Annotated in this window: 50 protein-coding genes and 5 pseudogenes (1 of these 55 running past the window's edge); 17 read left to right on the top strand and 38 right to left on the bottom strand. The window is 58.5% G+C overall.

Annotation, left to right across the window (positions count from 1 at the left end):
* A pseudogene (locus PACILC2_RS05625) lies at window positions 1-418 on the bottom strand (ABC transporter substrate-binding protein); it reaches 607 nt to the left of the window's first position.
* A 281-nt stretch (window positions 419-699) separates the two neighbouring features.
* Here PACILC2_RS05625 and PACILC2_RS05620 point away from each other — a divergent pair.
* From PACILC2_RS05620 to PACILC2_RS05610, 3 genes and pseudogenes are all read left to right on the top strand, one after another.
* Window positions 700-1,680: a FecCD family ABC transporter permease gene (locus PACILC2_RS05620; protein WP_213528022.1), complete on the top strand. Its 981-nt coding sequence runs from the start codon at window positions 700-702 to the stop codon at window positions 1,678-1,680.
* Window positions 1,680-2,716 (top strand): annotated as a pseudogene (locus PACILC2_RS05615) (FecCD family ABC transporter permease). The gene PACILC2_RS05620 and the pseudogene PACILC2_RS05615 overlap by 1 nt, the downstream one beginning before the upstream one ends.
* Window positions 2,717-2,735: 19 nt before the next feature.
* Window positions 2,736-3,551 (top strand): ABC transporter ATP-binding protein, encoded by an 816-nt coding sequence (locus PACILC2_RS05610; RefSeq protein WP_062496230.1) that lies wholly within the window; start codon window positions 2,736-2,738, stop codon window positions 3,549-3,551.
* A gap of 146 nt (window positions 3,552-3,697) precedes the next feature.
* Here PACILC2_RS05610 and PACILC2_RS05605 read toward each other — a convergent pair whose 3' ends face one another.
* Complete coding sequence (locus PACILC2_RS05605) at window positions 3,698-3,895, bottom strand: hypothetical protein (RefSeq protein WP_213528020.1); 198 nt, start codon at window positions 3,893-3,895, stop codon at window positions 3,698-3,700.
* A gap of 218 nt (window positions 3,896-4,113) precedes the next feature.
* Here PACILC2_RS05605 and PACILC2_RS05600 point away from each other — a divergent pair, with 218 nt between their 5' ends.
* Entirely contained in the window at window positions 4,114-5,958 is a 1,845-nt protein-coding gene (locus PACILC2_RS05600; RefSeq protein ID WP_062496232.1) for an LTA synthase family protein, read from the top strand.
* A 64-nt stretch (window positions 5,959-6,022) separates the two neighbouring features.
* On the opposite strand, the gene PACILC2_RS05595 is transcribed toward PACILC2_RS05600, so the two are convergent.
* The 6 genes from PACILC2_RS05595 to PACILC2_RS05570 all read right to left on the bottom strand — a co-directional run bounded on the left by PACILC2_RS05595 (window position 6,023) and on the right by PACILC2_RS05570 (window position 11,063).
* Window positions 6,023-6,844, bottom strand: coding sequence for a GTP pyrophosphokinase (locus PACILC2_RS05595; RefSeq protein ID WP_082655464.1), 822 nt, complete (start codon window positions 6,842-6,844; stop codon window positions 6,023-6,025).
* A 76-nt stretch (window positions 6,845-6,920) separates the two neighbouring features.
* Entirely contained in the window at window positions 6,921-7,568 is a 648-nt protein-coding gene (locus tag PACILC2_RS05590; protein WP_062496233.1) for a cell wall hydrolase, read from the bottom strand.
* Between the two features lie 139 nt (window positions 7,569-7,707).
* A complete protein-coding gene (locus PACILC2_RS05585) occupies window positions 7,708-9,351 on the bottom strand; it encodes an MDR family MFS transporter (protein WP_213528018.1) in 1,644 nt (547 codons plus the stop codon).
* 86 nt (window positions 9,352-9,437) lie between these two features.
* Complete coding sequence (locus tag PACILC2_RS05580) at window positions 9,438-9,800, bottom strand: MarR family winged helix-turn-helix transcriptional regulator (RefSeq protein ID WP_213528016.1); 363 nt, start codon at window positions 9,798-9,800, stop codon at window positions 9,438-9,440.
* Between the two features lie 205 nt (window positions 9,801-10,005).
* Window positions 10,006-10,602, bottom strand: a complete 597-nt coding sequence (locus PACILC2_RS05575; protein WP_213528014.1) for a substrate-binding domain-containing protein — start codon at window positions 10,600-10,602, stop codon at window positions 10,006-10,008.
* Window positions 10,551-11,063, bottom strand: coding sequence for a LacI family DNA-binding transcriptional regulator (locus PACILC2_RS05570; protein WP_213528012.1), 513 nt, complete (start codon window positions 11,061-11,063; stop codon window positions 10,551-10,553). The genes PACILC2_RS05575 and PACILC2_RS05570 overlap by 52 nt, the downstream gene beginning before the upstream one ends.
* 233 nt (window positions 11,064-11,296) lie before the next feature.
* Here PACILC2_RS05570 and PACILC2_RS05565 point away from each other — a divergent pair, with 233 nt between their 5' ends.
* Window positions 11,297-14,494: a beta-galactosidase gene (locus PACILC2_RS05565; RefSeq protein WP_213528010.1), complete on the top strand. Its 3,198-nt coding sequence runs from the start codon at window positions 11,297-11,299 to the stop codon at window positions 14,492-14,494.
* Window positions 14,495-14,579: 85 nt separating this feature from the next.
* Here the strand turns inward: PACILC2_RS05565 and PACILC2_RS05560 are convergent, their stop codons facing one another.
* Window positions 14,580-15,494, bottom strand: a complete 915-nt coding sequence (locus PACILC2_RS05560; RefSeq protein ID WP_244863256.1) for a chloride channel protein — start codon at window positions 15,492-15,494, stop codon at window positions 14,580-14,582.
* Between the two features lie 504 nt (window positions 15,495-15,998).
* Window positions 15,999-16,172, bottom strand: coding sequence for a hypothetical protein (locus tag PACILC2_RS05555; protein WP_201024059.1), 174 nt, complete (start codon window positions 16,170-16,172; stop codon window positions 15,999-16,001).
* 456 nt (window positions 16,173-16,628) lie between these two features.
* Between PACILC2_RS05555 and PACILC2_RS05550 the strand changes: the two genes are divergently transcribed.
* Complete coding sequence (locus PACILC2_RS05550; RefSeq protein WP_213528008.1) at window positions 16,629-17,519, top strand: aldo/keto reductase; 891 nt, start codon at window positions 16,629-16,631, stop codon at window positions 17,517-17,519.
* A 160-nt stretch (window positions 17,520-17,679) separates the two neighbouring features.
* Here PACILC2_RS05550 and PACILC2_RS05545 read toward each other — a convergent pair whose 3' ends face one another.
* The 9 genes from PACILC2_RS05545 to PACILC2_RS05505 form a co-directional block, all read right to left on the bottom strand.
* A complete protein-coding gene (locus PACILC2_RS05545; protein WP_213528006.1) occupies window positions 17,680-17,817 on the bottom strand; it encodes a hypothetical protein in 138 nt (45 codons plus the stop codon).
* Window positions 17,818-17,881: 64 nt separating this feature from the next.
* Complete coding sequence (locus tag PACILC2_RS05540; RefSeq protein WP_213528004.1) at window positions 17,882-18,856, bottom strand: acetylxylan esterase; 975 nt, start codon at window positions 18,854-18,856, stop codon at window positions 17,882-17,884.
* A gap of 118 nt (window positions 18,857-18,974) precedes the next feature.
* Window positions 18,975-19,757 carry an alpha/beta fold hydrolase gene (locus PACILC2_RS05535; RefSeq protein WP_213528002.1) on the bottom strand — a complete coding sequence of 261 codons (783 nt, stop codon included), beginning with the start codon at window positions 19,755-19,757 and terminating at the stop codon, window positions 18,975-18,977.
* A 306-nt stretch (window positions 19,758-20,063) separates the two neighbouring features.
* Window positions 20,064-24,269 carry a glycerophosphodiester phosphodiesterase family protein gene (locus PACILC2_RS05530; RefSeq protein WP_213528000.1) on the bottom strand — a complete coding sequence of 1,402 codons (4,206 nt, stop codon included), beginning with the start codon at window positions 24,267-24,269 and terminating at the stop codon, window positions 20,064-20,066.
* A 290-nt stretch (window positions 24,270-24,559) separates the two neighbouring features.
* Window positions 24,560-25,327, bottom strand: coding sequence for a class I SAM-dependent methyltransferase (locus PACILC2_RS05525; RefSeq protein ID WP_213527998.1), 768 nt, complete (start codon window positions 25,325-25,327; stop codon window positions 24,560-24,562).
* Window positions 25,328-25,439: 112 nt separating this feature from the next.
* Window positions 25,440-26,264, bottom strand: a complete 825-nt coding sequence (locus PACILC2_RS05520; RefSeq protein ID WP_213527996.1) for a carbohydrate ABC transporter permease — start codon at window positions 26,262-26,264, stop codon at window positions 25,440-25,442.
* A gap of 27 nt (window positions 26,265-26,291) precedes the next feature.
* Entirely contained in the window at window positions 26,292-27,257 is a 966-nt protein-coding gene (locus tag PACILC2_RS05515) for a carbohydrate ABC transporter permease (RefSeq protein WP_062496250.1), read from the bottom strand.
* Window positions 27,258-27,281: 24 nt separating this feature from the next.
* Window positions 27,282-28,694 carry an ABC transporter substrate-binding protein gene (locus PACILC2_RS05510; protein WP_213527994.1) on the bottom strand — a complete coding sequence of 471 codons (1,413 nt, stop codon included), beginning with the start codon at window positions 28,692-28,694 and terminating at the stop codon, window positions 27,282-27,284.
* A gap of 71 nt (window positions 28,695-28,765) precedes the next feature.
* Window positions 28,766-31,075, bottom strand: coding sequence for an Ig-like domain-containing protein (locus PACILC2_RS05505; protein WP_213527992.1), 2,310 nt, complete (start codon window positions 31,073-31,075; stop codon window positions 28,766-28,768).
* 241 nt (window positions 31,076-31,316) lie between these two features.
* Between PACILC2_RS05505 and PACILC2_RS26400 the strand changes: the two genes are divergently transcribed.
* From PACILC2_RS26400 to PACILC2_RS05485, 5 genes and pseudogenes are all read left to right on the top strand, one after another.
* A complete protein-coding gene (locus tag PACILC2_RS26400; protein WP_244863255.1) occupies window positions 31,317-31,847 on the top strand; it encodes a hypothetical protein in 531 nt (176 codons plus the stop codon).
* Window positions 31,784-33,268 carry a cache domain-containing sensor histidine kinase gene (locus PACILC2_RS05500; RefSeq protein ID WP_244863257.1) on the top strand — a complete coding sequence of 495 codons (1,485 nt, stop codon included), beginning with the start codon at window positions 31,784-31,786 and terminating at the stop codon, window positions 33,266-33,268. Before PACILC2_RS26400 ends, PACILC2_RS05500 begins: the two co-directional genes overlap by 64 nt.
* Window positions 33,246-34,322: a response regulator gene (locus PACILC2_RS05495; protein ID WP_244863254.1), complete on the top strand. Its 1,077-nt coding sequence runs from the start codon at window positions 33,246-33,248 to the stop codon at window positions 34,320-34,322. The genes PACILC2_RS05500 and PACILC2_RS05495 overlap by 23 nt, the downstream gene beginning before the upstream one ends.
* Window positions 34,315-34,479 carry a hypothetical protein gene (locus PACILC2_RS05490; protein WP_213527990.1) on the top strand — a complete coding sequence of 55 codons (165 nt, stop codon included), beginning with the start codon at window positions 34,315-34,317 and terminating at the stop codon, window positions 34,477-34,479. The genes PACILC2_RS05495 and PACILC2_RS05490 overlap by 8 nt, the downstream gene beginning before the upstream one ends.
* A pseudogene (locus PACILC2_RS05485) lies at window positions 34,476-35,056 on the top strand (LOG family protein). Before PACILC2_RS05490 ends, PACILC2_RS05485 begins: the two are co-directional and overlap by 4 nt.
* A gap of 126 nt (window positions 35,057-35,182) precedes the next feature.
* Here PACILC2_RS05485 and PACILC2_RS05480 read toward each other — a convergent pair.
* The 3 genes from PACILC2_RS05480 to PACILC2_RS05470 are packed head-to-tail and all read right to left on the bottom strand — an operon-like array spanning window position 35,183 to window position 37,973.
* Window positions 35,183-36,466, bottom strand: coding sequence for a TRAP transporter large permease (locus PACILC2_RS05480; protein ID WP_213527987.1), 1,284 nt, complete (start codon window positions 36,464-36,466; stop codon window positions 35,183-35,185).
* 1 nt (window position 36,467) lies between these two features.
* Window positions 36,468-36,950 (bottom strand): TRAP transporter small permease, encoded by a 483-nt coding sequence (locus PACILC2_RS05475; protein WP_213527985.1) that lies wholly within the window; start codon window positions 36,948-36,950, stop codon window positions 36,468-36,470.
* Window positions 36,951-36,962: 12 nt separating this feature from the next.
* The gene (locus PACILC2_RS05470; RefSeq protein ID WP_213527983.1) at window positions 36,963-37,973 is read right to left on the bottom strand and encodes a C4-dicarboxylate TRAP transporter substrate-binding protein; all 1,011 of its coding nucleotides are present in this window, start codon (window positions 37,971-37,973) and stop codon (window positions 36,963-36,965) included.
* Window positions 37,974-38,234: 261 nt separating this feature from the next.
* Between PACILC2_RS05470 and PACILC2_RS05465 the strand changes: the two genes are divergently transcribed.
* The 3 genes from PACILC2_RS05465 (at window position 38,235) to PACILC2_RS05455 (ending at window position 40,528) form a co-directional block, all read left to right on the top strand.
* Complete coding sequence (locus PACILC2_RS05465; protein WP_213527981.1) at window positions 38,235-39,161, top strand: MerR family transcriptional regulator; 927 nt, start codon at window positions 38,235-38,237, stop codon at window positions 39,159-39,161.
* Between the two features lie 189 nt (window positions 39,162-39,350).
* A complete protein-coding gene (locus tag PACILC2_RS05460) occupies window positions 39,351-40,007 on the top strand; it encodes a hypothetical protein (protein ID WP_213527979.1) in 657 nt (218 codons plus the stop codon).
* A 299-nt stretch (window positions 40,008-40,306) separates the two neighbouring features.
* Window positions 40,307-40,528 carry a hypothetical protein gene (locus tag PACILC2_RS05455; RefSeq protein ID WP_062496277.1) on the top strand — a complete coding sequence of 74 codons (222 nt, stop codon included), beginning with the start codon at window positions 40,307-40,309 and terminating at the stop codon, window positions 40,526-40,528.
* 135 nt (window positions 40,529-40,663) lie between these two features.
* Here PACILC2_RS05455 and PACILC2_RS29845 read toward each other — a convergent pair whose 3' ends face one another.
* From PACILC2_RS29845 to PACILC2_RS05445, 3 genes are all read right to left on the bottom strand, one after another.
* Window positions 40,664-40,906, bottom strand: coding sequence for an N-acetylmuramoyl-L-alanine amidase family protein (locus PACILC2_RS29845; RefSeq protein WP_504739379.1), 243 nt, complete (start codon window positions 40,904-40,906; stop codon window positions 40,664-40,666).
* A complete protein-coding gene (locus PACILC2_RS05450; RefSeq protein WP_504739378.1) occupies window positions 40,861-41,781 on the bottom strand; it encodes an N-acetylmuramoyl-L-alanine amidase family protein in 921 nt (306 codons plus the stop codon). Before PACILC2_RS05450 ends, PACILC2_RS29845 begins: the two co-directional genes overlap by 46 nt.
* 126 nt (window positions 41,782-41,907) lie before the next feature.
* Complete coding sequence (locus PACILC2_RS05445) at window positions 41,908-42,801, bottom strand: aldo/keto reductase (protein ID WP_280515280.1); 894 nt, start codon at window positions 42,799-42,801, stop codon at window positions 41,908-41,910.
* 201 nt (window positions 42,802-43,002) lie between these two features.
* Here PACILC2_RS05445 and PACILC2_RS05440 point away from each other — a divergent pair, with 201 nt between their 5' ends.
* Genes PACILC2_RS05440 through PACILC2_RS05430 form a run of 3 tightly spaced genes read left to right on the top strand, consistent with a single transcriptional unit; the run spans window position 43,003 to window position 44,950 of the window.
* A complete protein-coding gene (locus tag PACILC2_RS05440) occupies window positions 43,003-43,374 on the top strand; it encodes a GntR family transcriptional regulator (RefSeq protein WP_062496283.1) in 372 nt (123 codons plus the stop codon).
* On the top strand, window positions 43,371-44,264 hold the full coding sequence (locus PACILC2_RS05435) for an ABC transporter ATP-binding protein (protein ID WP_213527977.1): 894 nt from the start codon (window positions 43,371-43,373) through the stop codon (window positions 44,262-44,264). The genes PACILC2_RS05440 and PACILC2_RS05435 overlap by 4 nt, the downstream gene beginning before the upstream one ends.
* Entirely contained in the window at window positions 44,261-44,950 is a 690-nt protein-coding gene (locus PACILC2_RS05430) for a hypothetical protein (RefSeq protein ID WP_213527975.1), read from the top strand. Before PACILC2_RS05435 ends, PACILC2_RS05430 begins: the two co-directional genes overlap by 4 nt.
* A 66-nt stretch (window positions 44,951-45,016) precedes the next feature.
* Here PACILC2_RS05430 and PACILC2_RS05425 read toward each other — a convergent pair.
* The 13 genes and pseudogenes from PACILC2_RS05425 to PACILC2_RS05365 all read right to left on the bottom strand — a co-directional run bounded on the left by PACILC2_RS05425 (window position 45,017) and on the right by PACILC2_RS05365 (window position 57,602).
* Window positions 45,017-46,302, bottom strand: a pseudogene (locus PACILC2_RS05425) (ArsB/NhaD family transporter).
* Window positions 46,303-46,350: 48 nt separating this feature from the next.
* Window positions 46,351-47,013 (bottom strand): class II aldolase/adducin family protein, encoded by a 663-nt coding sequence (locus PACILC2_RS05420; protein ID WP_213527974.1) that lies wholly within the window; start codon window positions 47,011-47,013, stop codon window positions 46,351-46,353.
* A 95-nt stretch (window positions 47,014-47,108) separates the two neighbouring features.
* Window positions 47,109-48,383, bottom strand: coding sequence for a TRAP transporter large permease (locus PACILC2_RS05415; RefSeq protein ID WP_213527972.1), 1,275 nt, complete (start codon window positions 48,381-48,383; stop codon window positions 47,109-47,111).
* Entirely contained in the window at window positions 48,384-48,908 is a 525-nt protein-coding gene (locus PACILC2_RS05410) for a TRAP transporter small permease (protein WP_213527970.1), read from the bottom strand.
* A gap of 88 nt (window positions 48,909-48,996) precedes the next feature.
* Window positions 48,997-50,027: pseudogene (locus PACILC2_RS05405) on the bottom strand (TRAP transporter substrate-binding protein).
* Window positions 50,028-50,117: 90 nt separating this feature from the next.
* On the bottom strand, window positions 50,118-51,140 hold the full coding sequence (locus PACILC2_RS05400; protein ID WP_213527969.1) for a zinc-dependent alcohol dehydrogenase: 1,023 nt from the start codon (window positions 51,138-51,140) through the stop codon (window positions 50,118-50,120).
* Window positions 51,115-51,828 carry a GntR family transcriptional regulator gene (locus tag PACILC2_RS05395; RefSeq protein ID WP_213527967.1) on the bottom strand — a complete coding sequence of 238 codons (714 nt, stop codon included), beginning with the start codon at window positions 51,826-51,828 and terminating at the stop codon, window positions 51,115-51,117. Before PACILC2_RS05395 ends, PACILC2_RS05400 begins: the two co-directional genes overlap by 26 nt.
* Window positions 51,829-51,868: 40 nt before the next feature.
* On the bottom strand, window positions 51,869-53,245 hold the full coding sequence (locus PACILC2_RS05390) for a four-carbon acid sugar kinase family protein (RefSeq protein WP_213527965.1): 1,377 nt from the start codon (window positions 53,243-53,245) through the stop codon (window positions 51,869-51,871).
* Window positions 53,246-53,266: 21 nt separating this feature from the next.
* Window positions 53,267-54,529 (bottom strand): ribulose-bisphosphate carboxylase large subunit family protein, encoded by a 1,263-nt coding sequence (locus tag PACILC2_RS05385; protein ID WP_213527963.1) that lies wholly within the window; start codon window positions 54,527-54,529, stop codon window positions 53,267-53,269.
* Between the two features lie 195 nt (window positions 54,530-54,724).
* Complete coding sequence (locus tag PACILC2_RS05380) at window positions 54,725-55,510, bottom strand: protein-glutamine gamma-glutamyltransferase (RefSeq protein WP_062496305.1); 786 nt, start codon at window positions 55,508-55,510, stop codon at window positions 54,725-54,727.
* A 198-nt stretch (window positions 55,511-55,708) separates the two neighbouring features.
* Window positions 55,709-56,761 (bottom strand): SGNH/GDSL hydrolase family protein, encoded by a 1,053-nt coding sequence (locus PACILC2_RS05375; protein WP_213527961.1) that lies wholly within the window; start codon window positions 56,759-56,761, stop codon window positions 55,709-55,711.
* 62 nt (window positions 56,762-56,823) lie between these two features.
* Window positions 56,824-56,973, bottom strand: a complete 150-nt coding sequence (locus tag PACILC2_RS27865) for a hypothetical protein (RefSeq protein WP_280515279.1) — start codon at window positions 56,971-56,973, stop codon at window positions 56,824-56,826.
* Between the two features lie 14 nt (window positions 56,974-56,987).
* Window positions 56,988-57,602 carry a phytanoyl-CoA dioxygenase family protein gene (locus tag PACILC2_RS05365; protein ID WP_213527959.1) on the bottom strand — a complete coding sequence of 205 codons (615 nt, stop codon included), beginning with the start codon at window positions 57,600-57,602 and terminating at the stop codon, window positions 56,988-56,990.
* Between the last annotated feature and the right edge of the window lie 69 nt (window positions 57,603-57,671).

Raw genomic sequence — 57,671 nt, 5'->3', positions numbered from 1 at the left:
CCGGCTGCAGGCCCGCAATCAGCTCGATATTCGGCTGACTTTCTTCGCCCAGCTCGGTTACGCCTTCCATCTGGTCCTTGATATGATCGTACCACGGATTGCCCGTCCACGACTTGACGGCGCCGACCGGTTTGACGCCAAGCGCGAGCAGCGCTTCCGTTCCCTCGTTCGTCAGCACAACGACCCGTTGCGGATTGCTGCTTACTTCGGCCGATCCCATCGCATGCTCTACGACGCGGGTCGCATCTCCACCGTTTCCGGTTTGCCCGCCGGCGCTTCCGCTCTCTCCCCCAGCGTTGCCGTTCTCTCCTCCGGCGCTGCCGCTTTCGCTCGCCGCTGGTTGCCGGCTGCTTCCGGCATCGCCCTTCTCTCCCCCGCATCCGGCCAGAATCGCCATAAGTACGAGCACTGCCGCCATCCACCATACCGCACCGCGGCGGACTGCCGTTTTGTCTTTTTGAATGCCATCCTATATTCCTCCTGTCGTTTCAAAACCGTTTCGACCGAAAACGATTATCATTTCCAAGTCAAAACTATAAGGCAGCCTTCATTCGCTGTCAACAAAATTTTGAGAACGATTCTCAAAATCATTGACAGCCCTGTTGCCCATCCACTAGAATGATACTGCATTCAATTGATCAACAATCCGGGAACTGCGCGTGTGGCAGGCTTCCCGAAACGTACGGAAAGTGGGCGCTTATGAAGGCAATCGGCCTCCTCGCATCAGCAATCGCACTGACGGCAGCCGTCTTGTGCAGCATCATATTCGGCGTGACGGACATTCCGTTGCGGACCGTCGTCGATTCGTTCATCCATTATGACGGAAGCAACGAACATCTTATCATACAGACAGCCCGTGTGCCGCGCGCGCTGATCGCAGCATCGGTCGGCGCTTGTCTCGCGGTTGCCGGGGCGATCATGCAGGTCGTCACGCGCAATCCGATCGCTTCCCCCAGTACGCTGGGGGTGAATTCCGGAGCGGCATTCTTCATTATCCTCTCTTCCGGGTGGCTCGGCATATCCGGTCTGCAAGCGTTCACCTGGGTGGCGCTGATCGGCGCCGCCGTCAGCGGCTCCATCGTATTCGCGCTCGGCAGCCTCGGCAGAGACGGCATGTCGCCGATCAAGATTACGCTTGCCGGGGCCGCGATGGCCGCCTTCTTCCATTCTCTGACCCAGGGCATTATGCTGGCCGACGGCAAAATGTTCGATCAGGTGCTTGTCTGGCTTGTCGGATCGGTCGCCGGCCGGAACATGGAACAGCTTATGGCCGTCTGGCCGTACATGGGCGCCGGTATGGTGGCGGCGCTATTTCTGACCCGCCATTTGAACGTTCTGGCGATGGGCGACGAGCTTGCCCAAGGGCTCGGCCAGCGGACGGCGCTTGTCAAAACGTCGGCCGTCGCGGCGGTTATTTTGCTGGCCGGCAGCTCGGTCGCCGTGGCCGGGCCGGTCGCTTTTGTCGGCATTATCGTACCGCACATCGTCCGTTTTCTGGTTGGCAGCGATTACCGCTGGATTGTCCCCTATTGCGCCTTGCTTGGCGGTACGCTGCTCACGGCCGCCGATCTCGGGTCGCGGTACATCGCCATGCCGAAGGAAGTGCCGGTCGGCGTCATGACGGCCGTCGTCGGCGTTCCGTTCTTCGTATATATTGCCAGGAAAGGAAGGCGCGTCTAATGAGCAAATATCGTCCGCTTCGCTTCTCGCGCATCTCGTTTCTGGCGGAATACCGGGCGTTATGGACGATCGCTGCGCTGTTCCTGTTTTGCGCCGTACTGTTCGTCGTCAGCATCGGAGTCGGCAGCCAGTACGTTCCGCCGCTTGTCGTCATCAAGGCGCTGTTCGGCCAGGCCGAGCCGATGAATCAGACGATCATCGAGCAGATCCGGCTGCCGCGCGTGATCATCGGGACGCTCATCGGCGCCGCGCTGGCCATGGCGGGAGCGGTGCTGCAGGGCATCGTGCGCAATCCGCTCACGTCCCCGGACGTCATCGGCATAACGGAAGGCGCTTCGCTCGGCGCGGTCCTATTCATCTTCATCTTCGCCGGCACCGTTCCGATCCAGTGGATGCCGATTGCGGCCATAACCGGCGCCTTCGTCATTACGACGCTGCTGTACGTGCTGGCCTGGAAGAGGGGCGTATCGCCGCTTCGGCTCGTCCTGATCGGCATCGGCGTATCGGCCGCCGTCAAATCGGTGTCTTACATGTTCATCATATCCGGCCCTATGCAGCTGGCCAACCGCTCGCTCACCTTTATGACCGGCAGCATCTACGGCACATCGTGGACCGACGTCGCGACGCTGCTGCCATGGCTCGCCGTCCTGCTGCCGCTTACCTGGCTGCAGTCGCGCAATGTCAACATTCAGGCACTGGGCGACGAAGTTGCCGCAAGCGCCGGTGCGCATGTGCAGAAGCAGCGCCTGCTGCTGCTCGTCCTCGCAGTAGCCCTGGCAGGGTCGGCTGTCGCAATCGGCGGGGCGATTGCCTTCATCGGGCTGATGGCGCCTCATATCGCCCGCAAGCTGGTCGGCCCGTCCTTCGGCAGCTTGCTTCCGGCGAGCGCACTGATCGGCTCGATTCTGCTGCTTGCGGCGGACTTGACGGCGCGCACCGCCTTCCTGCCGCGTGATGTGCCCGCCGGGGTGTTCACGGCGGCGATCGGCGCCCCGTTTTCCTCTACTTGCTGTATCGGAACAGGAATCGAACATAAACGGAAAGGGTGTTTCGGGATGGGTGCTTTGGAAGCAAAAGGACTTGGACTGTCGTACGGCGGCGATTATATTTTCGAAAATTTGAACCTGACGGTTCCGAGAGAACAAATAACGGTCCTGATCGGCAGCAACGGATGCGGCAAGTCGACGCTCCTTCGCTCCATGGCCCGGCTGCTCCGGCCGCAGCGCGGTTCCGTCGTGCTCGACGGAGGCGATATCGCCCGCATGTCCACAAAGGAAGTCGCCAAGAAGCTGGCCATCCTGCCGCAAGGCCCGACGGCTCCGGAAGGACTGACCGTGCTGCAGCTGGTGAAGCAAGGCCGCTATCCATACCAAAGCTGGATCAGGCAATGGTCCCGCGAGGACGAAGCGGCAGTCGAGGCGGCGCTCGAAGCGACCGGCATGCGCGAGCTGGCGGAACGTCCCGTCGACGCCTTGTCCGGCGGCCAGCGGCAGCGCGCCTGGATCGCCATGACGCTTGCGCAGGAGACGCCGGTCATTCTGCTGGACGAACCGACCACCTATCTCGATATGACGCATCAGATCGAAGTGCTGGATTTGCTGTACGACTTGAATATCAACCGGCGCCGCACCGTTGTCATGGTGCTGCATGACATCAATCTCGCCTGCCGCTATGCGGACCATATCGTCGCCATCCGCGACGGCCGCATTCTGGCCCAGGGGCGTCCGGAATCTGTCGTCGACGCCAAATTAATGGAAGAGGCGTTCCAGCTGAAATGCGAAGTCATTCCCGACCCGCTGTACGGGACGCCGCTGTGCATTCCCCACGGCAAGACGCGCCGCCAAACGGTTGCCGCCGCTTCGCTGGTCTGAAGCGGCGGGCGGTTCGCCCGGACGGGAAACGCCGCCTGTCCGTTTCCTAGACGGCACCGCCTGACCAGCACTACCTGACGGGCACACCCTGTCCGGCACCGACCGGCCAGCACCATCCTGACCGGCATCGCATCATCGGCATCGCATCATCGGCATCGCCTGATCGACACCACTAGACCCGGCATCATTTTATTGGCATCGCATGGCCGGCACAACCTGTCCAGCATCGCATGATCGGCAAGGCATGGCACAACCTGTCCGACATCGCCTGGCCGCAAGCCTTGACCGTGTCCTCGCCCGTTTCCTCCGGCCGTTGCGCCTGCACCGCCTCCGGCGGCATCCATCCGCGTGCCTCCCCTTCCCACCTTGTCGCGAAGCTGCAAGCAACTTGCTTTACCGTGCATATCCGGAATAGCGGAAGACGGCCATGGAATCGGGTCCGGCTTTCGATTCCGGCTTCCGGTTCCCGCAGCGTTGGCCGTCACAGGTTGTAATTCTTCCGTTATATCGCTAAACTAAATAATTAGTTTCCATTTCTTGTTTTAAGGAGAATCTTTCGGATATGTTTCGCAAAAGCTTTTGGTTGCAGCCATTCGTTCTTTTTTCTGTGCTGATGATTCTCAAAATGTATATGGCGTGGTGGGTCATATTTGGCGATGGCTGGAGCTGGAAGCCGCTGCTGACCGGACTTCCGTCCGTTTGGGCGGCTTTTGCGCTGATCGAGCTGTTCGCTTCGCGCCGCAAACTAGCCGTATATTTGATCGTGAACACGCTGCTGACCACCGTTTATTTCGCTGTCATTATGTACTATAAATATTTCGGTATTATTGTCACCTGGCACGCGCTGCGTCAGGTCGGACAAGTGGCGGAAGTGAAAGGGAGCGTCTTTCAGCTGCTTCATCCCTATTTCCTGCTCATCTATACCGATATTGTCCTCATCGCGCTGCTGCTTGCGTTCAGGCGCAAAACGCGGTCATGGGCATCGCTAGCCGCCGTACGCGTCCGTCCCGCGCTTGCCGGCGGACTGCTCGCCGTTACGCTGTTCGTCTGTGCGCTGCTCGTCTGGCAGAACCGGAATATCGTAAACGAGCTGAAGCAGGCCGAGCGTATGGGCATTCTGAACTACGAGGTATACAAGATGATTCCGGACGAAGCCAGGACCGGCAACGTGCCGCCCGAATCGGTTACGCCGCAGGCGATTCGCCATCTGAAGGGAATCGGCGCCGCTGAGGAGCCTGTCGGCTGGGAAGCGGCCAAGGGACGCCACATTATCGTCGTGCAGCTGGAAGCGTTCCAAAACTTCCTGATCCATCTCAAGGTTGACGGCCAGGAAATTACGCCGGTGCTTAATGAACTGGCCGCGGAAGGCCTGTATTTCCCGCGCTTCTATCAGCAGGCCGGAGCCGGCAATACGTCGGACGCCGAATATATGACGAATACGTCGCTGCATGTTCCGCCGCACGGCGCAGCTTCTCAGGTTTACGGCAGCAAGGTGCTGCCCTCGCTTCCGAAGCTGCTTGCCGCCAGGCTCGGCTATCAATCGGCGACGTTCCATACCAACGACGTGCAATTCTGGAGCCGCGACGAGCTGTATGCGGCGCTCGGATTCGACAAGTACTACGACCGGGACTTTTTCGAAGACGAAGATGTCGTCCATTTCGGCGCTTCCGACGAAGTGCTGTACCGTAAAACCGCCGCCGAGCTGGCCGAGCTAGCGAAGGAAGGCCGCCCGATCTACGCCAACGTCATATCGATGAGCGCTCATCACCCTTTCAACCTGCCGGAACGAAAAAACCGGATCGATCTGCCGGAACGGTTCGATGATACGTTTGTCGGCGATTATCTCCGGTCGCAAAATTATGCCGATTATGCGCTGGGACTGTTCATCGAGGAATTGAAAAAGAACGGACTGTGGGACGATTGCCTGCTCGTCATATACGGCGATCATATGGGCGTGCCGATCTATTCACTGACCGACGTCGATCTGCTGCTGATGGAGGAAATGATCCGGCGCCCCTACGACTATACCCAGATGCTCAATATCCCGCTGCTGCTCATCGCGCCGGGAGCGCTGGAGCCGCAAGTGTTGCCGCAGATCGGAGGACAGATGGATATTATGCCGACCGTCGCCAATCTGGTCGGTTTGCCGCTGCAGGATACGGTTCATTTCGGCCAGGATTTGTTGAACGAGACGCACAATCTGCTGCCTGAGCGCTACTACTTGCCTTCGGGCTCGTTCATTAACGACACCGGCATTTTTATTCCCGGCGCGTCGTTTGAAGACGGCCAGACGATTCCGCTGCCGGGCGCCCGAAAAGGATTCGCCGCCAAAGATGAATTCGAGCGGGCGCTCAAGCTGCTGCGAATGTCGGACAGTTACGTCAAAAGCCTCCCGGAACGGGAGTGATGCGAATACGCCGATCAGCGAAAGGAAGGGCCCCCGTTTGCAGGGCAGCCCTTCCTTTTCGTCTTCATGAGCCGTTATCGCCGGATGTCAGCAGTTCGAACGGGATGTCCGGCCGGCCGCCGGTCCTGTCCGAGTCCGGACGGTACTGCTGGACCTCCTCGTTCAGCGACAGCATCTGCTCGTCCAGCGAAGCGATCGTATCGGCCGCTTCCTTCAGCTGCCGCCGAATCGAGGCCGGCACATTCGCATTGTATTTGTAATAAATTTTATGTTCGAGACTGGCCCAAAAATCCATCGCCATCGTCCGGATCTGAATTTCAACTTTAACGCTTTCCATCCGGTCGGTCAGGAAAACGGGAATTTCGACGATCATATGAAGACTCTGATAGCCGTTCGGCTTCGGCTGCCGCACATAATCTTTGACCTGTACGATCGTGACGTCGCTCTGCGCGCAAATCATCTCATAAATGCGGTAAATATCGGTGGAGAACGAGCAAATGACGCGAACGCCGGCAATATCGTGAATATGCGCCCTGGCGTTGCCCAGGTTCACTTCGAAGCCTTTGCGGCGCAGCTTGTCGACGATGCTCTCCGGCGTCTTCAACCGCGTCTTGATATGTTCGATCGGATTATAATCATGGACGAACTGAAATTCCTCATTCAGAATCATCAGCTTCGTACTCATTTCATCCAGCGCAAATTTGTAGGTGAGCAGCAGATGCTTCCATTGCTGCGCGTTTTGTCGGTAATGCTGTAAAATAGCCGTTCCCTCCCTGTCGATCTCGTGTCCGGAGCAAGCTCGTCCCTGTTCCAGTATATAACCGCAACATGAATAGAAGCTGAATAGACGGTGAAAATTTAATATTGCGACGAAAAAAAAGCGCATGCCGGGCACGCCCGGAATGCGCGAGCAATCTTGCTGGCTTAAGTGGCGACGGCAGGCAATGCCGTCCGATTCTATCTTATATCGCAAACACATGGTTGCCGATGACGGCCGTTGTCTGACGGTTGCGAATCCAGCTGTTGGTCGCCGTCTTCGGATTATAATAGAACAGCGCGCCTCCGGTCGGATCGTAGCCTCTGACCGCGTCGAGCGCCGCCTTGTATGCCGTCGCGTTCGGAGTGAGCCCGTACTGGCCGTCCATAACGGCCGTAAAGGCGTAAGGCTCCATAATGACGCCCGTCAGCGTGTTCGGGAACAACGGCGACTTCAGGCGATTCATGACGACAGCACCGACGGCAACCTGCCCTTTATACGGCTCTCCGCGGGCCTCCGAATAGATGATGCGCGCCAGCTTGTCAAGCTCGGGCTTATTGACCGAATGCCGCTTCAACATCGCCCATGTTCGGGGTCCAGCGATACCGTCCGGCGTCAATCCGTAATCTTTCTGGAAAGCGATGACCGCCTTACGGGTAATCGGACCGAAATAATTCGTTATATCGGTTTGAAAGTATCCGAGCGTTTTCAGACGGAATTGCAGATCGGGCACATCGGCGCCGCTCATTCCGATCCGAAGCGTGGCCGGTTGGGCCGCTTCGACTTTACTGTCGACGGTAAAACAAAGCGCAAGCACCGCGAAGAAAAGTATGGCACACAGTTGTTTTCTCATGATGTCTTCCCCTCCTTCGGCTGCGGGCGACTGTCCGTGACGCCGCCCCGTCGGCATGCCGACGGCTTGTATTGTAGCACAACCGAAGCCGCAGGAAGTTTAATCCGAACAAATTTTAATCAACTTAAAAATTTTCTCATCATTCCGGCTGAAGCCGCTTCGAATCGGCCGGGTTCTGACCGTTTTCCGTCTCTTCGCCCTCCTGCTCCTGCCCGGGCATCCGGTTCGTCGTCCGCAGCGGAATTTCCCGCAGGAACAACGTCAGGACGAAAGCGACGACGAGCAGGCTGCTGCCCGCCAGGAAGACCGTGGATAGCGACGAGGACAAGGCGTCCTGCAGCATGCCGATCATCCGGTCGAACGGCTCGATCCATTGCTCGGGCAGCTCGGCGCGCATGGCGGCGATCGCCGAATGATCGAGCAGCATCTGCGGGTCCTGGAGCTGCGCAAACCGCTCGGCCGCGGCGGGGTCCAGCTTCGACAGATCGAACGAGCCGCCGCCCTCGGAGGCGAGCTTCGCCAGATTGGAAGCGATGCTCGACGCCATAATCGACCCCATGACGGAAATGCCGATCGTGCCGCCCAGATTGCGGAACAACTGCATCGACGCCGTTACGACGCCGAGTTTGTCAGGCGTTACCGCATTCTGGGTCGCAATCGAAAATACCGGCATGCCGAATCCGAGGCCAAAACCGAATACGATCATGCTGACGACCGCAACCCAGATGCTGTTCATAAACGCCATAATGAGCATGCCGCCGAACATCAAGATTACGCCGATAAGAGCAAAATGTTTGTATTTGCCGGTCTTCGTGATCAGCTGTCCGCCAATGGCGCTCGTCACGACCATGGCGATCGACATGGGCATCGTAACAAAGCCCGAATGGCTCGGCGATACGCCCATCACGCCCTGCACAAAGAACGGAATATAGATGAGCGCGCCCATCATGCCCGCATTCATCAGGAAGCCGATAACATTGGACAGCGTCACGATATCGTTGCGGAACAGCGACAGCGGCAGCACCGGCGTCTTCGCCCTCGTTTCGATGAACAGGAAGATCAGCAAGGCAACGGCCGCTCCGGCGAACAGTCCGATAATTTGCCCCGAATCCCAATCATATTTCGTCCCCGCCCACGAAAAGGCCAGAAGCAGCGGAACGATCGTCACCGTCAGGAAGAAGGAGCCGGCATAGTCGATCGTTTGCGATTGCTTGCGCGGCACTTTCGGAAACAGCGCCAGAATCATGAAAAATGCGACGACACCGAGCGGAAGGAAAATCCAGAAAACCCACTTCCAGCTCATATGTTCCACGATATAGCCGCCGAGCGTCGGCCCGATCACGCTGGAAAAGCCGAATACGGCCGTCATGACGCCGGTCCATTTGCCCCGCTGGCGGGGCGAATACAAGTCCCCGACCGCCGTGAACGCGGTCGCCATAATGATGCCGGCGCCGATTCCCTGAATGCCGCGATAGGCGATCAGCTGAAAGATGTCTTGCGACAATCCGGTCAGAAACGCACCGGCAATAAAAAATACGATGCCTGTCAGTATAAAGGGCTTGCGGCCGTATATGTCGGACAGCTTGCCGACCAGTATGGTGGCGACCGTGGACGTCAGCATGTAAAGGGTAATGACCCATGTGTAATAGTCCATTCCCCCGAGCTGCGCAATAATAAGGGGCATGGCGGTGCTGACGATCGTCTGATTGATCGCCGCGAAAAACATCGCAACCAGAATAGCCATCATGATCGTCAATTTTCGTTTATCCGACAATTGTTCCATTCGTTCTCTCTACTCCTTTTGCCGCTGCTCCAGCGCACTCATCACTTTTTTGAAAATGCGTCTCAGATGAGCCTCGTCCTCGGGGCTCAAATTTTGAAAACCAGGGAGAGCGTTTCTTTTTGCCTGACGCGCACTTCCTTAAGCGCCCGCCGGCCTTTTTCGGTAATCCGGACATAGACGACGCGGCGATCGTTCTCGTCCCGCTCCCGCACGATATGATCGGATGCGATCAGTTTATCCGCGATTCCGGTTAAAGCGCCGGACGTCATGCACAGCTCTTCCGCCAGCCTGGACGCTTTCATCGGTCCGTTGGCGTCCAGAAGAGACAGCATTTTCGTCTGCGTGAAGTTGAGGTTGTCGACCATCCGCTTGTTCCATTCCTTCGTCAGATGGGCGACGATCGTCCGGAAGTAATTTGACAGTTCCACGATAAACGCATTGTCCGGCACGTCGAGCGCTCCCTCCTTTCCAAATGATAATCTCTTAGAACAAAATATATTAGTACTAAAATATTGATTAGTATATCTCTTCGATCAAACAGACGTCAATTTGAAAAAAGGGGAAATAAACGTCTGCCGCCGAAAAACGGAAGGCGTAAGCCGTTTATCTTTCCGATACGGTCCGGCATGACGCCTGACGGCGAAAGTCCATCTTTTAGCCTGATTGGCGGACAATGAGACTGGCGGATAAAACGATTTTCTCCGGCGGCGCTTCCGGCCGGCCCAGTCTGCGCACGATCGCTTCGACCGCCCGCATGCCCAGCCATTCTTTGGCCAGGTCCACCGTCGTGAGCGGAAGCGGTGCCGACTGGCTGGCTGCCGTATTGTCGATGCCGACGATCCGGCAGCGATCCGGAAGCGGCGTTCCCCGCTCGATCAGCGCCCTGCTCAGCTCCAGCGCCAGCTCGTCGTTGGCGCATACGAAGCCATCCGGCAGCTCTGCGGCGGTATCGAGCCGCTTGCACAGCGAATGGGGCCAAGACGGGCTGCCGTACGGAACGGTCCATTTGCGAAGGGATGCGGGCGCGGGTGCCGGCTCCCGTTTATCCTCCCTTTGCCATTCGTCGAAAGCCATCCGGCAGCCCCACCACCGTTCGCGAAAGCTGACGGCGAACGAATCCCGGCCGACCATGACGATGCTGCGGCACCCTTCGGCCAGCAGCCGGCGGCAAGCCAGCCGACCGGCTTCGGCGTTCGCGTTCAGCACCGCATCCGCGGCAAGAAGCGGCTCCTCGTGATCGACGAGCACCATCGGCAGCCCGCTGTCGCCAAGCCGCAGCAGCGTGGCGGTCGGACATTTGCCGATGATGACGTATCCGGCCGCGTCCCCTTGCCGCTTGACGGTTTCCGCGACGGCGGCCTCATCGGTCCGGCCGCGGCTGTAGCTGAAAATTCGGGCCGAAGCCCGTGCTCGCGGCAACCTGCGGCCACGCCTTCCATCACCCGGCGCCAAAACATCGGCTCATCGGCATGGTGCTCCTCCATGCCGACGAGCAAACGCGGTCCGGCAGTCCGCGCCGCCTCTTGCCCCTCCTCGTGCAGCCCGGGCGCGTCCCGTCCGGTCTTGCGATAACCGAGCGCTCGCGCCAGCGCCGCGACCCGGCGTCTGGTCGCGGCGCTTACCCCGGGCTTGCCCGACAACGCCTGCGAAACCGTATATTTGGATACGCCGAGACGGTCGGCGATCTCCTGCATGGATACTTTCCTCGCCATCGTTACTTGCCTCCCTTTACCATTCTTCTATTGCTGCTTATTGACACTTATGCGCTTATCGGCACTTATTGACGCTGGTCCATGTCGTTCGGTTGTCGACTTCCCGCCGAGTTATTGACTTTCCGCCTGGCCGCGGCTACATTATTCGCCATGCCAAACAGGCGTGTTACCTAACAATCCTAACAATAATGTATGGCAATACCATTTATTTTACAAGGATGGTGGATGAAGATATGGGTCAACTTGTACTTTTCTACGACGCTTCGTTTCCCTATGCCGGCCAACGCCCGGACGAGCGGGCGCTGGCGGAGCTGAAGCGCCTCTTTGTCGTCGCCGATGCGAAGCAGCTTGCGGAGGCGCTGAAGGATGCGGACGTGTACGTCCATTTGCACGGACCGTTCTTTCCCAAAGACGCCTGGACGGCGATTCTGAACCATCTTCGCCGGGGCGGCGGCTTGCTGTCGGCGGGCGGCGCCCCGTTCAAGACGCCCGTCTGCAAGGTCGGCGGCGAATGGATCGCCGAGCCCGAGCAGACGGGTTATCACCAGCAGTTGCTCATCCACGACGCGCTGGCCGTCGATCCGTCGCGTGTGGAACGGCTGGCGGCGAATCCCGATATCCCGCTGCTGGAGGGCTGCGAATCGCTGTTCACAGTCGAACCGACCTGGGGGCTTGTGCTTCATGTCACCCGTGCCAGCGACTGGCCGGAGCAGATGGGCTCCGGCGGGCCGATGGACGCCCGCATCGAGCCGCTGCTGAAGGGCATCGGCCGCCTGAACGGCATCGAGCGCGAAGTGGCGGCACCCGTCGTCCAGCTGGAGCATGTGAAAGGGGAATTTTGCGGCGGACGGTGGATTTTCGTAAACCAGCAGCTGCGCGGTGCGTTCTGGTACGGCGGGGGCGCCGAGGCGCTCGCGAAGTGGGCGTCGTATGCCGCGCTCGGCGTTACGGAGCTGTGGCTGAAGCCGAATTACGGCAGCTACGAGCCCGGAGAGCAGGCGTCGTTCACGCTGCAGGGACAACGTTTCGAGCGGCGGGATTTCGGCGCCAAGGCGGCAGTGCGGGGCGGCGCGGCCGCGGACGCGCCGGTCGCATGGTCATTCCGTCTCCGCGTGCTGAAGGCGAACCGTTCTTCGGCGGACGCTTCCGCTCCCGATTACCGCTATGACAGCGACGCCTTCACCGAAGTATGGAGCGCCTCCGTCGAGCTTCCGGTCGGCTTGAATCTGGCGCTGCGGCGGTTGACGATGCCCGTTCCGCTCTCTCCCGGATTTTACGTTGCCGAATGCGCAGCCGAATCGGCGGCCGGCGAACGGCGGACGCTGCGCCAGGGATTCTGGGGCTTCGACCGGGAGTTGCTGCGCGAAGGCGACATGCTGCGCTGCGGACGGGACTATTTCGTGAAGGGCGGCAAGCCGCTGCCCATCGTCGGCATGACGTACATGACGAGCGATGTGGCGCGCAAATACTTGTTCCTGCCGAACGCGGCCGTCTGGGACCGGGATATGGCCCAGATGAAGCGGGCGGGCATCAATCTGATCCGTACCGGCATATGGACGGCGTGGCGCAACATTATGTTTGTGGACGGACATCCTTATGAAGAGGTACTGCGCGCGATCGACGCTTTTCTGTTGACCGCCAAACGGCATGGCCTGGACGTAACGTTCAACTTTTTCTCTTTTACGCCCGAGACCTGGGAAGGGGTCAATCCGTATCTCGATCCCCGCAGCGTCGAAGCGCAGAAGCGTTTTCTGACGACGATCGTTTCGCGCCACGCCGATTCCACCCATGTGCATTGGGATTTGATCAACGAGCCTTCGATGTTCGATCCGAAGCGGACGTTCAGCGGCCCCCGCTCCGCCCGCGATCCGTACGAACGCCAGGCCTATATCGAATGGCTGCGCGAGCGCCACGGCGATATTCGGACGCTGCAGGAGCGCTGGAATATGACGCCCGACGAGCTGCCGTCTTTTGAGGCGGTGCGGCTGCCGGAACCGGGCGACGTCAATTTCCGGACGACGCCGCTGAGCGCCAAGAAGAACGGCGTATGGCTCGATTACACGCTGTTCACCATGGACATGCACAACCGTTGGGCGCGCGAGCTGACCGCCGCGATCCGCGCGATCCAGCCGCAACAGCTCGTCACGGTCGGCCAGGACGAGGCGCTTGCCGCCCAACGTCCGTCGCCGTTCTTCTACAGCGAGGCGGTCGATTATACGACCGTTCATTCATGGTGGGAAATGGACGATCTGGTCTGGGACGGCGTCTTTACAAAAACCTTGAACAAGCCGAACCTGGTGCAGGAAACCGGCATCATGCACGTGGAAACGCCGGATGGCCGCTCGAAACGGAGCGAAGAGGAACTGCGCAATATTTTGGAACGGAAATACGCATACGCCTTCGCGACCGGCGCTGCCGGGGCCGTGCAGTGGATCTGGAACATCAATTACTATATGGACAATGTGAACGAATCCAATATCGGTGCGCTGCGGGCCGACGGCACGGAGAAGCCGGAAGCCGATGTCTCGTACGATTTCGGCTCGTTCATGGCGCGGATCGGCGAGCTGTTCAAGGAACGGCGGCTGGAGGAGATCGCCGTCGTGTTCCCGTATTCCAACGATTTCTCCGTACGCAAGCTGGCTCGGGAAGCAACGTCGCGGCTTGTGCGGACACTCGCCTATACGATGAATATTCACGTGCGCGGCGCCGGGGAATATCATCTCGACGAGCTGGAGGAGGCGCCGCCGAAGCTCGTGATCGTGCCGAGTCCGCACAACTTCGGCTCAGATGCACTGAACAAGCTGATCGCACTTGCCGAGCGCCGCGGGACGACGCTGCTGTTCACCGGTCCGATCGGACTCGACGAATATTGGCGCCCGGTGAACCGGCTGAACGAGCTGCTCGGGCCGGAGGCCGGTCCGGTCGTCAACCTGCGGCGCGAGGAACTGCTGGAACTGAACGGCCGCCTGCTGCCCGTATCGTTCGGCGGCCCGCACATCGCCGACAGCGCCAAGCAGTTGACGGGCGGAAGCGAGGATGGGCCGGCGCGGTTGATCGAAAGGCAGCTTGGCGCCGGCAAGCTGCTGTGGTGCCCGCTGCCGCTGGAGCTGAACGAACGGCTGGAGCCGCTGCAGGCCGTATACCGGCTCGCGGCCGACGCGGCGGGCGTGGAGCGCGAGCTGGAATGGCTGCGCGGGGGCGAACTGCCAGGCGTATACGGCCGGAAGGTCGGATTCGCCGAGGGGGCGCTGTATGTATTCGTCTCGGAGGCGGGTTATCCCGTCGACGTCGAAGTACGCGATCCCGGGACGGGCAAGCGGTACGCCTTCACGCTCGAAGCGGAACGTTCCGTGCTGTTCGCCTGCGGAGCCGACGGCGGCCTGACGGCGGTCTACCGTCCGCACGAGGTGCGAATCGCCGTGTTCGGGTAAGCCGCCGGGCGCGAAACGAAGAATGCCGGGAAGACTCCCGGCATTCTTTTCCAACCCACGTGCGGTTGCGCGACGCAACTTGCATCTACGATCGTTGCCTTCGCCGTCTGGCGGTGCCGATCGTCGTCCCTTCGGGAAGCCGACGGCGGCCCAGCTTGCTGGCGGCAATCCGCTGCGAGCTGTAAATGCCCGTATGCCCGGAGGCCAAATAGCTGATCACGCACACGACGGCAATATATCCGACGTTGTCGAAGCCAAACAGCTCGATACCGAGCAGCAGGCAGGCGACCGGCGTGTTCGTCGCGCCGCAGAACACCCCGACAAGCCCAAGTCCGGCCAGAAAGGAAGCGGACAGCGACAGCGGCCCGGACAGCGTCTCGCCGAACGTCGCGCCGATGACGAACAGCGGCGTCACTTCGCCGCCCTGGAACCCCGAGCCGAGCGTAACGGCGGTAAACACCGTTTTCCACAAAAAGGCGAACGGGTCGCCCTCTCCTGCGAACGCATCGGAGAGGAGCGGCAGCGACAAGCCCAGGTAGTCCCGGGTTCCGGCAATATAAACGAGGGCGATCACCAGTGCGCCGCCCGCCGCGCTTCTCACCGCCGGGTTCGACGCCAGCCTGGCGAAGACGATCTTGGAAGTCCGCACGAGCTCGCTGAAGAAGGCGCTGACCAGGCCGAACAGCACAGCGGCCAGCGCGACCCTGAGCAGGAGCAGTATTGAAAATTCCGGCATTCCGCCCATATCGTAATGCGGATGGTCGATCCCCCATGCTGTCGTCACGGCATCGCCGATCAGCGCAGCCGCAAAACACGGAAAGAGCGCCCGGTAACGGATCGTGCCGACCGTCAGCATTTCGGCGGCGAATACCGCACCGGCGAGCGGCGTCCCGAACACGGAGCCGAAGCCGGCGGCCACGCCGCACATGAGCAGCAGCGGCCGGTCTTCCGGCCGTATCCGCAGCAGGCCGGCCGCATACGCCGCCAAGCTGCCGCCCATCTGAACGGCCGTCCCTTCCCTGCCGGCGGAGCCGCCGAACAGGTGGTCGCGACCGTTCCGATCAGCACGAGCGGCGCCATGCGCAGCGGCACCGTTCCCCGGCCTTCATGAATCCGTTCGATCAGCAGGTTATTGCCCTTCCCCGCCTCTCCTCCGACGGTTGCGTACATATAGCTGATCAAAGCGCCGGCGGCCGGCAGCAGCCAGAGCAGCCAGGGCGCTCCTTCGCGAGTTGCCGTCGCCCGCTCCAGCAGAGCCAGGAAAAGCGCCGACGCCGTTCCGGCCAGGACACCCGCGGCAGCCGCGAGCAGCAGCCACTTGACCCCGTAGCGGGCGATCTGCGCCATGCCCAGCCCTTTTCCATTTTGATCCCATCCGTTATTCACGTATTCCCGCTCCTCCGACTGATTGGGTTTCCCCTGGCCGCACAAACAAAACTCCCGCCAGCGCCTTCGTCTGGCAGGAGTCGTCAAGCCCATTCGGCGGCCCGCGGTAAACGATCGCTTATTTCCGCGCTGCTTCCAATTCGTGCTCGTTCTGGTGCAGTTCCTTGATCATATGCTGCAGAAAATGCCCCTCTTGCGCATTCAGCCCGTTTTTGTTCTTCCGGACGATCATGTCCCGGATTCTCCGCTTCAGCATCTCGCTGCGTCTGCCCAGCATTTCGTTATAGGTCAATCTTCTCCACTCCCCAGGTTTTCCGGTATGCCGGTATGTTGTCTTCGAGTCCGGTTTTCCTCCGCATTTCTCTTTATGGTCCGGGAGTTCCGGACAACGGGCCGCTTCGCTGGCCGACGCCGTTTTCCGCTTGTCTGAAACCCGCAAAAACTTATGGTTACAAGTATACTCCTGAAGCAGCCTTAACGAAAGTCCCCTGCGGCACATGGAGATGCCGTTATATCCGCAAATGCCTGCTGAGCGGAATAAAAGAGGCGGCCGTCGCATGCATGCTCGCGCTCGCTCCTTTTCACAAGTCGCCGGTCCGTAAATTCAATCCTCGGTTCTCCCTCGAATGACTCGAATTTCAGGAAACCGCTTCAAGAACCCGGGACCAAATATTGTATAATATGCTTGTACGCCACAAAAATGATTGCCGGAGGACTACCCGATCCGGCAACGAAGGAGATGACCGCGATGGAACAACGGCTTTACGGAAACACCGGCATGAAGGTCAGCGTTCTCGGATTCGGCGGCGCCGAAATCGGCTTTAAGGGCGCTTCGCCGGGCGAGGTCGAACGGCTGCTCGGCAGCGCGCTGGATGCAGGTCTCAATGTCATCGACACGGCGGAATGCTACGGCACGAGCGAGGAACTGATCGGCCAGACCGTCTCGCACCGGCGCAGCGAGTATTATCTGTTCACCAAATGCGGACATGCCTCGGGACTCGAATATCCGGACTGGGAACCGAAGCTGCTGGAGGAGAGCATCGACCGCAGTCTGCGCCGGCTGCGCACCGACTACGTCGATGTCATACATCTGCATTCGTGCAGCGAAGAGCTGCTCCGCCAGGGAGACGTCATCGACGTGCTCATAAGGGCCAAGGAGAAGGGCAAAACCCGTTTTATCGGATACAGCGGCGACCATCGCGCTGCGCTGTACGCCGTGGAATGCGGAGCCTTCGACTCTCTGGAGACATCCGTCAACATCGCCGACCAGGAAGCCGTGACACTGACGATTCCGAAAGCGGCGGAGCGCGGCATGGGCGTCACCGCCAAACGTCCGATCGCCAATGCGGCGTGGGTAACGGGACGCAAACCGGAAAGCGAATACGCGCAGCCGTATTGGGAACGTCTGCAGCAGTTGAAATACGATTTTCTCGACGAACCGGACTCGGTCGGTACCGCACTCCGGTTCACGCTGTCCGTCCCCGACGTACATACGGCGATCGTCGGCACCCACAGACCCGAACGCTGGAAGGAGAATGCCGCACTGCTCGCGGCCGGCAGCCTTCCCGATCCCCGCTATGAAGCGATCCGCGCCCGTTGGCGTGAAACCGCAGGCACGGATTGGATCGGTCTTCAATAAATAGTGTTCCATAATTCAAAATCCCCTGCCCGATTCGGGACCAGGGGATTTGATGTTTCTTTACCGGGTACGATAAAGACTGCCTTTAGATAGGACGATTGTAGAAAAACTCCAGACCTGATGTTAGGTCTCGAGTTTTTCAATCATGTGAGAACTTATGTCATTGTATTCCTGCAAGGGTTACGTTGTAAAAGGCAGCTCCTGCAAGAACTTCAATTTCTAGAATATCTACACCTTGCAAATTTACGCTGACTGGTATCGGATCATCACCTGCCGAGCAGTTAAACTCTTTGATCAAAGTTTTTACCCCTTTTTTGTTGACATTGTTAAAAACTATAAATCGGAATATTAGGTACTAAAGATCATTTCATCGCTCGTAAGACCCGAAACCGCTCGCGCAGGAACAGCAGCGTTTCCCGGCCCTGATACTCCGGCACCTGATGACCGAGAAACGGGTAGTCACAGATGGTTTTCGGAACGGTCAGCCGGTTGTAAGCCGCATAGACCGTTTCCGGCGGACAGACCGGGTCCTTCCAGCCGACGGACATCAGGACGGGAACTTCGATCCGGTATGCCAGGTTCATCATGTCGTAATAAGACAGGCGCTCCAGCACTTCGTCCAGCCGCTCCGGATGACGGCTAACATAGTCGGCCACTTCGGATACCGATCCGGTCGAATGCATCACCGCGTAATCCAGATGGCATAAATTTGGAATATCCGCGGCCACCGCGCAGACCCGTCTGCCGAGCGCCGCGGCGGCAAGCGCGAGGCCGCCCCCTTGGCTGCCTCCGGCCGACGCCACGCGCGCGGCATCGACTTCCGGCATCTCCGCCGCCGCTTCGACCGCCCGGACGGCGTCCAGCAACAGCGCCGCGTAGTAGCCTCCTTCGGGGTCCAGAAGCCCTTGCGTCATCCAACCTCTCGCCTGTCCGGAACCGCTTGTCAGACCGTTGCCCGTTTCGCCGCCCTGCCCTCTCGCATCGACCGCAAAAACGCAGCAGCCCGCAAGCAGCCATTTCGCATGCCGTTCCGGATATCCCCGGTCTGTACTGTAGCCGGGATACAGCACGACGCACGGATGCGGCTGCCCCGCGGCCGAAGGCGGAACGATGAACCAGGCTCCGATTGCCGTGCCGTCATGGGCATCGTACGTTACGCGATATACCGCCGTATCCCCGAACAATTCGGCGTCCGTCCTCTCCCGCCGCACATTCAGCGGCCTTCGGGCGGCCGCTGCAAGACGCGGTTGCCAGAACGCTTCCACCTCCTCGGCCGTTCTCGTCAGCGGCGGCGTATAAGCGCGAAGCTCGTTGCGCCTTCTTTCGATCGCATTCAATGCGGACTCCCCCTCTTCTCCTCGTCTCATCTGATATGTATGAAAATATCGACGACCTGCTTCCTCCCGCTCGATCAGCGGCCAAACCGCTTTATCCGCACCGCCTCCCGGCAACCGTTCATGGCGAGCAGACGCCAGCCATAAAGGATTCGATATGCCGGTTCACTTCTTCGGGATTGTCGAGATTCGTCAAGTGGCCGGCTCCGGGAACCATTCTGAGCTCGGAACCTCGAATCGCCGCGGCCATCGCCTGCTGCTGGCGGCCGACCATGTTGTCCCGCTCTCCGTACAGAATGAGGGTCGGGCACCGGACTTTGTCCAGCTTCCCCCGGCTATCCAGCCGCACATTGCCTTTCCAGAGCCGCAGGAACTCGTCCTTCTTCATCATCCCGAACGCCTCCAGCACGAAGGCTTTGTTATCCGGATTGATTTTGGACATCGCATCCGCGGTCAGTCGGGCCGTCCACTTGTACGGAATCAACCGGAGGCTGATGAGGCTGAAAGGTACGGCCAGCTTTTCATACCAATTGAACGCGTTCGTAAACGGTGCGCCGATCAGAATGAGTCCATTTACTTTATCGGGATAACGAATGGCCGTTTGCAGCGAAATATGCCCGCCCATCGACGATCCGCAAAGCACCGCCGACCGGATGTCCAGCGCCTCCATCAGACCGGCCAGATCCCGGCTGAAGCTTTCCGGCTCCACTTTTCCGGCCGGCAGACTGGAGCGTCCGTGTCCCCTGACATCCCAGACAATCGTGCGGAAACGCGGGGATAAGGCTTCGACCTGCGGCTGCCATTGCGCGTGGAACATCGAATGCCCGTGCGTAAAAATAATCGCATCCCCCGAGCCTCTCTCTTCGTAATACAAGTTTGCGCCGCCGATTTTACAGAAAGGCATTCGGCTCATCCTCCCTCATCTCGATTACGGGCGTACAAAGACGCGAGGCCAACGTGAAAACCGTCCGTCAGCATCCCGATTCAGAACATCGGACGAAGACGGACGGCTGCGAAAGCATAGGCAATGAAAGCCCGATAAAAGCCCGATACTTTTACTTTACCAGATAAATAATTAATCTCATACCTATGATTCGATTGGAACTAGTGCTGATTTGCCACGATCCAGCCCGTATCGCGATACCATTTCCCGGCCGGCTTGCACGCGGTTTTCTACGAGACCCGCAATTCCGCACACTCTCTCTTCTTATCACGGCTTGCCGCCTTTGACTTCCACAGCGATCGGCTGCGTATACAGGTCGTACGATTGCGTTCCGACCGTCGCCGTATAGCGCAACAGAGCATGCGCGGTGCCGGGCTTCAGTCCGGTTAGACTGTTGCCCTCCACCTTCACCAGGTCGGCGCCTTCCAGCAGCACGATCTCCGGCTGGACGACGATCGAATCGCCTTTATACGTCTCCGCCACCGCGGAAACTTCCGTCCGCTCTAACACCTTCAGCTTGTAGGACGTTTGGGCCGGGCGAATGCCGTACACCCAATCGGACGCCCAATGCGCGTAATCGTTCGTCAATCCGTATGTTCCGTACAGGAAGTAAGAAATAAAGTCCGCTTCGCTGCGATAGGTCCATGGCCAGATCGTCATGCCCCGATGCTTGGCCGCTTCCATGAAGTTCGGCCCGAGACCGCCGTAGCTCGTATTGAACGTAGCGTTCAGCCCCTGGATCGCCTTCAACGTTTCGCGCAGCGACTTGTTCACGTTCGCCTCGTTCGCGTAGCCGCCGGTCAAATAACCGACCGACACCCAGGGCATCTGCTCGCGGACGCGGCGCAGCTGATCGGCGTTGAACGAGATGATGACGACCTGATCTTCCACACCTTCGCGTTCGATCAGATTGGCGAGCGCATCGACGATTTCCGGCCTATAGCTTTTGATTTCCACGAAATGGACCAGATCCGTCCCTTTAAACCGCTTGAAAAACTGCTCCAGCGTCGGAATGCGGGCGTCGGGATATTGCTCCGGAAACTGCTTGTTGGCCTTAAATCCCTTCAGTTCCGCCAGCGTAAAACCCTCAATGTTGCCGCTGCCGTTCGTCGTCCGGTCGATCGTCGGATCGTGCATGATGACAATATGTCCGTCCTTCGTCAAATAAATGTCGTTCTCCACGATATCCGCGCCCATTTCGTACGCCAGCACCGCGCCTTCGAGCGTATTTTCCGGAGCAAGCGCGGGAATGCCGCGATGGCCGATATTGAGCGGCTTGCGGACCAGCGTCTTGTGCGCCGAGTAAATGCCGAGCGCCTCGGCGGCCCGCTCCGGCTCCCGGGTGACGATGCCGTTCGCGCCGGCCGCAATGAGCCGGTGAACCGGCAAAGCGGCGGCCGTCGTGCCGGGCTTCCCTTTATCCGATTGCTGCGCCCACACCGTGATAAGCCGAGTTTGCAAATAGGCGACGTTGTCGGCCGTCGCGGCATCTTCCGGGAGCAAGGCAATCTTGGCGGAGTAGCCGTTCGTTTTTTTCACGATCTCCATCAGCTTCTTCGTATTCGGCTTTCCGGACAGCCCATGGTGGCCCGTGTAGTCGATAATGCCGCGCAGCATCGGATTCGCCTGTCGGGCCCGCCGGATCAGGTCGCCTTTATCCGAGACGATAAACGCGTCTTCGATGCGCTCGTCTCCGACATATTCGAGCAGCGCATCAACCGCGCCTGCCTGACGTACATAGAAGGCCGGAATCATCGTCGTGCCGATCGTCCGCAGCGCTTCGTCGAGCGTGCCGATCGCCCGCTTGCCGGACGGATCGGTCACTTGAAGCTTGGCGTTTACATGCAGAAATACGGTGGCCGGCCGTCCCTGCGGCTCGCCCGCCCAGGCCGTCAACCGTTCCCACGAATCGGGATAGGCGGCAATCGTCGGCGCAAGTGCGATGGCGGTCTGCGGCTCGGTTACCTGTACGAATCGATCCGCAGGCAGCGGCGGCAGCGGCTCTTCCTGCAACGTAACCCGGATATTATCGACCTTCATCGCGCTGCCGTTCGCCTGCAGCCCGATACCGCCTTTGCCGTAGGCGAAAGCCTGGTCGGTGTCGACGATCAGCTGATCGCCGATCCACTGCTGGACCCGGTTCCCGCGAACCTTGACGGTATAGCGGTACAGCTTATCCGGCATGATCTGTTCGGCATACGGGCCTTTCTCGATAACGGACCAGGCGTTGGCGGGCGTCCGTTCGGCGAATTCGACGCCGTTCGGCGCCGTCGCATCCTGGCGGACCGCCATCTGGTAATACGGGTAATTGCCGGGCTGCACCCGGTACATGATCGAATGCCAGCGGGTCGGATCGTTCGCGGCGATGTGCGTGACGTCGGCTTCGATCGTGTAATCGCCGAATTGCCTTAAATAATCGGGCAGCAGCACGCGCGACGGATTGTCCGGCGCCGAGCGGGCATCGAGCACGAACGCGCCGGCCTGTACGGCGGCTTTCGCTGCTGTCGTCCCTTCGATCCGCGTCCATCCTTGCGGCATGGCGCCGTCCGGAACGTCGTCGAACGTGTCCTCGTACAGCACATAGACCGGCTCGCCGGCGTCTTTGGCCACGATCGTAAGCGGCAGCGAGACGCCGTCCTTGGCGGCCGTTACCGCGAAAATCCCTTTCCGATTCGCTATAAGGGTGCCGTGCCCGATCTCGATTCCGTCGTCTTCGGACGCCCAGTCCAATTCGCTTCCCGCGATCGTCCCCGTCGTCATGTCATTATACTCCGCTTCGAACGAGAGGCTCGCCAGGTCGACAGGCTGTCCGGCTACGGCCAGCAAGTAGCCCCGGTCATGCTTCAGGCCTACGACTTTGGCGCCGGTCTCGGAAGGCGACACGGTCAGCGTCCGGACCGTCTCCGCCCGGTCGTAAACCGCCGTTACGGTAGCTTGCCCTTCCTTTAAGGGGTAAAGCCGGTTGTCGATAATGCGGACGACCGACTCGTCGGAGGAGTACAGCCTGACCCGTTCGGCGGCGACCGGTTCGATGATGCCGTCCGAGAATTGCGCCGCGAAGACCGGCGCAATGGGACCGGTCAGCGCTTCCACCGTTTCCGGCACGTCCATATTCAAGCTGGCGGCGAATATTCGCGTCACTTTGAAATTATCGAAGGATACGGCGCTTTGGCTCGCCTGCAGTCCGGCCTTGCCCCGTTCCTGAAGCCCGGAATCGAACGAACGGTCCGACAGCAGCGTGAACTCGCCGTCCTCCTTCGCCTTTATATAAGTTTTGACGTTCCGGTCGAACACCCGCAATTTATACGTATACGCTTGATTCGGCTCCAATGGCGGCGCTTGGCCGGCGTCCATTACGTTCCGGCTGTTGTCCGGCTTGCGCTGCGCTACCTCGAATTGGCCATCGCTTCGGATTGCCGCCTCATGGTAAGGCGGGGCGCCTTCAGGAGCGGCGCGGAACAGAAGTCCGGCGCGGCCCGCATCGCCCGGCGGCTCTTCGAAGCGGATATCCGCCTCGACGATATAATTGTCCCATTGCGCGGGCGCGAGCGTCCAAGCTTCCGTGCCGGCCTGCCCGCCGTCGAATGTCAGACGGCCGTTGCCATACGTATCGCGCGTAACCGTCAGCGGCGGACTGCCGTCAGTCCCCCCGGAAATCCAGTTCGGTATCACCGCGCCCGCTTCATAGCCGTCGAAATTTTCATCGATCAAAACGTCGTTTACGGCGCCGTCCGCAATCGTGTCGCTCAGCGTGATTTCACCGTAACCGGACGTATCGTTCCAGAACGATTCGGATTGATAAGCGCTCCAGGCCTGAAAAGGAGAGGGGCCGGCCGGATCGTCGCGATCGGTGACCGAAATTTCGAATCCGAGCTTCTTCTGCTTCATCGGATCGAAGGAGAGCATGTCCCATGGAACGGCAAGCTCCGCCGTCCAGCCGTCCCCGGTCGTCCGGATCGCCCGCAAAATCCGGGTCGCATCCTTGCCCGCATGATTTGGCGCCCCGCCGAAATAAAACCCGGGCGTCGACGAATCCGGCGCATACACGATGCCGATCTGCATATCGCTGTCTGCGAACGGAACAGAACGGTGCAGGGAAGGATCGAAGTACAAGCTCATGTTGTCCTGCTCGAACCAGTATCCGGCCCCGTTATGAACAAGACGGTCGTCCTCCGCTTTTACCGCAATATACAAGTAGTTTGCATCCCACAGCATACCGAATGCCGCATTTTGATGCTGACCGTCTCCGAAAGGGACGGCGATCGCTTCGTTCACCTGCCACATCGGTTCGTCCGGACTGCCGTCGATAACGGGGGCTGCCGCGCTTTTGGACGCTTGCAGCGTCTTGCGCTCCGTTCCCGCCGCATGCGCCCCGGACGGCCCGATCCCCGTCGTCCAGCCGAGCGCCACAGCCGCTGCCGTCCATGCGCATACGAAGCGCATAAACGCTTTGTACCTGCTTTTCCTCCTCATTTCATCCTCTCCCTTTTCAGCTATCGTTTTCCAAGCTATTCCAGTGTAACATGCGAATGTAAACCGGGAGCTATCGGAGAATAAAGCTTTGATGAAGGGCTTGTCCGATTTACGTCCGTATACACCATATGTCCGGCGCAGAAGTTTCATGCCGAATAGGCCGTCGGGAGACGATATAAAAACGGGACTTCCGGGGATAACTCCCGAAAGTCCCGTTTTTACGGCTCGTGGTGCCGCCACTGCGCCTGCAGGTTCTTATCCGCACGCGACGATCCGGCCGCGCGCACTACTTACGGCTTGACCGCAGCAATCCGCAGCCGGCTGTAATCGAGGCGCCAGACTCTTTCTTCAAACAGCATGGGCTTTAACCTGGCCGCGATTTTGTCGAATAAATCGGCCTTTTCCGATTCCGTAAACGGTGCGAAGAAGGAACCCGCATAAGCGGCAAGCCAGTGATGGAGCCCCCTCTCCCCGTCCTCCATCGGAGTCGGCCGGTCGAAATGGACGGCATAGGTCACGCGAAAACCTTGCCGTTCCAGCAATCCGCTATACTCCCCGATGCTCGGAAAATACCACGGATTGAGCCGCTCCGCATCGATCCCGCATTCCTCTTTCAGCACCTCGGTAATCCCGCGCACTACCGCGCCGACGTTTCCCTTCCCTCCCATTTCAGCGACAAATCTTCCGCCAGGCCGCAATACATCCCATATACATGCCGCCACCTGCGGGGCGTTCTTCATCCAGTGCAGCGCCGCGTTGGAAAAGACGGCATCGAACGATCCGTCATAAGTGAACCGCTCCGCGTCGCCGACAAAGAAGCGCAGCCCGGGATATTTATTCCGCGCTTTCTCCACCATCTCCGGGGAAGCGTCCATGCCGACGACGATCGCCCCCGACTTCGATATTTCGTATGCCAGATCGCCCGTTCCGCATCCGACGTCCAAAATGCGCTCGCCCGGCTCCGGCCGAAGCAGCCGGACGACGTCCTTCCCGAATGCCGATACGTAGCCGTGCTTGCCGTCGTACAAGTCAGGCTGCCAGTTGTGCTTCGGACACATGCCGCCGCCTCCTTGCATGAAGATTTGCAACCAGTGTGGCACATTCGGGAATATAAGTGAAATATATCATTTCTATTCACGCTATAGGTTTCATCAATAAGCGCCTTCGCTTCTACTTGATCCCTGAGCTGACATGATTTTGGACGAAATATTTCTCCGCGAACAGAAACACCGCGAGAATCGGCAGCAGGCTGAGCAGCGCCGCGGCGACCATATATTGCTCGTTGCCGAACCACTGTCCGCCAAGTGACAGAATGCCGATCGGCAGCGTATATTTCTCATTCGTCGTCAAGTAGATAACGGGCGCCAAAATTTCGTTCCACTTGCCCATAAATGTGAAAATCGCCAGCGTGGCCAGCGTCGGCAGCGCCATCGGCATGCAGACACGCCAATAGATTTGAAACGGATTGCAGCCCTCCATCTTCGCCGACTCCTCGTACTCCTTCGGAATGTTCATGAACGCCTGGCGCATCAGAAAGATGCCGAACGGTTGAGCCAGCCATTCGATGACCCATAGCGGGGTCAGCGTGTCCAGCAGGTTCAATTCGTTGAAAATGATAAAATGCGGAATGATGATGACGACGGGCGGAATCATCATCGTGCCGAGCACCATTACGAACAGGGCATTTTTGAGCGGAAATCGCAGCCGGGCGAAAGCGTAGCCGACGAGCGAACAGGACAGCAGCGCGCCCGCGACGGACAGCAGCGCAACGATGAAGCTGTTCATCGTATACGCGCCGAAATTGCCGAGCTTGAGCACTTCCGAATAGTTGGACCACTGGAACGTTTCCGGTATCCATTTGGGCGGTACAGCCGTATACTCTTTGTACGTCTTAAGCGAATTGAACAGCGTTGTCAGAAACGGCACGAGCATGACCAGCGAGCTGATCAGCACGACCGTCCATCCGATAATGCCGGCAGCCGTTTTGCGTCGCATCGGGCGTCCTCCTTTCTTGCATGAAGATCAATCGTAGTGGACCCATCTGCCCTGCAGCCGCAGCTGAAGCAGCGTGAGCACGAACAGAATGGTGAAAAGCACCCAGGCGAGCGCGGAAGCGTAGCCCATCCGCATGAAGGCAAACCCTTCGCGGTACAGATACAGCATCAGCACGAGGCTGGCATTGTTCGGACCGCCCGCCGCGGTAATGCCGCCCGCACCGCCCGTCAGCACGTAAATTTGTTCGAACGCCTGGAAAGTCGAAATCGTGCTAAGCACGATGACGAGAAAGGTCGTCGGCGAAATGAGCGGCAGCGTAATCGCCCGGAACTTGCGGACCGCGCCGGCTCCGTCGATATCCGCCGCCTCGTACAGATCGCCGGGTACGCTCTGCAACCCCGCCAGATAGATGACCATCATATAACCGATCCCTTTCCATACGGCGATCAGCACAAGCAGCGGAATGACAAGCTGCTCATCCTGCAGCCACCGCTGCGGATCGAGCCCGATCCGCGTCAGGAAAGCGTTGGCGAAGCCGAAGCGCGGATTGAATACCGAGTCGGCCACGTACAAAATAACGGTCCAGGACGAGATGACCGGTATGAAATGCGCCATCCGGAACAGCTTGAGCCCTTTCAGCTTGCGGTTGAGCGCCACCGCGAGCAGCAGCGCGAGGAACGCCTGCGAAGGCACGAACAGAATAACGAAATAGAGCGTGTTCCAGAGCGATTTCCAAAATAGCGGATCATGCAGCAGCCTGGCGTAATTATCGAGCCCCGTCCACTTGGGGGGATTGAGCATATCGTAATCCGACAGGCTGAAATAGAGCGAGGCGGCCAGCGGGCCGGCAACGAACACAATAAAATGAATAAGATAAGGGGAGACGAAGAGCAGCCCCCATCTCCCTTCCTGATCGAGCCATTTGCGCCGTTTCGACCGGGACGGCCCCGCCCCGGCCAGCGCCCGTCCGGCTGTCTGTTGATTGCTGGTCATGTCGTGTCCCGCCTTTTCGTGCGCTTATTTCTGATAGAACGTATCGAGGATGGCTTGAATATCCTTGTCGGCCGCGGCGAGCGCTTCATCGACCGTCGTATCGCCGAGGAACGCGCGCTGCGCATGCTCGTTGAACTTGCCGACCCATTCCTCCCACACCGCATTGCTGTCGAGCGTACCGGCGAATTCCAGACTGTCCAGAAACGCCTTGCGGTTTGCCGGCTTGTCGCTTTGGGTCAGGAACACATCCGATTGCGCCACCGATTTCTTGACCGGCACCGCTTCGCCGAGCGCAGCCCATTCGCGCTGCACCTCGTCCTCGGTTGCCCAAAATTTGATCCATTCCCAGGCAGCCTGGGCTTTTTTGTCGTCGGATTTGGCGTTGATCACCCAGGAGTTGGCGATGACCGGCGAGAACCGCTTGCCGTCAGGCCCTTTGGGCAGCAAGGTCACGTCGTAGTTCAATCCCGCTTCGTTGGCCGCCAGTACCCGCGAGTAAATGCCGATCCGCATCGCGGCCGATCCGCTCGGGAACACCGCCATCGCGCTCTGGAAGCTCTTCAGGTCGACCGGATCGGTAATGATGCCCCGCTTCATGCCGTCGACCATCCATTCGACCGCCTGCTTGTTCTCCGGCGAATTGACGATCGACTTGGTCAGCGTCTCGTCGAGAACGCCGCCGCCGTAGCTTTTCAACACGGGGAACCAGCCTTCCGTAATGCTGAAGAAGGTCAGACCGAACTGATTGACGTTGTTGCTGTCGAAGCCGTCCTGCTCCGCTGTCTTGCCCGCTGCGTCGACCGTCAGCTTGGCCCCCGTCTCCTTCAGATCTTCCCATGTCCAGTCTTCCGTCGGGTACGGCACCTGCGCCTTGTCGAACAGATCCTTGTTGTAGAACAGGACGCCGACCTGGATGCCCTGCGGCACGGCCCAATACCGTCCCTCCGCGTCCTTGTTGAAATCGAGGCCGTAGTAGTCGTCTTTATTCAGATCGTTCTCGATCCAATCGGTCAATTCGCGCACGGCGCCGCGTTCCGCGTATTTCATTACGTATACGCCGTCGGACAGCCATACGTCCGGCGCTTGACCGGCGGCGATTTGCGTATCGAGCTTTTGGAAAAATTGCCCGTAAGGCGCACTCTGCGTCTTGACCGTAATGTTCGGATGCTTCGCTTTGAACTTCTCGATCAGCTCTTTCATCTTGGCGTCGGACTTGGCATCCGAGTAATAGCCGAGTGTAATTTCCACCTGCTCATTCTGACCGGACGGCTCCGTCTGACCGGACGGTTCGCTGCCCGTCCCTTCGGCGCCTTGCCCTTCGCCCGCATCCGTCGAACCCGTCGGTTCGGTGCTGCCGCCTCCGCCGCAACCGGCGAGCGCCAGTACCGTTGCGAGAATGACAGCCAGCAGCGCGATCGACCATTTCTTTGTTTTCATGTTCGTTTTCCCCCTGTCGTCTTATCTTGTATATTAAAATGTCCGAATGACCTCAAAGCTTCGCCGCCGGATTACGGCCCCCAGACGGCGGACGCCTCGCGCGGATCGTCGTAGGCGCCGGCCCAGTAGTAGCCTGCCGCCATGACCCGGCGCGGCGCGAAGCCGATCTCGCCCGAAACAGCGGACACCGCTTCCGACGAGGCGGTCAGGACGCCGTCCGCTCCGGTTGCGGCGCTGATATATCTGCCGCCCATGAAGGTGAACCGCCCGTGAACCGTCGCCGGAACGGGCTCGCCCGTCTCCAGATCGACGATGCGCAGCGTGACGGTTGCCCGGCTGCCGTCGTAAGCGACGCTCATGCCCTGGACGATCATCGGCTTCAGCGACGTCTGTCCGGTGGACGCAGACGCCCTGGCGGATATCGGTCCTTCGTTGCCCGCCATATCGACGGCGCTCACCTTGTAGTAGTATGTCGTTCCCGGCAACAGCCCCTGATCCCGGAAGTTCAGCCCGCGCGCCGTACCGGCCAGATGGGCTTCGTCCGCCGGAAAACCGGGTTCGGTGCCGCGATAGATGCGGTATTCCTTCACTTCCCCATTGTCCTTCGCCCGGCCGTAAGCGATGTCGATCCGCTGATGGTCGAAAGCTTCCGCCTTCAGCCAACCGACCCGGGACGGCGGCTTCGAATCGGCGGGCGGCTGCCAGAACCGCGCCTCGGGTCCCCAGGCCGACGGCAGCTCCCGCAGCGTGTCGTAATGATGGAGCGCAATGCCCCCGAACGACGGGCTGTCGCCGAAAGCGGCTTCTACCTTGTCCAGCTCCCGCTCCATGTAATCGCGCCCTTCCTCGCGGAAGCTGATCGTCTCCGGATCGCCCCCGTCGGCGATGTCTTTCGTCTCGACGCCGATGACGACCGAGTTCGGCTTGCCGATGGCGTTCGCGTAGTCGATCTCTCCCTGGGCCTGCGCAATGATGCCGGGGCTGCCTTCCGCCTGATCGCGGTAATCCATAATGGCGATGTAATCGGCGATATCCTGAATATGCTCGGACAGCCACTTCTCTTGCCCGTTCCAGACGATCTTCTCCGCCGTCGGCGACGAATCGTACCAGCGCGGAATCGCCGGGCCGACGGAGAGACCGAGGCCGGACGCTTCCTTGCGCTCCATAAGCGCCGCCAGCATGTCGAGATATTCGATCTGCAGCCGCGGATAACCGGTTTTGAAGTCGGCCAAAATGTACGGCTCGGTATCGACGTTGACGCCGTCGAACCGCTCGTCCGGAGCGGAGGACAGATTATAGTTCAGCACCTTCTCGAATTCGCGCAAAGCCTCCTTGCGATACCGCTCATACGCGCCGAAAAACGGCGGAACGGTGCCTCCGGCGATAAGCGCCTCTACGCGGTAGCCGCGCCCGTGCGCCCACGAAACAAAGTCGCGCAGCTTCTGCCGCTCGTCCTCGGCGATGTCGATCCCTTCATGGGCGGCGATGCCGAGATAGAGCGTCCGGACAGGCTCCTGTCCGAACGTTGCGGTGTCCGACGCCATCACATCGAGCACATGCCGCGAGCCGGGATTCAGGATCAGATTATACGATGCGTTCTCCCAGATCCACATCGACCGTTCCCGGCCGCGGGCCGGCGTCGGCTCCGGCACGGCGCCGGCCGTCCGCACGTAGGTCGACAGGCTGCGTCCGACATTCCCTTCCGCGTCGGTCGCCCGTGCTTCGATGCTGAAGTACCGTTCGCCGGATGACCGGAAATTCCACTTCACGACGTACGTCCCGTCTTGTTTTTGTGCGGCGTTGCGCCACGGTCCGCCATTGACGCGAACCTGCACCTGCTTGAGCCGGTTGCGGGCGGACACGGCAACGCGGATGTCGGCGCTGTCCCCGACCGTGCCGCCGTCGGCCGGCGACACAATCGACACATCCGGAATATTTGCCCTCGGATTATCCACGCTGACGCGAACCGGTTCCGACCAGGCTGCATAGCGGGTCGCCGCATCGACGCCGCGGGCGACCAGCTCGACCGCGCCGTCATATTCGGCCGCATTCCATTCCGCATACCAGACGCCCGAGTCGTCGCCGTCCGGGTCGTCCAGATGAGCGTCCAGCAGTTTTCCGGCATTGACGATCAGCTCGATGGCATAGACGTTCGTATATGTCCCGCCTATCCGGACGATGCCGGGGGCAACGCTCGCGCCGTCCGTATGGGTATCGATCGTCAGCTGCGGCGTTTGGACGGCGGTTTGTTCGGCTGACGCGGACTGCGCCGGAGCGACCGCTCCCGTGAGAACGAGCAAAACCGCAAACAGCAGAAGCGCGATGCGGCGTACGCGTTCGTCCGATTTTCCCGTTCGGGCAGTTCGTAGCTTGATAGCCATAGTCGCCCTCTCCTCTTCTTCGGAGTTTTTGTCAGAAATTCTAACACAAAATGCGGATGATGCTCTGAAAAAACCTCGACCTCCCGTTTTCATGTCATGTTAAAGCGGTTTCTTTTACTGCATTATAAAAAATATGACGTCGTTCTCTCATGTGTTTTTATTTACAACTTGTGTTTTTTTGCTAAAATGTTTGATACGACCCGGACGGATGCCGTCCATGCGCTCAAGGGGGAACACCGCCATGGCGAAAACCGATGCAGTACGCACGATCACGATCAGCCAGCGTCTCATCATCATCATCGGGTTTTTCATCTGTTTTCCGGTCATGGTCATCGGATGGTATTGGTACCGATCGTCTACGGAAACGATCGAGGCGGCGGCGATCGCCACCTATTCCCGCATCGTCGGGCAGACGAACGCCTATCTTGATTTGTATATTTCCAACCTTGAAAACTCCACGTTCCCGTTTGTCAATCACCCGCAAATCCAGCAGTTTATCAGCCGTCCGTCCTTCACGCCTTATCAATATTTCCACATTGCCGAAACGATGGAGAGAGAGCTGTTTTCCCAAACGGTATACGGCCGGACGGACATTGTCGGACTTTCGGTGGTGGCGAGCAACAACTGGCAAATAACCGATTTCACACAAGCCAAAGGCTGGATCGACATGAGCGTCATCCGGGAACGGAACAAAATGTTTTGTCGAAAATGGACCAATGGGACAACTTTCAGATACTTGGACCGGGACGCGTCGGCGCGACGCCCGTGCTAACCGTCGCCCGCAAGCTTCACAACGCGACGACTTACCGGTATGAAGGGCTGCTCCTCATCGATCTCAACCTAGAGCAAATTGCCCATATCAGCAAAAACGCGTCGCTGAACGATATCAATGTCTGGATTGCCGATAGCGACGGACAAATGATCTATCACCCCGACGAAAGCAGGATCGGTAAGCCTCTGCCGGAAGCGACGCTCGCTCGGCTCGGAAGCGAAGGGAGCGGATATTACCGGAACGAGTCGGCAGGGAGCGGCAAAGGCGAAATCGTCATTCACGGCTATTCCCCGCTTACCGGCTGGCATGTCGCCGCCGACATCCCGCTGGAGACGATGACCGGTCCGCTCATCCGGATGCGCAATATCGCCCTGGCGGTCGGCAGCGCCATGCTGTTCGTCGCGCTCGCGATCGTCGGCGGCTACTCGCTCACGATCACGCGGGCGCTGACCTTTCTGCAGAAGCTGATGGCCAAAGTCGAAAATGGCGATTTCCATATCCGTCCGAAGAAGATCGTGGAGCGCAGCGACGAGATCGGTTCCGTATTCCGCAGCTTCTTCCGGATGACCGGCGAGCTGGACCGGCTCGTGCGCGAGGTGCATTCCTCCAAACTGAAGGAGCAGGAGCTGATTATCAAGCAGAAGGAATCGTCGCTGCAGGCGATGCAGTCGCATATCAATCCGCATTTTCTATACAATTCGCTCGAAATTATCAATTCGCATGCCATCGTGGAAAATAATTGGGCGATCAGCAAAATGACGACCGCCCTCGCCCATATGTTCCGGTACAATGCCGGAAACGCCAAGCATACCGTCACGCTTGCCGATGAGATCGCACATATCCGTTCGTACTTCGACATTCAATGCGCCAGATTCCGGCAGCTGAACGTCGAAATCGCGGTCGGCGAGGAGTGGCTTCCCCGGGTATCCGCCGTCCGGCTGACGCTTCAACCTGTCGTGGAGAACGCTTTCGTGCACGGGTACCGGAACCGCAAGCCCTCCTATATCGGCATTATCGGCGAGCCGGGCGCGGACGCCTTCACGCTGCGCATCGTAGACAAGGGCGCCGGCATGCCGTCCGATACGATGAACCGCTACAACCGGCTGTTCGCTTCCGGCGACGGAACGGATGACATAGCGGGCGACAAGCCGGAAGGGCAGACGGCGCAGACAGGACCGCTGACGGACGCCGCAGGCAGTGCAAGCGGCGGAGGCGGCGCAAGCGGAGGCGGCGGACACGGCGGGATCGGCCTCGTCAATGTGCACCGGCGTATCCGGCTGAACTTCGGGGAACCGTTCGGGCTTCGCATCGCCGAGTCGTCGCCGGGCAGCGGCACGACGATCGAAATTGTTCTTCCGTTGCAAACGGACAATCCAGACATGAAAGCGGGGGAAAGCGATGTACCGCGTCATGATCGTTGACGATGAGCATATGATCCATTTGAGCCTGCGCAAGCTGGTGGAATCGTCGGGCCTCGGCCTGACGGTTGCCGGCGAAGCCGAAGATGGCGGGGAAGCGCTCGCAATGCTTGACGAATGCTCGCCCGACATCGTCGTGACGGACATTCGCATGCCGGAGATGGACGGACTCTCATTTATCGAGGCGGCACAGGCGAAGCGAAGCGGCATCCGGTTTATTATTTTGTCGGGGTATGACGAGTTCGAGTATGCCAGGCGGGCGCTCCGCTACGGCGTCAGCGACTTCCTGCTCAAGCCCGTCGATCCGGAGCAGTTCACGCAGACGCTGCGCCGCGTGTGCGAACAGCTGGCAAGCAGCGAGAAGGACTTCCGGGACCGCCATCGGCGGTTTCTGGCGCTGCAGCCGCTGGCGCGCGAGCTTGCCGGACATATCTGGTCGGCTGCCGAAGATAAAGCCGCCGGAACGCTCGAGGCGATCGTCAAGCGTCTGGCGGCGGATGCGCATAATAGCGAAGACAGCGGCGCCTATGCGCAAAGCGTTATCGCCGCCGTCGAAGCGGCGCTTGAGGAGCGCAATTTCCGCTTTGAACGCGCCCGCGGCGCGGGCGCTGATTGGCCCGCGGATGCGGAAGGCGCCGCGGATCGCCTGCGCCAGGCCGTATCCGCCATGATCCGGGAAATCCGCGCCTCGCGGAATCTCGGGGCCGGGCATTACATTCGCCGCGCCGTCCGCTATATGGAGGAGCATTATACGCGGGAAGAGCTGTCGCTCACGGAAGTGGCTCATGCGCTCGGCATCTCCGTGCCTTACTTGAGCCGGTCTTTCAAGGAGGAGATGAACGTCACGTTCGTGCAGCATCTGACCCGGCTGCGGATGGCGAAAGCGAGGGAGCTGCTTGCCGATACGGACGATTCGACGACGGAAATTGCGCTGCAGGTCGGCTACTCGGACTATCCGCATTTCAGCAAAACGTTCAAAAAATGTACGGTCTCACCCCGACCGCCTACCGCAAACAGTTGCGCAGCGGGCAAGCATATCGCGGCCCGGAGTGAATAATCATGTCGATGTCGGTCACCCGTCGACAGCCGGCAACAAGTTCGGGCATCCGGAGGGGCAAGAGGGGGATTTCGAGCCGGGCGGATTTATGATAGGCTGGAGTATGTACGGTTTGACCGCCGGACAGGCGGCATTGACGGAGGAGGCTACAAGATGAAGCGCATATGCGTGTTTGCCGGTTCGAACGCCGGCGCTTCGCCCGCTTATGCGGAAGCGGCCGAGGCGCTCGGCGCGGAGCTCGCCGCACGGGGCATCGAGCTTATATACGGCGGCTCCCGAATCGGGCTGATGGGCCGCGTGGCGGATGCCGCGCTGCGCGGCGGCGGCAAAGTGACCGGCATTATGCCACGCGGACTGTTCGCGGGCGAGATGATCCATACCGGCTTGACGGAATTCAGGGAAGTCGCCGACATGCATGAGCGCAAAGCGCTCATGTCCGAGCTGGCGGATGCGTTCGTCGCTCTGCCGGGCGGGCTCGGGACGTTCGAGGAGTTGTTCGAGGCGCTGAGCTGGAGCCAGCTCGGCATTCACCGGAAGCCGGTCGGGCTGCTCAATGTCAACCGGTTTTCGATCCGCTCGTCGCGATGGTTTCGCATGCCGTCGAAGCCGGATTCGCCAAGTCTTCCAATCTTCAGTTGTTCGTATTGCACGACCGGGCAGCCGAGCTGCTCGACAGCCTGGCCGGCTACAAGCGCCCCGCTTTGGAGCATAAATGGGCGGAACTGAAGGTGTAGCCGGCACGACCACAGACGGCACCCTCCCGCAAGGAGGGTGCCGCAGCTTTTATGGATGACAAAAAGCGCCGCCCCATGCGGGGCGACGCCGCCAATTGAGCCAATCGTTTGGACATGGAATACCGCTTATTTCGACAGTGAAGGAAGCCAGAGCGAAATACCGGGAATGAAGGCCACCAGCAGGATGACGACGACCAAGACGAGCCAGAACGGCCACACTTCCTTGATGAAATCCTCGATTTTCACCTTCGTGATCGCCGTCGTCGCGAACATGATCGTGCCGACCGGCGGCGTAATCGTGCCGACGCTGAGGCAAAGGATGAAAAAGATGCCAAAATGAACCGGATCGATCCCGAGCGTCTTCAGCATCGGCATGAAGATCGGCGTCAGGATAATAAGCAGCACATTGCCTTCGACAAACATCCCCACCAGGAGCAACAGAATCATCATAACGACAAAAAACAATTGGGGATTGCCGATATACCCGGTTACCGCCGACGTCAGCTGCTGCGGAATTTGCTCCAGCGTCAAAATCCAGCCGAATGCGGTCCCTGCCGCGATAATGATCATAATCGTAGCCGTCAGGTTCACCGATTCTTTCAGCGCTTCGTATAGCTGGCTGCCTTTCATCCGGCGGTAAATCAAAAGACCGAGCAGCAGCGCGTAAATGATGGCGATGCCCCCCGCTTCTGTCGGACTGAACACGCCGAGACGAATGCCTCCGATAATGATAACCGGCAGCAGGATGGCCAGCACCGCGTCTTTGGATGCGACCAGAATTTCTTTCGACTTCGCCCGCTCGAGCTTCTCCACCTCGAACCCGCGCTTCTTCGCGATGAAATGCACGCATGCCATAAATACGGCGGCGAGCAGAAAGCCCGGCAATACGCCTGCCAGAAACAGATCGCCGATCGATACGTTGCCGATATAGCCGTACATAATAAGCGCAATGCCCGGCGGAATAATCGGGGTAATAAGCGACGTGGCGGCCGTCAGCGCCGTCGAGAAGGCCACCGGATAATGCCGCTTCGTCATCTCCGGCACCAGCACTTTGGACTGCATCGCGGCGTCGGCAATGTTGGAACCGGAAATCCCGCTCATGAGAAGGCTGAGCAGCACATTGACCTTGGCCAACCGCCCCGTCATTCGCCTCGTCACGACCTCCGCAAAATTCAGCATCCTCTCCGTAATGCCGGTATAGTTCATCAGAATGCCCGCGGTAATGAAGAAGACGATCGCAAGCAGCGGGAACGATTCGACGCCGCTCATCATGCGCTGAATCAAAATTTCCTTCGTAATGCTGTCATTGACGATAAAGTAATAGGCGCAGCTCGCGATCATCGCATACGCGACGGGAATGTTCAGGAAAATCAGGACGAGCATGAGGATAACCGTTATCGTAAAGTCCATCCTATTCCATTCCTCTCTTCTGCATAATATAGTCGCGATCGCGCCTGACGAGTACCCGGACAATATGGTACACGGCCAGCAGAGAGCCGATCGGCACCGCGATGATGATGAAGGTATAGCTCAGCCCGAGTACGGATGTCACTTTGGCGACGCCGTGAATCGTGTACTGCGCGCCCCAATAGACAAGCACGACGACAGTGGTGCCGAAAACGACAAGCAGCCGGAACAGCTGAAAGCCGTACTGCATCCGTTGCGGCATTTTGCGAATGAAATAATCGACGCCCACGTGCGTATTGTGCTTGACGCCCGAGCTGATGCCGATAAACGTAAGCCAGACGAACAGCGCCAGACTGATTTCTTCCGCCCACAAAATCGGCCGGTTCAGCACGAAGCGGCAAAAGACGTTCGCGCTGATCAGCAGCACGATGCCACTCAAAGCGGCGACTCCGAGATAATCGTCCAGATTGTTCAGAAACCGTTTCATATCGTCACCCGCTTACGGTTTATTTTCCAGAAGCGTCCGGATCGTCTGCTCCAAATCGGGGCTCCACTGCGGCACCCGGCTGAAGATGTCCCGCCCTTTTTCCTTGAACGGTCCGAGATCCACTTCCGTAATGGTAATGCCTTGGGCTTCGAATTGCTCCAGCACCTTCTCTTCTTCCTGCCGCACGATCTCTCTCCCGAATTGTCCCGCCTCGTCGGCCGTGGAGCGAAGAATGTCCAGCAGATGATCGGGAAGCTTCTCCGTAAACTTGGTGCCGGCGACCCATGGGCTGACGATTTTCGTATGCCCGGTCAGCGCCAAATATTTGGCGACCTCCTGGGTTTTTGACCCGGAAAGGACCGGCAGCGGGTTTTCCGCTCCGTCCACGATGCCCTGCTGCAACGAAGCGTACAAATCGGAAAGCGGCAGCGGCGTTGGCGAAGCGCCGAGCGCTTTGAACGTATTGATGGACATCTGGTTGTTCGGGACACGGATTTTCATGCCTTTCAGATCTTCCGGCGATTTGACCGGCTTGGTCGTCATGAGGTGCCGCTCCCCGTAAAACGTTTTGGTGGAAACGAATTCGAAGCCTTCGTCCCGCAACTCGTTTTCCAACCCCTTGAACCAATCCGTCGTCGTCAAATAAAACAGATCGTCCACATCGTCGACGATATACGGCGCGGTCAGAACGCCGAAGTCCGGAATGAACCGCATAAGAAAATCGAAACCGGTCAGGATAATGACGTTGCTGCCGAACAGCGCCTGCTCGATCACGTCCGCTTCGGAACCGAGCTGGGAACTCGGGTACAGATTCAAGCGCAGTTGCCCGCCGCTTTGCGCCTCCGCAAGTTCCTTCCATTTGCGCGCCACCTGGTCAATCGGTTCCCCCGGCTGATTGCCATATGCGATATTGATCGTGAACGTATCGTCCGGTGCGCTCTCCCCTCCTGAGCCGCAGGCGGAAAGAAGGAGAAGAAAGATCAGCAGCAGCGCAGCGGGCTTCCGCTGTTTCAAGCGATGCATAACCATCGGTTCCCCCTCAGCCGTTTTTTGGTAGCGTTTTCATTTCCTTGTACTATTTTATCATCATTTTTCGATATAAAAATAACCTTTTTTGACCTAAACATACCTTTTGATGAACTACAGCAGCGTCATAAAACCGGCCGGTCGTCTGAATATGTCGAATAATCGGGGTTGGGGGCGGGTCAAGCTGCTTATGGCAAAAAGCTTTGACTTTTCCCCGGGGGAATCGTTTATAGTCAATTGCAGGGAGGCGATGCCATTATGAAGATCAAGGAAGCGGTAAGACTGACCGGTTTGACGCGCAAAGCGATCTACTACTACGAACAAGCGGGCCTGCTCGCTCCGGCCACCGATTCTTCCAATCAATACCGCATCTATACTTCGGACGATATCGAACGGCTGCGGTATATCCGCACCCTTCGCAGGCTGGGCATGCCGATACGGGATATCCAAACGATGCTGCAGCATCCCGAACAGGCTGTTTCTCTACTTCGAAAACAACTGAAACGGATCGAAGCGGCAGCGTCCGAACTGGAACTTTGCCGCAGCGCCCTGTCGGTCTTGATCGAAGCGGCCGAACAGGCGCCGGAAGACGGCGGCCGGTCGCGGATACGGGAGGCGGACCTTTGGGCCGACGCGGCGGAACAGGAACGCAAACGGCGGGACGACTATATGCGCCGCAAGCTAATGGAGCTGTTCCCCGGAACGATGGGCAAATTTATGGCCCTTCACTTCGGAGCGTTTCTGCACGAGCCCCTTGCGGGCGAGGATAAAGAATCGGCCTGGAAACGGCTTGTCGACTACGTTGACGGCATAGAACCGTTCGATATCCCCCCTGCCCTGGCCGCGCAAATCGACCGGATGAGCGAGGCAGAAATCGAAGAAGCAGCAGCCGCGTACCGGGAATCGCTGCAACGCTTCATATCGCCGACGGAGCCGGAATACGAATCGCTGAAGGAGGAAATGCGCCGGCAAGCCGAACAATTCGGGAAATTGCCGTTCAACCGGGAACAGGTCGCGTTAACCCGCCAGCTCAAGGACAGTCTCGACAGAGCGGGCTTCTACGATGTGTTCGTTGAGCAAATGCGCATTCTGAGCGCCGACTATCGGAACTATCTGGAGACGCTCGGGCGACTTCAACGGGATTTGAACTTGCGCTACGACGACTATGGCATGCTGACGATCTGAATGCCGGACGGCGATATTCGATCTTCCGCCGATACGATGCTGCGACGCATCGTATCGCGGTATCCGGAAAAGATCCGCTTGACACCGCAATTGCTATACGTTATGATCGATTCAAAACATATGTTCGCACATTGTGGGAAGCACCCGCAAGCAAAGGATCGTTCTACGGTCCGGCTTGCGGGTGCTTTTTTGCCGCAATGGCGCGGCATGACGGGAGGTAGCGATAATGCGCAGCAAATGGTCGGCCGTCGTCTTGATTCTTCTTTTTCCATGCTGATTCCGGTTGGAAGCGAAGTTTCCGCCGCCAAGCTGGCGATGACCGAATCGGTCGCCGCCAGATTGGACGGAACGGTCGCCGCCGCCTCCGGAACGTTCAAATCTCGTCTTCGCACCGATTACGACAAGCTGGCTTTGCTGCAGAAGAAGGAGCTGCAGCTGGACAGCGACTTGAAGTCGGCGAGCGCCGCCAACAATCAATACGCGGCCCAGGTGCGGAAGCGGATCAACGAAATTGGCGCAGCCCGAATCCGGCAGCTGGAGACGGCCATTCAGAAGACGACCGACAAGTATCAGCCGGTGTTCGCCACGTATGACGCCCTGCGCGACAGCGCCGATCTGGCCAAATCGCTGGGTAACAAGGAATTGGCCGCCGCCATCCGCAAGCAGGCGGACGGCATGAAGCCGGCTATCGAGCTGGCCCGCGCGGACATTCGCAATCGCAAGGAGCAGCTGACTGCAGCCAAGCGGGAAATAGCGAAGCAGAAGAGCGGCATCCGCGACATGTTGAAGGAAACCGATGCCGTCAAAAACGGATCAGCGCGGAGCGAAAAGCGGTCGCGGCTCTGAACAAGCAGCTGTCGCCGGCCTGGAGCAACTTTACCAAGGCGCTTAGCCGGAAGGATGCCGCGAGGGCGGCAGACGCGCTTGGCATCGTGCTGTCGCTGTGCGCCGACAACGTCAAGCTCAAGGAGAAGATGCTCGAAATGGAACGTTCGATCGGAAAGACGATCGCCAATGCCGACGCGCGGCTGCGAACCTTGCTCTGATCGCAGACGGATTGTCCGATTATCCGGTCCGGCTTGCATCGTGCCGATTATGCGCTACAATGGGGACAGCAGGAACGACCATGACAAGGAGAGATGGCTGTGGCGCAATATCGCAAGTTGGAGACGGACCGCGATTTTCAGGAGGCGATGGAGCGCCAGCATCCGCTGCGCGTATTCCGGGACGACTACGTCATCGATTCCGGCGGCGTCATCGTCCGCTTCGACAACAGGACCGTCGTCGTGCAGACGGGCGTTGGCGACATCGCCTACCATCCGCGGCAAGAGTGCGAATTTTTCGAGACGAGGCGCCGGCCGTCCTGAAGCGCAGCCGTTCCGGCCATTCACGGCGCGGAATCGGGTGCGACTGCGAGCGAACGAATGTTTAACGGCACAATACAGCGAAGAGCCGGCCCCGACGGATCGGGCCAGGCTCTTCGTTTTTTGCCGAGGGCAATCTTATACCCGGGATGCGCTGCCGGCGAAATAATCGGCCAGCCCGTTGGCGATGGCGACGACGGCATTGCGCTGGTACTGTTCGGTGCGCACAATCTTCTCATCCTTGGCGTTGGACAGGAAGCCCAGCTCCAGCAAAGCGGCAGGCCGGTCGTTTTCACGCAGCACATGGTAGTTGCCGAACGAAACGCCGTTGTTTTTCAATCCGATGCCGTCCGCCAGCCGTCTTGCGATCGCGCGGGCCAACAGCTCGTCCTTATCCGCGTAATAGAAAGCCAGCGTACCCGATGTATTTTTTGCGAGGAATTATAGTGAATGCTGATGAAGGCATCGGCCGCATTCCGTTCGCTGATGTCGACTCGTTCCGAGAGCTTCGGGTTGCTGCCGTCTTTCGTCCGCGTCATGATTACCTTCGCTCCGCGGGCTACCAGCTCGTCCCGCAACAGCTTGGCCGTCTTCAGATTCAACTCTTTCTCAATCGTTTCCAGCGTCGTGCCGATCATCCCGGGATCGTCGCCGCCGTGGCCGGGATCAATGACGATCAGCTTGCCCTGCAGCTTCCCGCTGCTCCGGGAGACCGGGGACGTCTGCACGGCCGGCGCGGCTCCGCCCATTTCGACGTAGGTTTGCGAAACCCACCCGGTCGTTCCGCCGACACGAATGTTCAGCCACCCGTTGTCGGCTTTCAACACGGTCAATTTGTCCCCTTGCTTCAATCCGGCAATAACGGGATGCGATGTGCCCGGGCCTTCGCGAACCCGGAGCGAGTCGGCCGTGACCGTGCCTTGCTGCTCCAGGTTATGGTCCGCTTTCCGAATCGCTGCCGGCGATGCTTTGCCGCCTTTGTCTCCGCTTGCCTTTTTCAAATAATAACCGGCTACCCAGCCTTCGACACTTCCGGCATCGATGCGATACCATCCGTACGACTCCTTCGTAACTTCTACCCGTTCGCCCCGGTTCAGCTTGCCGATTACATCGGCATTTTTAGACGGCTCGCTGCGGACGTTCAGATTGTCCGCGTTGACGATATAGGCCCCGGCGACACTTGCCTCGGCAATGCGAAATGTCGGAACGATCAGCACGATACAGAGGATAGCGGCAACCCAGTATGTTTTTCGCATAGGCTCTCCTTTGTTTCGTCGTCTTTCTACTCTATTTTCTGTTGCCGAAAAGTTTCCAGATCGAGTATACCAGAATCATGCGGGGCTGTGACCCTCCTAAACTCCTGTTTTTTAACGCTTGGAGTCTTATACGATGTCCAGCGGCAATTTGCGAGTGGGCGGAGGAAAGGCGCTATCGAGCCGCCGCAGCTCTTCTTCGGTCAGCATCAGCGCGCCCGCTTCGGCATTGGCCCATACGTGATTCTCGGAGGACGCCTTCGGAATGGCGATAACGTCCCCGCCGCGAATGCACCACGCCAGCAGCAGTTGGAAAGGCGTAATATTCCGGTCCGCGGCGATGTCCCGAACCGTCTCGTTATCGATCAGTCCTTTCCGGAGCGAACCGGCCTGCGCCAGAGGACAGTAGGCCATCGTCGGCAAGCGCCGCTCGCGCTGCCACGGCAGCAAATCGTACTCGATGCCGCGGGAGCCGGGATGATAGAGCACCTGATTGAGCGCGCACCCGGCCCCTTTCGGCGTTTCGAACAACTCTCGCATATCGGAAACGTCGAAATTGGAAACGCCCCAGCGGAGAATTTTCCCTTGCTCTTTCAGCCGCTCCATTCCTTCCGCCACTTCATCCAATGGGACACGTCCCCGCCAATGGAGCAAGTAAAGATCGAGCCGATCGGTGCCGAGCCGCTTCAGGCTCGCTTCGCAGCTGGCGGCAATCCGGTCCCGGCCGGAATTGTGCGGATACACTTTGGAAACGAGAAACACCCGGTCCCGCATCCCGGCAATCGCTTCCCCGACAAGCCGCTCCGACTCGCCTTCCCCGTACATTTCGGCGGTATCGATCAACGTCATGCCGAGCTCCACGCCCAGCCGCAGCGCCGCAATTTCCGATTGTCTGCTTCCGGGCTTGTCCCCGATGTTCCACGTCCCTTGCCCGAGGGCAGGCACTCGCGTACCGTCCGGCAACGTTACCGTCCGCTTCGCATTCGCCTCGGCAATCCGCATAATCGCTTCCCTATTTGCCATGCCGTTCTCATCCCCTTCCCTCGATCGTTTCTTTCAGACTTGACTCTATTCTATCAGGAAATACCGGTTTATGGTTGAAAAATACGATAAGCGGCTGTCGGCTGCATCGCCCGAAATTGGGCCGTATACAACTATTGACAGGAAAGATGCAATGTTGTATGGTTAGTTACATGAGTAATGAACCAGTTTGGTGGTGAACAGATGGAGTTTATGGTCGATGACAGCAGGCCGATTTTCGTCCAGATCGCAGAACGGATCGAAGACGATATCGTGGAAGGGCGATTGCCGGAAGAGTCGCAAGTGCCTTCCACGAACCAATTCGCTTCTTTCTATCGGATCAATCCGGCTACAGCCGCCAAAGGCGTCAATTTGCTGGTGGATCAGGGCATCTTGTACAAGAAACGGGGGATCGGCATGTTCGTAGCTCCGGGCGCGAAGGCACGGCTGATGGATAAGCGCAAGGAACGGTTTTTCGAGCAGTATGTGATGACCATGCTTCGCGAAGCCGAGAAGCTGGGCATTACCGTTAATCAACTGACGGAAATGATTCAGAAAGGGGCCAATCATCGATGACGGCTGTCGTAGAAGTGAGTCGGCTGACCAAGTCGTACCGCGATGTCACGGCGGTGGACGATGTCAGCTTTGCCATCGAGGCGGGGAAAATTTACGGGTTGCTTGGGCGCAACGGCGCCGGGAAGACGACACTCATGCAAATGATTACGGCGCAGGCATTTCCGACAATCGGAGAATTGCGCGTGTTCGGCGAATCGCCGTTCGAAAACAACCGGGTGCTGAGCCGCATCTGCTTTATCAAGGAAAGCCAGAAATATCCGGACAACTATCGCGTAGCCGACGTTCTCGATCTATGTTCCGACCTGTTCCCGAACTGGGACCGGGATTTCGCCGACCGGCTGGTCGAGGCGTTCCGTCTGCCGCCCAAGCGGCAAATGCGCAAGCTGTCCAGAGGGATGCTCTCCTCCGTCGGCATCGTCGCCGGCCTTGCCAGCCGCGCGCCGCTTACGATCTTCGACGAACCGTACCTCGGACTGGATGCGGCCTCCCGAAGCCTGTTCTACGAGTTACTGGTCGAGGATTACGCGGAACACCCGCGCACGGTCATTTTGTCCACTCACCTGATCGACGAGGTCAGCCGGATTCTCGAGCATGTGATCGTAATCAACGACGGGCGGGTGCTGATCGACGAAGAAACCGATTCTTTGCGCAACCGCGCGTTCACCGTCTCGGGCGCGACCGCCGATGTGGAAGCTTTCGCCAAGGGAAAAACCGTTCTTCATCGCGAAACATTGGGCGGTCTCGCATCGGCCATCGTAGTCGGCAATCCCGGAGCGGATGACCGGCAGCTTGCCCGATCGCTTCGGCTTGAGCTGGACAACGTTCCGCTGCAGCAATTGATCGTCCATTTGACGAGCCGCAAATCTTACGGCAAGGAGGCGAAAGCATGAGGAATCGAACGTCGACCGTCATCAAGATGCATCTGAAAGACCGGATGTCATGGTTTTTTATCCCATGGGTGTTCGTTCTGTCTTTCGCATTCGCTGTCAATTATACGATCAGCTTCTTTCTTGACGAAGACCTGTATACCGGCGGTCTGGCATCCATCATCATTTACACGAACGTGGTCGGTTTCATGACATTGCATCAAACGTTTCCGTTCGCGCTCGGTTACAGCATACGCAGAACGGACTACTTCCTGGGCACGGCGGCGACGGTTGCCGGCTTCAGCGCCATTTCGGCCTTGCTGCTGGCGTTACTGTCGGTCATCGAAAGCCGCTGGATCGTCAACTGGGGCACCGGTCTCCATTTCTTCCATTTGCCTTATCTGTCCGACGGCACCGTTTTGCAACGTTTCTTCATCTTCTTTATTGTCTTGCTGCACATGTATTTCCTCGGCTTCGTCCTGTCTTCCGTTCATAGACGGTTTCGGATGACCGGGATATTGGCGGTGTTCATCGCCTTCCTGTTGCTCAGCGGCATCTTCTCGTTCGTCATGTTAAAGTACAACCTCTGGATCGACCTGTGGAGCTGGCTTGCCGGCCATACCGCTTTCCAGCTGTCGTTATGGCTGGTTCCGCTCGTCGTCCTGTATGCGGCGCTCTCCTATTGGCTGCTTCGCCGGTCCGCGGCATAACTTCCCCGGCCTGACAACACCGTCAGGGCTACGGCCCCGACGGTGTTTCTTTTATGCCAACGCAACTTATATTAAATACCGGAAATAAATGTAAACGGCGGACAGGACAATCGACATGATCATGAGCGGAAAACCGTATTTCAAAAATTTCAGGAACGTAATCGGATATCCTTCTTTGGCGGCCAGACCTGCCGTAATGAGATTGGCGCTCGCGCCGATCAGCGTGCCGTTGCCCCCGAGGCAAGCCCCGAGCGCAAGGCTCCACCACAGCGGCTCCAGATTGTCGATTCCCATATTGCCCATCTCCTGAATGAGCGGAATCATCGTTGCAACGAACGGTATGTTGTCCATAAACGCCGAAAACAACGCGCTCATCCATAAAATCAGCATGGATGACGCCGCAAGGTCTCCTCCTGTCAGCTCGATCGCCTGCACGGCCAAGCTGCGGACGACTCCGGTGTCGACCAGCGCGCCAACAAGCGTAAACAGGCCGACGAAGAAGAAAATCGTCGTCCATTCCACGCGGGTCAGCGCTTCCTCCATCGCATGCTCGCCGGCAAGAAGCAGCAGGATGAACGCGCCGGCCAGCGCCACGACGGAAGACTCGACATGCAAGAGCTGATGCAGAAAAATCCTGCGATCGTCAAACCGAGCACAATGAGACAACGGATAAGCAGCGGCCGATCCGTAATCAGCCCGCTGTTGTCCATCTCCATAATGCCGCGTTTGTTCGCCTCGGACGTTGCCATCTGCTTGCGGAACATAAAGATGAAGAGCGGAATATGTGCCGCCATAATGATGGCGACGATCGGCGTCAAATGGTTGATGAACGCCATGAACGTCAGCTCCGGCACGGCGCTGCCGATCATAATGTTCGGCGGATCGCCGATCATCGTCGCCGTTCCCCCGATATTGGACGCCAAAATTTGCGAGAACAGAAACGGAAACGGATGAACGTTCAACTGTCTCGATATGCTGAACGTGACCGGCACAATAAGCAGCACGGTCGTCACGTTGTCCAAAAACGCCGAACAGACGGCGGTTACAACAGCCAGCGCCGCCATGATTTTGATCGGGTCGCCCTTGGCCCTTTTCGCCGCCCACACCGCCATATAGGTAAACACACCGGTCTTGGCGGTTACGCCGACGATAATCATCATGCCGATCAGCAGGCCCAGCGTGTTGAAGTCGATGTGATGCTCGATAGCCGATTCGACATCGACGATGCCGAGCGCGACCACGATCAGACCGCCCAGCATGGCTACGATTGTCCGGTGAACCTTCTCCGCTATAATCATCGCATAGGTGATCAGGAAGATGCCTATTGCCAATAATGCCTGATGATCCGTCATAACTCCTTCACCGATCCTTCAGTTCGCTCGATTCGCTGATGCCGCATCTTACAGCGGCCAATTTCTGCGCGGCTTGTAGCCGGCGTTCTCCAGAAAATCCCGTTCGGTCTCCGGCGCAAGCCCGGACATCGGAATACCGGCGGATCGGGACACGACCAGCATCCGGCATGCCATCTCCAACGTCTGCAGCGCCATCCGCGTCTCGCGAATCGTCGTGTCATAGACGAGCACGCCATGATTTTCGAGCAGCAGGATGTTGGCCTGCTTCGCCTTCGCCCGCACCCCCTCGCCGAGCGCTTCGCTGCCCGGATGATGGTACGGAACGCGCTCCACCTTCTCCAGATAGTACATCGTCTCCACGAACCAGTTGGACGGGATTTCGATTTTGGAGCAGGCTACGAGCGTGCTGTAAAAAGGCGACGCGTGCAGCACGGCGCCGATTTCCGGCCGGCTCTCGTATACGGCGCGGTGCATCGGCGTTTCCTTGGACGGCTTCCTCCCCTCGGCGCCGTAGACGTTGCCGGACAGATCGCATTCGATCAGGTCGTCGTCGTCAAGCTCGCCGAGGAAGGTGCCGCTCGCGGTAATCAGATAGCGATCCCCGGCGGTTCTGGCGCTGATGTTGCCGGCATTGCCCCAGGCCAGGCCGTACTCCATCATATATTTGCCCGTATGCCGCAGCTGCTGTCGAATCAGTTGCTGTTGCGTCATCGCGAAGCAAACCTCCTATCTTTCATAACGATCATGATGATGCGAAATGGCCGCCTGAAGCGGCCATTCGTTGCCGGATCTGCAAATTCCGGCGATTACTTGAGCAAATTCGGAACAAACATCGAAAGCTGCGGAATATACGATATAAGCAGCAGCGTAATAAGCAGCGTCACGTAGAACGGCAGCATGCCTCTCGTAATTTGCAGCAGATTGATTTTGGCCAGCTGCGACGAGATGAACAAGTTGATGCCGAGCGGCGGCGTGCACATGCCGAGCGCCAGATTGACGATCATGATGATGCCGAAATGAACCGGGTCGATGCCGAGCTGTACGGCAACCGGCGCCAGCAGCGGAGCCAGAATGATGATCGAAGCGTTCGTCTCCATAAACATGCCCACAAGGAGCAGGAACAGGTTGACGAGCAGCAGGAACACGATCGGATTGTCCGAAATGCCGATAAAGAAATTGGCGACATCTTGCGGAACCCCTTCCCGCGTCAAGATCCAGCCGAACAGGCCGGCGCTGGCCAGAATGAACATGATGGCCGATGTCGTGACGACGGACGAAGTCAAAATGCCCAAAAGCTGCTTCAGCTTGATCTCGCGATAAATGACGACACCGACGATGAACGCGTAAAGCACCGCAATCCCGGCCGCTTCCGTCGCGGTGAAATAACCGCCGTAAATGCCGCCGAGAATGATGACCGGCATAAGCAGCGCCAGGAACGATTCCTTGAACGCTTGCCACAGCTCTTTGCCGGATTTCCGCGTCTCTTTGGCATATTTGCGCTTCCTTGCGATAATGACAACGGTCATGATCAAGGACAGCCCGATCAGAATACCGGGGATAAGCCCTGCCATAAACAAATCGCCGATCGACGTTTCCGTCGAAATGCCGTATAGAATAAGCGGGATGCTCGGCGGAATAATAACGCCCAGCTCGCCGGACACGGACTGTACCGCCCCGGAGAAATTTTTATGATAGCCGCGGGCGATCATGGCCGGAATGAGAATGCTGCCCAGTGCGGCCGTCGTCGCCGCGCTCGATCCGGAAATCGCGGCAAAGAACATCGACGTGACGACGGTAACGATAGCCAGGCCGCCGGAGAAATGGCCGGTCAGCGCGTTGGCGAAAGCGACGAGCCGTTTCGAGATGCCGCCGTATTCCATCAACACTCCGGCAAGAATAAAGAACGGAATCGACATCAGCGGGAACGAATCGGTCGATGTAAACGACCGCTGCACGAGAACGGTAAGCGGCGTGCCGCCATCCCACCAGATCGCTACTGCCGAAGCCAAGCCCATCGAGATCGCAATCGGGACGCCCAGCGCGAAAAACAGAATGAGGAACCCAAATAATACAACGCCCATTTACTGTTGCTCCCCTTTCTTCAGCACTTCGGCGATCTCGGAAGTTTCCACATGATCTTTGGTCATAAATTCAAATATGACCGCAATCGCATTCAACAGCATCAAAGCGGCGCCGATCGGAATCGCCATATAAGGGATATTCATCGGAATCCCGAGTGCGGCCGAATGTTGCCGTCCGACAATACCCATCATATCGTTGCCCTGTACGAGCAGAATGATAAAAAACACGATCGAAATGAGCATCGTCGCAATTTTAAGCACTTTGCGCGCTTTCGCGCCGACGCTTTCGGCAACGACCTCAATGGCGATCATCCGGTGCTGGCGCAGCGCCAGCGGCGCGCCCAGAAACACCATGTACACCATCAGGTAACGCGCCACTTCCTCCGACCAGGTCAGCGGCGAATGGAATAAAAACCGGCTAAAGATTTGCGCGATAATAATGACGGACATAGCAGCCAGAATAAGGCCGACGATTATGCCTACAACCTTGTTTATTGCATCAATCCATTTCATCACTGTCTGCATACGGTTTGATCCTCCCGAGTGAACAGGAAAGCCGGTGTCCCTGGAAGGACATCATACCCGGAACACCGGCCCGTACCCGTCGATTGGGTTATTGAGTGTTCACAATGCTGTCATACAATTCTTGACCGTATTGCTGCGCAAATTTGCCGTGCACGGTTTTGGCCGCTTCCATGAACGCTGCCGTATCCGGCTCGACAACCTCCATGCCGCTTTCTTTGAGCAGCTTCAGCAGCTCTTCTTCCTGCTTGGCGACCAGGTCGTTCTCGAATTGCGTCGCTTCCTGCGCCGCCTCTTCGATCGCCTTCTGCTGTTCGGGCGTCAGCTTCTGATACGTAATATCGCTCATCGTCAGCATGACGTAACCGTAAACGTGGTGGGTCAGCATGAGATATTTTTGCACTTCCTGAATCTTGTTGCTGGCAATGAGCGCGAACGGGTTTTCCTGCGCGTCGATAACGCCGGTTTGCAGCGCCGAGTAAACTTCGCCGAACGCCATCGGCGTCGGAGAGGCGCCCATCGCCTTCCAGGCTTCGATCGATGCCGGAATTTCCGGAACGCGCAGCTTCAGACCTTTCAGATCGGCCAACGTTTCGATTTTTTGTTAGCCGTCAGTTCGCGCGGACCCCTTACCCAGAATTCCAAACCGCGAATTTGCGCGTTGTCGAGCAGATCTTGTTTCAGCTGCTTCCCGATATCGCCATACAGCACTTTCTCCAAATGCTCCTGATCGCGGAACAGATACGGCAGCTCCAAAATGCCGTACGGCTCGTAGAAGTTGGACAGTACGCCTGCTACAAGCGCAAAGTCGACAGAACCGAGCTGCATCCCTTCAATCAGGTCGCGGTCATTGCCCAGCGTGGAGCTGGAATACACTTCGACTTCGACGCTTCCGTTCGTCTTCTCTCTTACAAGCTCGGCAAACTTCAGCGCGCCCAGGTGCCAGGCATCGGTGTCACCGGCGATATGTCCGAGCCGCAACGTCACTTTCTTGCCCGTGCCGCCGCTCTCTCCCGTTTCGCCGGAAGTTGCGCCGCTCCCTTCTTTGCCGCCTCCGTTGCCGCAAGCTGTAGCGCTTACACACAGGATCAGCGCCAGTAATAATGCAATTGTTTTTTTCATGCTGTTGACCTCCCCATGTCATTTAAGAAAGTAGAGAATATAGTCCGGCTTCACTGCGCAGCGGCGTGAAGCCAGCCTTTCCAGGTTCGATTAAAAGGTAACGAGTACTTTCAGGGACGAGTCTTCCTTCTTGTCGACCAGCCTAAACCCTTCGGCCGCTTGCTCGTAAGGCAGCTTGTGCGTCACGAGCACCTCTTCGTTGACCGCACCCGCGCCGAGCAGATCGATGGCCGTTATCGTGTCTTCGCGGGTATAGGTCATACAGCCGACAATTTCCTTCTCCTGATTTTGCAGGTTGTGGATATCGAACGTCTGGTTGCCGTGGAACATCGCGATCGTGACCATCCTTCCGCCTCTGCGCAGCAGCCGCAGCGACTGATCGATAATGTTCGGAACGCCCGCAGCGATCAGCACCTTGTCGAATTCCCCGCCGACCAGCGCCTTCGCCTCGTCCATCCATTCTTGCTTGTTCGTGATGTTAAGCGTATGAGTCGCTCCCATCCGGCCTGCGCTCTCCAGCGCATAGTCCATGACATCGGTGACGAGTATCGTCGTGGCCCCGGCGGCCTTCGCCGCCGCCATGGCGAGCAGCCCGATCGGACCCGCGCCCAGAACCGCGACCTTGTCCCCGACCTGAATGCCGGCTTTGCGTACGGCATGAACCCCTACGGCGAACGGTTCGACCAGCACCCCTTGCTCGTAGCTCATGTCATCCGGCAGCTTGAACACGGTCACTTCCGGCGCCGCGAAATATTCCGCCATCGTGCCGTACCAGCCGCCTACGCCGGGCGCCTTGCGATCCGCGCAATAATTGACTTCGCCCCGGAGGCAGTATTCGCATTTGCCGCACCCGACCTGCGGCTCGACGGTGACACGGTCGCCCACTTTAAACTTCGTCACAGCCTCGCCGACTTGAACGATTTCGCCGGCGACTTCGTGCCCGATAATGACCGGCGGTTTCCGGAACGGATGCAGCCCTTTATACGTGTGAATGTCGGACCCGCAAATGCCGGCGACTTTCACCTTGATGAGCACTTCGTCCGGTTTTATTTCCGGTTTCTCTATATCTTTAACAACAACGCTGTAACTATCCTCCACATAGACGGCCTTCATCAGCGGTTTCCCTCCGTTTCGGTCTGATCAACGATGTCTCTCTAAATAAAAGCTTTTGCTTCGAGTGCTGCAGATGATCTCTCATTCGTTCGACGCTCGCTTCGTCGCCCCGCTTCAGCAATTCGAATATGTCGCAATGCTCTTTATAAAACCCTTCCATCCGATGCGGATCTTTCCGCAGATGGCGCAGCGTAATGCGCAGCAGATGATCCTGGTAATTCAGAAGCACCCGGTAAATTTCCTGATTTCCGGTAAATTCGCATATGAGCAGGTGAAACTGATGATCGGCCTTCGCGAACGCTTTGACATCCAGCTTCTTGACGACTTCTTCGGTTTCCCGCAGATTCGCCTCCAGACGTTCGCTCTGCTCCGCGGTCAACCGTCGCAAAAGTTCGCGAACGTTATGCGTTTCCAGCGCGGTCCGCAGATCGTAAATGTCCATGATGCGGTCCAGCGCCAAATCGTTAATAAAAATGCCCTGCTTGGAGGAAACCGTCACGAAGCCTTCCGACTCCAAACGGGTGAGAGCCGACTTGATCGGCGTTTTGCTCATCTGCAGCAGCTCGATCAATTCGCGCTCCGACAAGAAACGTCCCGGCTCGAATCGCTCATCCAAAATTCTTTCCTTGATTTCATCGTAAGCAATGTCTTTTAAAAGACGGGCTCCCGACCCTTTTGACTTGTCCATTCCTCCAACCTCCTCTGTCTGTCGTCCAATCGCTCTTCCCTCAATTCGCGGCCGCGTCCCGGACTTTGGCAAAATAATCCGGGCTTCCGAACTGTCCGCCTTTCAGCGCCAGCTCGACGCCGTCCATTCTTTCGTCCTGCGAGTAAACGCGGCACAGCGGCGCCCCCGGCGATATCGGCGCCAGCATTTCGAGACCGTAGATGCCCATCTCGCTTGTCACGAACCCGGAGGTGTCGCCGCCCGCGATCACGACTCTGCGCAGTCCGGTTTCCAGCATGATGCGCTTCGTCCAACGTCCGAGCTGGCGTCCGATATATTCGCCGGACTGCGAACCGTTCACGCCGATGGCCGCCAGCCGCTCCCGCGTCGCCTTGATCGCCTCGTCGTCAGGCCCGAGCGCGGTGTAGAGCACGACGCTCTCCCCTTCGTTCAGCCACCGGATCGCTTGTCCGAGCAGTTCCTCCGGCATACGGTCCCTGTCGGCGATCGCTTCGACCGGAATTTTGATCCCGCGGAAGCCTTGGCCGAGCGCCGTCTCGATTTGCCGCTTGCTGACCGCCGAGGCGCTGCCCGATACGGCCAAAATCCGGTCCGCCGGGACGATCGATGCGCCGCCATCGGCCGTTTTCCGCTTCGCTCCCGCAATGCCGGCCTGTTTCCAGTATGAGGTCAGCGCATATTCGACGCCGGAGGACCCGACGACGAAGCGGGGGCCTTGGGCCGCATCTTCCCATATTAATCGGGCGCTGAGCGCCAGACGCTCTTCGTCCAGCACGTCGAACAGCAGAACGGACGGCTTCTCCTCCAGCTTTCGACGGAAACGGGCGGCAACGGCGTCCGCATCCCCTTCCAGCTCGAGTATGTTCATCAGGCCGATCTCTTCGTCAAGCTGCTTGCGAAGGTGAAGCCGGAGATCGGCTTCGTCCATCGGCGTGACCGGATGGCGGGACATGACCGGATGACGGTCGAGCCGGTAAACTTCGCCGTCCATGCGCGCGAAATGCTGGCCGAACAGCGTATACCGTCCGAGCGCAGGTGCGCCGACAAGCAGCGGCACGGTCGTCTGACCGGCGAAGAACGGCCGCGACACCCGAATCGCCTCGCCGATGCTGCCGATTTCCGGCGAGGAATCGAACGTCGAACACGTTTTGTAATGCACGATCGGCGCTCCGATACGCGACAACCGCTCCATGACCGGCCGCACTTCCCGCTCCAGCTCGCGCGGCGTCTTGGCCCGGCTGGTGCCGGCGACGCCGACGCAGCGAATGCCTTCGAACCGCTTCAGCATGTCCGGGGTCGGCGCCTCGAGAAACAGCATGGTGCGGTAGCCGCCGAGCGCCAACGCTTCCATCGCATCGGTCGATCCTGTGAAGTCATCCCCGTAAAAGGCAAGAAGAAGCTGTTGTTCTGTCGTCATGGTTTCCCCTCCAAGTTGATGCTACTTCTTCCCGAACGTGCGGATCGCCGCCTGCAATTCCGGGCGGGAGCGCGCATACTCGTCTAGCTCGATGCCCTGCACGGCCGCCTCCCAGCCCTGGCGCATGCTGCGGACGCCTGCGGCAATCCCTCCGGGATGGGCCAGAATGCCCCCGCCCGCCAAATGAATGACGTCTTGCGTCGGCACCGCCCGGTACGTCGGAATTGCGCTGCCGGCCCATTGCGCGGAAGACAGTACGGGCATCACCGTGTAGCCGCCGAACATCGGCGTCAGACAATCCCGGATCGACTGTGCGACCGACTCGTTGCTCTCCGCGAATTTGCTGTTCAGCCCGTTCGTATGCAGATGGTCGACGCCGGCAAGCCGGCACAATTTCTGGTACGCGGTAAAGCTCATCCCGAGCAGCGGACAGCGGGTCATGGCGCCCCATTGATTGCGGTGGCCGTGAATCGGCAGCTCGGCATACTGGCGCAGATGGGCAACGCCCGCCCATCCGACGCTGTTGATGCTGACCATGACGCAAGTGCCGCCCGCCTTCGCTACGATATCGTGCCGGCGCCGCATCTCGTCGATATCGCCGCTAATGTTGAACGCGTACATCATCTTCTTGCCCGTCCGGTCGGCGGCCCGCTCGATTTCTGCCATCACCGCGGCGACCCGCTGCTCAAACGGCGCGGCCGGCGGATCCCCGCACAGCTCGTCATCCTTGACAAAATCGAGCCCCGCTTCCGCCAGCTCCCGAATAAGCGGGCCGTACTCGGATATCGGCAAGCCGATGCTCGGCTTTACGATCGTCCCGATGATCGGGCGGTCATGCACGCCGGCCAGCCGCCGCGTTCCTTCGATGCCGAATTTCGGCCCCGGGTAACGCGCCGCGAACGCTTCCGGCAGCTCCAGATCCGTCAGCCGGAGTCCGGAAAATTCCCGAAGCTCGTACAAGTTGCCCGCTACGGTCGCAAGCAGGTTCGGCAGCGAAGGACCGAAGTTGTGCAGCGGAAAGGACAGTTTCACGATCGCTCTCCGATAGACCGGCTTGTCGATCCCCGGCGGCACGTAACATTCCGGAAGCGAAGGCCGGTCGTATTCGCCGATCTGTTCCAGGCCGACGATCTGCGCGCCGTGTTGCGCTTTCAATTCCGGCGTCTCGCCGGGCACGGCAATAAACGTTCCCGTCGATTGCTCGCCGGCCATCGCTTCCGCCGCTTTCTCCAGCGGGTAAGGCGTCTCGATTAGATATGTGGCAATGACTCGTTCATTATGCAAATCAGCACCATCTCTTTCCCGGAACCATAAATCCATCTTAGATCTATCTTAGATCTATGTGATATCTATATTAGTTATACCGCTTTCAATTGTCAAGCCGTATCTTTTTTTGTCCAATTTTGTAAAAAGAAAAAGAACAGCCGGTCGGAGACGATGCTCCGCAGGCTGTTCGGGTTCAAACGAACATGACCGCCGTTATACGGCAAACGAGACGGAACCGATCCGGGCGATAACAGAACCGGTCCTCCCGCTCAACCGGCGAATGTAATTGAAATCGGGCCGCAGCACAGTATCGGTCAAATAGGCGGGGATGACGCTCCCCGGTCTTCTTCTCCGGTTTAACGTTTCCAAAATGGCTTCGCCCGTCCGAATCCCCATGCCGTGGCCGAAATAGAGGTTATCGCCGAGCACGACGGCATTCTCCCCCTGCCATTCGGGCGTTGCGGGATTGAAATCGGGATTTTTGAAATACAGAATGTCCCCGATATTCGCCTCGTTCAGGTTATTCGTCGTAATCAGGCGCAAATCGCTGTCGTACTGCCAGTCGTACAGCAGCAAATTGGGGAAATAATAGTCAAACGCGGCGTTCCCGATCATATCGAGCGTAGCCTTGTACAGTATAATCACCATAGCCGTAGCGCACTCGAAAGCATAAAGGCGGCCGTTCACAAAAATATCGCGCAGGCCGTCCGAGGGCCTGACGCCGCTCTTCAGCCTGATCCCGCCGTTGGCGTCCACACTCCAGTATTGCGGATTGGCCCGGGAATATTCGAAGACGGCGAAGGCGGCGCCGCTGGCGTTCATCGCCCGGGAAGCTTCCGCAATCCGGCTTCGCATGTTCAGCTCGAACACGAGCGCTTCAGGAGAACTGTAACGGTAGACGACCGGACTTCCCAGCTTTTTGCGCAGCATGCTTCTTTCCAGATCGGACTGAGCAAGCCGGACGATCTGTTGTTCGCTCAGCCCGGGAACGATAATCATGAACACGCACCTCCATCTTGAAGTTCGGCATATAGGTTATTGTACGTGCGCGTCACGATTTGGTGCAGTAATTCGGCATTGCGATTGGCATTGCGAATTGGTACTGCGACTCGGTGCTGCGTCTTGATGCAGCTTTTGGTGCACCGATTGGTGCAGCGGTTTGGCACAGCGATACGGTGCAGCGGTTTGGCCAGGCCGTCACGCAACCGTGCCGAGCATCTCCCGGATAACCGGCTCCAGGCCGTCCGCCATTTGCATCAACCCGAGATCGGTCGGATGAATGCCGTCAACGGTGCAGTCCTGGCCATGACGGCGCAATAGCGTTTCCCCGTCGAAAAAGCGGATATGAGCATCGCCGGCTTCCCGCAGCGACCGGACCAGCTCGATTTGCATCGCTTTGCGTTTTTGCTGCATCTCTCTTGCCTTATCGTCAAACAACTGGTTGGCGAACAGGATGCGGGAAAGCACCAGAATCGGCACTTCGGGATGCGTTTCCCGGTAAATCCGGATAAACTGCGGCAACGTTTCCGCATAGAGCTCCGGCGATACGCTGTTCGCTTCGTAGTCAAGCACGAGACAGGCCGGATCGGAAATAGCCGCGATATTGCGGGCCACTTCGGGCTCGCCTTTGCCGCTCCCCGAAAAGCCCAGATTGATGAACTCCATATTGATCCGCCGGCTCAGCACGTTGGTATAGCACATGCCCGGACGGGAAGCGCATGCCCCTTGCGTAATGGACGTGCCGTACACAATGATTTTGCCGCTGCGGTCATAAGCGGGAGGCGCCTCGATCGCAGCTTCCGGCGCGAGGCCCACCGACACCTCCTCCACGCCCTGGTACAGCGGGAAATTCAGCACAATCGTACGCATCTTGCCGGACCCGTTCTCGATCAGCACCGCTTCATATTCCGCCTCGTCGGCGCCGAATCTCGCCGTGCTCCGGTAATGGAGGGCGCCTTCCGCTTCCTCGTAGCAATCGAAGCCGGACTGACCCGTGGCGGGCATATGATACATGTCGGACGGTCCCGCAAGGCGAACGCGGATCGCCAGCCGGGAAGAATCGGTGCGGAACCGGATTTGCCCGCCGGCGGTATGGCGGGCCAGATAATCGACCGCCTCCGGCAGCGGATGCGGCGGCACGACAGGGAATCGCCGATAGATGCCCTCCTCATGCAGCCAGGCAAAGCCGGCGACCGCGATAGGCGGCCGCAGCGGATCGTGCCAGGACCAGCCGGCTGCGCCCAAGCTCATGCCCCAAACCTCCCCATTCTCGGAATGATCGTGAAAAACGTGCGCAATGGCCGGTCCGTTCGTTATTGCCGAATCGTCTTGAAGCCGTACTGGAAGTCCCACGGACGGACGAACTTCGCGTCGCCCGGCAAGTAGATGGTGACCAGGCCGCGGCGGCCGCGGTCGCTGCGGTTCGGAAAGCTGCGATGGATCGTCAAGGAATGATGGAACATCGCCGATCCCGCTTTCAGTTCGACCGGGACTTCCCGGCTGGAATCGACATCCTCTTCCGCCAGCCCGTATTTTGGTTACCGCCGAACTCCCGGTGCGGAACGAGCGACCGGTGCGTGCCCGGAATCATATGGACGCAGCCGTTCTCGACCGTCGCATCGTCAAGCGCCACCCAGCAGCTGATCATGTTGTAAGGCTCGACCTGCGTCCAGTAAGCGTGATCCTGATGGAAAGGCACTTCGCTGCCGTGATGGGCGGGCTTTACAAACATTTGGTCGGTGTACAGCTTGATATGCCGGCCGAGCAGCGATTCCACCACATCGACGATTTCCGGACGGGTCGCATGGTTCCAGAAATACGAATGATTATGACACAGATGAAAAGCGACGCGAATTTTTTCCCGTCTCGGTATGTCGTCTTTCCCGATCGTTCCCGGTTCGAATTGAAGCTCGAAATCGTCGCGGCCCGTGTCCGCATCCGGCTTCAGGCGGCCGTCCAGAACGGCATCGGTCATGTGCCGGAGTTCTTCCAGCTGCTCCGGACTCAGCAGATCCGGCACGACCAAAAAACCGTTTTCATGAAAGCTGTTAACTTGTTCTGGCGTCAATTTCATCTCGTTCGATCCCTCCATCTTTCATATCTCCTCCTTTATTATAAAAGAAATTCACTGCCTAAAATATATAAAATGACGAAATTTTTT

The organism is Paenibacillus cisolokensis, assembly GCF_018403665.1.
Classification (GTDB): Bacteria; Bacillota; Bacilli; order Paenibacillales; family Paenibacillaceae; genus Paenibacillus_AH; species Paenibacillus_AH cisolokensis.
Note: the sequence above shows the minus strand (reverse complement) of the source record. Positions and strands in the feature narration are given on the sequence as shown.

Bases quoted from the DNA above. Each gene is read 5' to 3' on its own strand.
- PACILC2_RS05465 (WP_213527981.1), top strand. From the start codon at position 38,235: ATGAAGATCAAGGAAGCGGTAAGACTGACCGGTTTGACGCGCAAAGCG.
- PACILC2_RS05430 (WP_213527975.1), top strand. From the start codon at position 44,261: ATGAGGAATCGAACGTCGACCGTCATCAAGATGCATCTGAAAGACCGG.
- PACILC2_RS05515 (WP_062496250.1), bottom strand. From the start codon at position 27,257: ATGACCAGCAATCAACAGACAGCCGGACGGGCGCTGGCCGGGGCGGGG.
- PACILC2_RS05440 (WP_062496283.1), top strand. From the start codon at position 43,003: ATGGAGTTTATGGTCGATGACAGCAGGCCGATTTTCGTCCAGATCGCA.
- PACILC2_RS05500 (WP_244863257.1), top strand. From the start codon at position 31,784: ATGGACCAATGGGACAACTTTCAGATACTTGGACCGGGACGCGTCGGC.
- PACILC2_RS05525 (WP_213527998.1), bottom strand. From the start codon at position 25,327: ATGTGTCCGAAGCACAACTGGCAGCCTGACTTGTACGACGGCAAGCAC.
- PACILC2_RS05470 (WP_213527983.1), bottom strand. From the start codon at position 37,973: ATGCATCGCTTGAAACAGCGGAAGCCCGCTGCGCTGCTGCTGATCTTT.
- PACILC2_RS05600 (WP_062496232.1), top strand. From the start codon at position 4,114: ATGTTTCGCAAAAGCTTTTGGTTGCAGCCATTCGTTCTTTTTTCTGTG.
- PACILC2_RS05530 (WP_213528000.1), bottom strand. From the start codon at position 24,269: ATGAGGAGGAAAAGCAGGTACAAAGCGTTTATGCGCTTCGTATGCGCA.
- PACILC2_RS05585 (WP_213528018.1), bottom strand. From the start codon at position 9,351: ATGGAACAATTGTCGGATAAACGAAAATTGACGATCATGATGGCTATT.
- PACILC2_RS05435 (WP_213527977.1), top strand. From the start codon at position 43,371: ATGACGGCTGTCGTAGAAGTGAGTCGGCTGACCAAGTCGTACCGCGAT.
- PACILC2_RS05575 (WP_213528014.1), bottom strand. From the start codon at position 10,602: ATGGTGCTCGTCGATCACGAGGAGCCGCTTCTTGCCGCGGATGCGGTG.
- PACILC2_RS05480 (WP_213527987.1), bottom strand. From the start codon at position 36,466: ATGGACTTTACGATAACGGTTATCCTCATGCTCGTCCTGATTTTCCTG.
- PACILC2_RS27865 (WP_280515279.1), bottom strand. From the start codon at position 56,973: ATGTTCCATCATTCCTTGACGATCCATCGCAGCTTTCCGAACCGCAGC.
- PACILC2_RS05450 (WP_504739378.1), bottom strand. From the start codon at position 41,781: ATGCGAAAAACATACTGGGTTGCCGCTATCCTCTGTATCGTGCTGATC.
- PACILC2_RS05505 (WP_213527992.1), bottom strand. From the start codon at position 31,075: ATGGCTATCAAGCTACGAACTGCCCGAACGGGAAAATCGGACGAACGC.
- PACILC2_RS05395 (WP_213527967.1), bottom strand. From the start codon at position 51,828: ATGGACAAGTCAAAAGGGTCGGGAGCCCGTCTTTTAAAAGACATTGCT.
- PACILC2_RS05590 (WP_062496233.1), bottom strand. From the start codon at position 7,568: ATGAGAAAACAACTGTGTGCCATACTTTTCTTCGCGGTGCTTGCGCTT.
- PACILC2_RS05390 (WP_213527965.1), bottom strand. From the start codon at position 53,245: ATGACGACAGAACAACAGCTTCTTCTTGCCTTTTACGGGGATGACTTC.
- PACILC2_RS05375 (WP_213527961.1), bottom strand. From the start codon at position 56,761: ATGAGCTTGGGCGCAGCCGGCTGGTCCTGGCACGATCCGCTGCGGCCG.
- PACILC2_RS05445 (WP_280515280.1), bottom strand. From the start codon at position 42,801: ATGGCAAATAGGGAAGCGATTATGCGGATTGCCGAGGCGAATGCGAAG.
- PACILC2_RS05415 (WP_213527972.1), bottom strand. From the start codon at position 48,383: ATGGGCGTTGTATTATTTGGGTTCCTCATTCTGTTTTTCGCGCTGGGC.
- PACILC2_RS05420 (WP_213527974.1), bottom strand. From the start codon at position 47,013: ATGACGCAACAGCAACTGATTCGACAGCAGCTGCGGCATACGGGCAAA.
- PACILC2_RS05365 (WP_213527959.1), bottom strand. From the start codon at position 57,602: ATGGAGGGATCGAACGAGATGAAATTGACGCCAGAACAAGTTAACAGC.
- PACILC2_RS05380 (WP_062496305.1), bottom strand. From the start codon at position 55,510: ATGATTATCGTTCCCGGGCTGAGCGAACAACAGATCGTCCGGCTTGCT.
- PACILC2_RS05550 (WP_213528008.1), top strand. From the start codon at position 16,629: ATGGAACAACGGCTTTACGGAAACACCGGCATGAAGGTCAGCGTTCTC.
- PACILC2_RS05410 (WP_213527970.1), bottom strand. From the start codon at position 48,908: ATGCAGACAGTGATGAAATGGATTGATGCAATAAACAAGGTTGTAGGC.
- PACILC2_RS05595 (WP_082655464.1), bottom strand. From the start codon at position 6,844: ATGCGCTTTTTTTTCGTCGCAATATTAAATTTTCACCGTCTATTCAGC.
- PACILC2_RS05605 (WP_213528020.1), bottom strand. From the start codon at position 3,895: ATGGATGCCGCCGGAGGCGGTGCAGGCGCAACGGCCGGAGGAAACGGG.
- PACILC2_RS05565 (WP_213528010.1), top strand. From the start codon at position 11,297: ATGGGTCAACTTGTACTTTTCTACGACGCTTCGTTTCCCTATGCCGGC.
- PACILC2_RS05520 (WP_213527996.1), bottom strand. From the start codon at position 26,264: ATGCGACGCAAAACGGCTGCCGGCATTATCGGATGGACGGTCGTGCTG.
- PACILC2_RS26400 (WP_244863255.1), top strand. From the start codon at position 31,317: ATGGCGAAAACCGATGCAGTACGCACGATCACGATCAGCCAGCGTCTC.
- PACILC2_RS05535 (WP_213528002.1), bottom strand. From the start codon at position 19,757: ATGCCTTTCTGTAAAATCGGCGGCGCAAACTTGTATTACGAAGAGAGA.
- PACILC2_RS05475 (WP_213527985.1), bottom strand. From the start codon at position 36,950: ATGAAACGGTTTCTGAACAATCTGGACGATTATCTCGGAGTCGCCGCT.
- PACILC2_RS05570 (WP_213528012.1), bottom strand. From the start codon at position 11,063: ATGGCGAGGAAAGTATCCATGCAGGAGATCGCCGACCGTCTCGGCGTA.
- PACILC2_RS05560 (WP_244863256.1), bottom strand. From the start codon at position 15,494: ATGGGCGGCAGCTTGGCGGCGTATGCGGCCGGCCTGCTGCGGATACGG.
- PACILC2_RS05400 (WP_213527969.1), bottom strand. From the start codon at position 51,140: ATGAAGGCCGTCTATGTGGAGGATAGTTACAGCGTTGTTGTTAAAGAT.
- PACILC2_RS05610 (WP_062496230.1), top strand. From the start codon at position 2,736: ATGGGTGCTTTGGAAGCAAAAGGACTTGGACTGTCGTACGGCGGCGAT.
- PACILC2_RS05495 (WP_244863254.1), top strand. From the start codon at position 33,246: ATGTACCGCGTCATGATCGTTGACGATGAGCATATGATCCATTTGAGC.
- PACILC2_RS05620 (WP_213528022.1), top strand. From the start codon at position 700: ATGAAGGCAATCGGCCTCCTCGCATCAGCAATCGCACTGACGGCAGCC.
- PACILC2_RS05510 (WP_213527994.1), bottom strand. From the start codon at position 28,694: ATGAAAACAAAGAAATGGTCGATCGCGCTGCTGGCTGTCATTCTCGCA.